Below are 57,671 nucleotides of genomic sequence, written 5' to 3' on the forward strand. Positions count from 1 at the left end.
CGTCGGAGCCATGAATGAGCCCGTCGGGTGGCACGCAGCGCGGTGCCATGTTGTTGCGCGGCAAGCCCGAGGTCACCATGCCAGGAATATGCACTGCGTGGAACTCGAGCCCCTTGCTGGCATGGATCGTCATCAGGCGGACGGCATCGATGCCGTCGGCAACACCTGGCAAATGGCGCAGCCCACGATCTTCCGAAAGTAGGACGAGTCGGCGAATACGATCAAGGAGACGCACGCAAGGTGAACCGGTGTCGGAGGGTTGCTGACGGCAGAAGTTGAGGAACTGCCACAGTGCCAAGCCCTTCATCCTGCTTCGTGCATCGCCTGCCAGATACAGCGACTTGGCGAGGCCGAGCCGATCTATCACCCATGTGGTCAAGATGCTCCAAGGGTTGCCCATCGGACTCACCCCATCGAAAAGCATGGCGGCCCGGGCTAGTGCCGTCTTGCTGGCTTCCGCAAGTTCCGGTGGCCAATTTTTATTCAGGCGCCACTCGAGAGGCGCCACTTTGCTTTCGCGCAGGCATTCGATGATCTGCACCACATCTTGCAGCGGCAGTTCGTAAGTCGACATCGTGGACACGCGCACCAGTCCAACGGCATAGGGGTCGCTCAGCATCGAGAGCATGGCGAGGAGATCCTTGATCTCCGGTCGCTCAAACAGACTCCCAAGGTGAAGCACAGGAATGCCTCTGGCTTCGAGGCCCTCGGCAATTTCGCTCAGGCGGGCATTGGATGCGCAAAGAAGCGCTTGATGACGGAATGCAGTGCCGGCTTCCTGTTGATGCTTGATCGTGGCCGCCACCGCTGAGATTTCGTCATCCGTTGAGCGCACAACCTTGAATTCTGGCCTGGCGCCCGAAGCACCGCGGCTTGCATTCAGATGCAATGGCATGGAGCCAGTCGATGCTTTCATCGTGCCGGAGAAGGCAGTAAAGGCATCGATGACCTCTTGTCGAGAACGATAGTTGACGCCGAGTTGGGCGATTTGCGCTCCGGGAAAATCCAAGCTGAATTGAGCCATGTTGGTGGCCGATGCGCCGCGGAACCGGTAGATGGATTGCCGCGCGTCTCCGACCACCCAAAGGTTTCGACCTTCACCAACAATGGCTTTGAGAAGGCGCACAGACGAGCGGTTTACGTCCTGGTATTCGTCCACCAGCACATGGTTGTGCCGCGCGCGCAAAGCACTTCTCACCTCAGCATCGTTTTCTACCAGTCGCACAGGTTGGGCAACCAGATCTCCGAAATCGATCAGTTGCCTCGCCGTCATCAGGCGCTCGTAAGTCTCGTAGACCAAGGCAACTTCCATGCACTTCTCGGCGTTCTTCATCGCCTCGGCATCCGTACCGCAAGTCTGTTCCATGGCCACGGCCAATGCCCGGTAGCCGGCGGCATCGACCACTTCGTCCTTGGCGCGTGAAATCGCACTGAGCATGTCACTGAGATCAAGCGCCGGATCCCACAAGTTCCGGAAGTGGCGCAGCGATAGCCGTGGCAGCTCGTCCTCCAGCAGTTCGATGCCTTCGGATCGATCAATGAGACGGGGGTTGGCGGGAAGTCCGAGCTTGTCGTGAAAACGGCGCACGATATCCAAGCCGAATGCGTGAAACGTACCGATCCACATCGCTGCGGCAGCCCGCGGATTCCGGGCGGCGAGCCGCTCGCATAACTCGTTCGCCGCCTTGTTGGAGAACGTGAGAACAAGGATGGAGATCGGATCCACGCCCTCAGCCAGAAGACTCTCGATGCGCTGCACCAGTGTGCGGGTCTTGCCCGTTCCCGGGCCTGCTTGTAACTGAAATGCCGTGTTGCGATGGTTAGCCGCCTCCATCTGGGTAGGGTCAGGTGTGGGTACGGCAGCTGCTGCGGTAGGCTCCACGACGGCAGGTAGCTCGTTCGGCAAGAGCAGCGAATCCAGCAGTTGCTGCTGGACCACTTGCAAGGGTGCTCCGAGGCGTGTGGCGATATCGGCGGAGGAGCAACCGCAGTCGATGTAGTGGTGCCGCACCATTGAACGCGGTAGCAGGAGCTCGCGCGCAAACAGATCCATCCGGACCTCTCTGCGTTCCCTGGCGCCGTAGTCGAGCACGCGTTCCACGCCGACCGGTGCATCTTCGGCCGAACGGCCGGGTTCGACTTCACCTGTCACCACGTTCTGAGCATCACCCTCCAAGACGAAATGTCCCAGTTCGTGCGCTATCAAAAAGGCGCGGTCGAATGCCGAACCGATGTCTTCATACAGGATGCACTCGGCTTCACGGTCGAGCACTGCACGACCGCCTTTCAGTGCCGAGTCACCAGTCGCTAAAGCATACACATCGAGATCTCGCCGAGCCGCTTCGCGGCTGACGAGTTCGAGCAGGTTCCATGGATCAACACCGTCCGCGACCGCAGCTTGGTGGATGCGTTCTGCCTCGCGCCGTGCGGCCTCGGTTGCATCCATGATCAGTCTCCCAATGCCTGCAGAGCTTCCTTTTGGGCAGGTGTCAGCTGGGATGTCTCGACCGCTTGATTGAACGGTATCTGGGCGGTCACTTCGGGCTTCACGTTGGATCGAAAACTCAGGCTGGACGCCATGGTGGGCGGGCTACGCAGATAGGCCGAAACAGCATCAGCGGTCGCGCCAAGTTCGGCAGCGAGCTGCTGAACGAAGCGTCGGGGAAAGGTGGCGGCATCGATTGCTCGTTCGCGCACGCGAATCAAGAACAAATTGCTGACGTCCAACCTCCTGGCTATTGACTTGAACGCTGTGGGTTGCAACTGCGCAAAGGGGTTGGTGATAGCAACAGTGCCTTGTGCCGACCCCATTGCTGCCTGGAATTGCCGCCAAGCCTGATCGACGACCTGATCTGACGAAACCTGAACCTCGTCGCCGGAGTGGGAGCCATCCATCATCAGCTCAATCGAGCAATCCACGAGGGCCAGCGCATGTTCCGGGTACTGGTTTAAGTAATGATCCAACGTGGCGCGGTCATGCCGGGGCTCGACGGAAAACGCATGGAGAACTTCTTCTTCGTCGGGTCTGGAATTTTCGGTGTTCATAGTTCGACTTCCTTTTCAAGGATGGCCTTGAGCGCCTTGCAGGCGCGAGTCTTCCTGTTGCGAACCGTCCGTTCGTCGCAATCGAGCATGCGTGCAATGGTCATGACATCTGGATCCTTGGCGTCAATTGGAATTCCCTGCAGAAATAGGCCGATGACCTGCTTCTGATCGCGGGGTAGACGGTCAATCGCAGCGAATAGCACCAACCGGAAAGCAGGATCGTCAATTTTTTGTGGGTCGCCACTCAGAAACTCTTCGAGTGCCGCTTCGACTGCAGCGGAAATCTCAGGGCCCTCACCATCTTGACTACCTAGCGGAACCGCCTTGATCTTGCGAGTGGCGGGGCCGATCTTGCGCAGCACAGTGGTTCGAAGCGCAACCATCGCCTTGTCAAAGCGGATTTCGTAGAAGTCCAGCAAACCGGGGTGTGTGTTGCAGTCCTTGGTGAGTAGGACGACGAAACGGCTGCGAATCTCATCGCGAATGTCTGCTGCACCGTCCATGCGCGTATCAGGTATCGCTGAGTACAGCGACTGATCAATACGTTTCAAAAGGATGCGAAAGGTCTTCTCGAACTGCCCGTGATCTCCATCGACCCACGCTCGCCGCAGGAAGTGAAGCACGACCTCCGTGGGCACATACTGCGGATGCTTTCTTGACGCGCTGTCGAACCGCGAAAGCCGAGCCCCTGCGTCGAGCACCTCAAGCTTCTCGATGCAAACCTCGATCTCAGGTGGCCGCTCGTAGGGCTTGCCGTCTTTGTCCTTGCGTTTGAGTGCTACCGGCATTCCTTGACTCCCGTATTCTTGTTTGGTAGATCAGGGTGACTGTGTTCGTTTCAACGAATGCGGATCGGCAACGACACTTGCGGCTGGATCGGCACCAGCGTCTTCGCATAGGCGCGCAGGATTTCGTTGTAGAGGTCGGCATGCTTGGGGGCCTCGACGGTGATGATCAGCGCGTAGCGGATCTTCTCGGCACCGTTGGCCTTATGGCCAGCTTCGCGCGCGTTGTAGTGGATGTCGAAGACCGGATTCTTGAGGGTGCTGCCGCGCATGTTCTTCGCGCTGTGCAACACCGTTTCCCATTTGCCCATGTCGGAGCGGCGTTCTTCCTCGGTGGCGTATTTCTTCATGTCGAAGAAGCTTTTGGTGTCGGCGTTGGCCTTGCCGTGCTTGATCTTCTCGTCGCTGGGACGGAAAACGACTTCCAGGCCTGCGCGCGTGTAAGCGGCGGCGTCCTGCGGATCGGTCGGCGAGGCATAGCAGAAGGTCGCCTTGAGGCGGATACTGCCTTTCAGGCCGCCGATGGGCAATGGCAGTGAGGCGCGCAGGTATTTGCCCGGCTTCAACTCTCCCTGGTAAACCACGCGCGCGACCCCTTCAGGGCAGGTGATGATGCTCATCAGGTCTTCGGGCACCTTGCCCCAGCCGACTTCGAGCTTGTCGTGCGTCGCAGCGTCTGCGGCGTGGACCAGCAGCGCCTTGATCGCCAACGGCGACAACTCGGCTCCGAGGATGGCGCGAATGCCGACCGCGCTGCGCAACAGATACGGAGAAGCGAAGCTGGTGCCCAGCTGCGGCGAGAGCGCCGCTTTCTTTCCCGGTGAGAGCACATGGAAGTAGTTCCCGGCATTGCCACCGAACGCCATCAGGTCAGGTTTGATGACACCCGGGCTGCGGCCAGGGCCGACGGCACTGTACGGTGCACGCGCCCAGGTGGCTTCAGTGTCGTTGGCTGCCCCGACGGCCAACGCGTTGACGCAGTCCGAAGGCACCTGCACGCGGGCGTTGCCGGAGGCCCGGTCCATTTGGCCGTTGTTGCCAATGGCCACGGTCATCAAGGTGTCGCCATCGCTCAGCAGGTCGTCGATGACCGACGTCCAGGCGTGTACGTCGGTGTCTTCAATCGGCAGGTCAGGGCCGAGGCTGAGGTTGATGAACTGGTACTGCCGTGAGAGCAGCACCTGCTCGACGAAGCCCAAGGTCCGGTACAGCTCCAGCGGGTCTTCCGTATCGGCGTCCTTGTCGAGTACGCGCAGGTGGTCTACATAGGCGAAGGGGCGGCTGGCGGCGCCGTTCGGCTGGATGGGACCGAACAGGAAGGCGGAGCTGACGGCCAAGCCATGCTCCAGGCCCGCCGGATCGTCCTGCGCGTCTTCGTCCAGGACACGGTAAGAGCGCAGCCACGGGCCGATGGCGTTTTGTTTGGGCAGACCGCCGTCGAGGATGGCGACCTTGGGCTCTGAAGACAGCGGCTGTTCGGTCGGCAGGCTACACCCAACCGTCACCTCGCCCGTTCGGTGAACGGGCCGCATGCCTCGCAGCTTGGGCACCGGACGGATGACGCGCACGAAGACGAATTCGGCAAGCCGCTCGATGTGATCGTGCTTGCCTTCGACGGGCACGAACCACAGGTTGCCAGCCGTGAAGCCCAGGTCGCTGTGAACCTTGACACTCACCTCCTTGGCGTACTTCACGAAGGCCTGCTGGACGAACAGGCGGCTTTCCTCGGGTAGCAGGTGAATGCCGACCTCAAAGAAGCGATCCTTGGCGCTGCCGTAGTCTGCAATGCGCTCACGAGGCGTGAAGGCGGCAAACTGCTCGATGTGTGCCAGGTCCAACGCTTCGTCTGACTCGGGTTCGATCTGCCGAGTCCATTCATTGAGATGGCGAAATGCCTGGCGTTTGCCGGCGACAAACAGTTCTGTCGTCGTGCACTCCTGTGGCTCGCCCCTCTTGGTCCAGCCGCCAGGTGTCACCTTCACGGTTCGGCTACCGACCGATTCCAGGCCGACGGTGCGAAGCATCGCCGTTGGGAAGAACGACCGGGCGATGTAGCTGGGGTTCATCGTCAGTCGGGCGACCCCGAAGTCGCCAGGACAAGCGTGCGGGGGGAAGGCGTCCAGGGACGTTGCGGTCGCCACGAATTGCGGTGTCAGTCGCTGTGCGGCCTGTGCGAAGGAGTACACCTCCGCTTTGCCTGGCATGCGCTTCGGCCCTTTGATGTCATGCGTCAGCAGCTCGCCGCGCCCGATCAAAAAATTGGTTTGGCTCATGCTTCAGGCTTTCCTTTCGAGGTCTTCTTCGCTGCTACCGGTTGCTCGCTGGTGTACTTGCGGATCGTGTCGCGGCTGACGCCTGTGATGTCGGAGATGGTGTGTTGCGACAGGCGGGTTTGCTTTGCCAGAAGGACGGCCAGATCGATGCGGCCTTGGCGTTCCAAAACCAATGCGCGCGATTTGACGAACTCTTCGATCAGATCGGCGTCCGAAGCCGTGCCCAATGCAACAGCGCGCCGGAAACGCTGGAGATCCCGCTCGATGTCGCTGAACGACTCGCCGTTGAAAGCGAAGGTCAGGATGTCGATCCAGCGGCCGAATAACGCATAGTCCGGCCCGAGAAAGCGCTTGATCGCCTGTTTGACGGCAGGCATTTCCGGCGCCTTGAAGTTGATCACCAAGTCGAAGCGACGCCACAGCGCCGGGTCGATCAGTTCCGCGTGATTCGTAGCCGCTAGCAATAAGCCGGTAGCAGGCCATTCATCGACTTCCTGCAGAATGACCGTGACCAGGCGCTTCAATTCGCCAATGTCGGTGTCGTCGCTGCGGCGTTTGGCGATGGCGTCGATTTCATCGAGCAGCAGCACGCAGGGGCTGCGCTTGGCGAAGTCGAGTGCGGCGCGCAGGTTGCTCCCGCTTCGCCCGAGCAGGCTGCTCATGACGGCGGTCAGGTCGAGCACATACAGCGGCACACCCAATTGAGACGCCAGCCAGCGCGCGGTCAGCGTCTTGCCGACGCCCGGTGGGCCGACGAAGATGGCCGAACGCGTGGGGTTCAGGCCCATCGATGCCAGTCGCTTGGTCTGGCGGCGTTCCTGGATCAACTGGCTCAAGGTTTCTTCCAGGTCTAGAGACAGCAGCGGTTGCTCACGATCAGGGTCGTCCTTGAAGACCTTCAGCAGCGACAACCTCGATTCGTCATCGACTGGTAGTGGCTGCGCCGCGGACGCGGGCGGCGCGACCTTACGCATTGGAGCGCTTGCGCGGGGTGCCTTCGCGCGCAGGTACAAGTCCATCTGTTCAGCTAGTTCTGGGTCCGTGTTGCGGTACTTGCGTACTAGCCGGGCCACGAACAGCCGCACATCCTCCGTCTGCTCTGCGAGTGCAAGCCGGATCAGCTGGGCTAAATCTGACTGAACATCATTCATTTCGTCCAACATTTGCGTAACTTGTTGATATTAAAGAGAAATTTACAAATAAAAAATGGAATAGTGATATTTTCTCACGTTTCCGATGTAAGCGCTGAAAAAGATCTCAAGCGCAGCCGCTCACGCACCAAAATGGGGAACCATGTCCCAAGCACGCCAGATCGGATAAGAGACCCTCCTAGCGCAGTGAACCGCCCCAGGGGCGGGTTCAGAACGACCGCTGAGGTTCGACAGCGCGAGTTCGACCCTTAAAGTAGACGTTCATGGCAGGTTGAAGGGGTGACCTGCCGCCCGCCAGGCTGAATGACCGCAGCGCACTCGACTCCGGTCATTGCAGTCGCCCAACTTTCAGGTGAGCCGACGACGGCTTCAAGTCACGCACCGGGAAGCTGTCTCTCGGCTTCGAACGTCCGCAATCGCTGCGAAGCCGTCATTCGGTCGTACAACCCGAACATCACTCCGAGGTCGATTTCTACCGTTGGCCTGTCCCACGTAGCAGCCTCTTTCCATCCGAACGCCCGGCACCAGCACCTAAGCGTCGGCACGACATGCCTCCGAATTTTCCGTGCGCGCAGTGGAAGAATCAGCCACCTTTGACGCGCGAAGCACATCGGATCGAAACACACAATTAACGCGCGTTATGAATAAATTACGCAAACAAACTGCACACAATTTGCCTTAAAGACACAAATAATTGTGCATTTCGGCCATTGGTTTACGTCCTGCGTTTGATCCAGATCAGTGCCTTTGCCCCCCAGCCGCCACGATCATCCGGGCTTTGCAGAACCCCCCGGAGACATCCCCATGACCCTCGGCCTTGCGCTGTTGCGCGCCCTCAAGAACCACGGTGCGCAGGAAATTTTTGGCATTCCCGGCGACTTCATCCTGCCGCTGTTCAAGCAGATCGAGGAAAGCAACATCCTCCCCCTGGTCACGCTGAGCCACGAGCCCGCGCTGGGCTTTGCCGCCGACGCCGCCGCGCGCATGCACTGCGGCCTGGGCGTGGTGGCGGTCACCTACGGCGCGGGCGCGCTCAACGTGGTCAACGCCGTGGCCAGCGCCTACGCCGAGCGCTCGCCGCTGGTCATCCTGGCCGGCTGCCCCGGCGAGGTGGAGGCGCATTCGGGCCTGGTGCTGCACCACCAGGTGCGCCACATCGACTCGCAGTGGCGCATCTTCAGCGAAATCACCTGCGACCAGGTGCGCCTGTCCAACCCCGAGACGGCGCCCAAGGACATTGCCCGCGTGCTGCGCAACTGCCTGGAGCTGTCGCAGCCCGTGCTGATCGAGGTGCCGCGCGACATGACGCTGCACCCCATGGCCGAGGTGCCGGTGCTGCCGCCCAGCGCCTTCAGTGCGGATGCCGTGGCCGAGTGCGCGGATGAATGGATGGCGCGCATCCAGGCCGCCAAGCGCCCGGTGCTGGTGGTGGACGTGGAGGTGCGGCGCTTTGGCATCGAGGCGCGCGTGGCCGAACTGGCGCGCCGCCTGCAGCTGCCCGTGCTCACCACCTTCATGGGGCGCGGCCTGCTGGCCGACGACGGCGTGCACTCCGGCGTGCAGCTGCACGGCACCTACCTCGGCGTGGCCGGCGCGCCCGAGACCAGCGCGCTGCTCGACGACTCCGACCTCCCCGTGATGCTGGGCGCCATCCTGTCGGACAACAACTTCGGCGTGAGCGCGCAGCGCATGGACTTCCGCCGCGCGCTGATTGCAGCGCACCGCGAGGCGCGCGTGGGCCACCACCTGTACCAGAACATCCCGCTGGCCGCGCTGGTCGAGGCGCTGCTGGAGCGCGCCCCGGCCGCGGGCCAGCGCACCGCGCACGCGCAGCCGCCGAAGCTGGAATACCCCACGGGCCTGGTGGCCGACGACGCACCGGTGTGCGCGGCCGACCTGAGCCGCGCGCTCAACGACCGCATCCTGGCGCACGGGCCCATGAACATCGTCTCCGACATCGGCGACTGCCTGTTCGCCGCCATGGAGCTGATGCCCACGCCGCTGGTGGCGCCGGGCTACTACGCCACCATGGGCTTTGGCGTGCCGGCCGGCATCGGTGCGCAGGTGGCCACGGGCCAGCGCAGCCTGATCCTGGTGGGCGACGGCGCCTTCCAGATGACGGGCTGGGAGCTGGGCAACTGCCCGCGCCTGGGGCTGGACCCCATCGTCATCGTGCTCAACAACCAGACCTGGGAAATGATCCGCGCCTTCCAGACCGAGTCGCGCTGCGCCGCGCTGGGCGACTGGCACCTGGCCGACGCCGCCGACGCCCTGGGCGGGCGCGGCCACCGCGTGCACACGCGCGCCCAGTTCAAGGCCGCGCTGGATGCCGCCTACGCCGAGCGCGGGCGCTTCCAGCTCATCGAGCTGATGGTGCCGCCGGGCGACAGCACGCCTACGCTGCGCCGCTTCTCCGAAGGCATCCGCGCGCTGCGTGCGCGGGCCGCGGCGGCCGCCACCACCTGATTGCTTCCCCCGCGCGGGGAATGCTCCGCAAGCCCCGCGCAGACGGGGCCGGGAGCGGCGCATCCGCGCCTTGCCTCGCGCTCTTTTGCCAGCCCACCACCCCAGGAGACAACCATGCCCGACTTCACCCTCACCATTGGCGGCCAGAACGTCGCGGGCGCCGCCCGCCCGATTCCGGTCATCGACCCGTCCACCGGCCAGGCCTTCACTGAAAGCCCCGCTGCCACCGTGGCCCAGCTCGACCAGGCGGTCGATGCCGCCGCCCAGGCCTTCGCCACCTGGCAGCACAGCAGCCACGCCGAGCGCAGCGCCGCGCTGGAGCGCGTGGCCGGGGCCATCGAACAGCACGCGGCCGAGCTGGCCGACCTTGTCGTGCGCGAGCAGGGCAAGCCCCTGGCGCTGGCGCAGATGGAAGTGGGCGGCGCCGTGGCCTGGACGCGCGCCGCCGCCGCGCTGTTGATTCCGGTCGAGGTGATTGAGCAGCGCGAAGGCAAGCGCATTGAGCTGCACCGCAAGCCGCTGGGCGTGGTCGGATCGATCACGCCGTGGAACTGGCCGCTGATGATCGCCGTGTGGCACATCATGCCGGCGCTGCGCGCGGGCAATGCGGTGGTCATCAAGCCCTCGCCGTTCACGCCGCTGTCCACGCTGCGCCTGGTGCAGATCATGGCCTCCGTGCTGCCTGCCGGCCTGGTCAACAGCGTGGTGGGCGAGGCCGAGGTGGGCCAGGCCATGGCCGAGCACCCGGGCATTGCCAAGCTGGTGTTCACCGGCTCCACGCGCACGGGCCAGGACATCGTGCGGCGCGCGGCGGGCAACCTCAAGCGCCTGACGCTGGAACTGGGGGGCAACGACGCGGCCATCGTGCTGCCGGGCACCGACACCGCCGCGATCGCCGAGGGCCTGTTCGCCACCGCCTTCCTCAACATGGGCCAGACCTGCGCCGCGCTCAAGCGCCTGTACGTGCACGAGAGCCAGGTCGATGCCGTGTGCGAGCAGCTCGCCGCCATCGCCGCACGCCAGGTGCTGGGCGGCGGCCTGGAGCCGGGCGTCACCTTCGGCCCGGTGCAGAACGCGCCGCAGCTCGCGCGCGTCGAGGAACTGGTGCAGGATGCCCGCGCCCAGGGCGCGCGCATCGTCTGCGGCGGCCAGCGGCTGGACCGGCCGGGCTACTTCTACGCGCCCACCATCGTCGCGGGCCTTTCCAACGGCGCGCGCCTGGTGGACGAAGAGCAGTTCGGCCCTGTGCTGCCCGTCATCGCCTACCGTACGGTCGATGAAGCCGTGGCGCTGGCCAATGCCAGCAGCATGGGCCTGGGCGGCTCAGTCTGGGGTGAGGTGCAGGCCGCCACGGCTCTGGCGCCGCGCCTGGAGTGCGGCACGGTCTGGGTCAACGGCCATGCGGAGGTGCTGCCGCACTGCCCGTTTGGCGGCAGCAAGATGTCGGGCGTGGGCGTGGAGTTCGGCCTGGACGGCCTGCTCGAATACACCCAGCCGCAGCTGCTGAACATCAACGGCTGAGGCAAGGCAGCAGCGCGATGGACACCTACCTCGCCCTGGTGCGCGCCCAGCCCCTGGCCATGGCCATGCTTCAGTTCGCCGTGCTTGGCACGCTGGGCGACCTGCTCGGCGCCTGGCTGGCGGCGCGCCGCGTGCACTGGCCGCTGGGCGGCGGCCTGTGGTGGCGCAAGATGGTCAAGTGGGCGCTGCTGGCCGTGCCGATCAAGGTGGCTTTCGTGGGCTATGCGGGCTTCGTGCAGGCGCTCGCCGCCCACGGCTGGCTGCCTGCGGGCGAGCCGCTGCTGCTGGCGCTGGCCACCTCCGTGGCCATCAACCTGCAGTTCGGCCCGCTGCTGGTGCTGGGCCACCGCTGGCTCAACAACCGCATCAGCGGCACCCGCGGCTGGCAGCACATCGACCGCAGCCTGTGGAGCCTGGCTTGGTTCTGGGTGCCCGCGCACGCCGTCACCTTCGCGCTGCCGCCGGACTGGCGCATCGGCCTGGCGGCGCTGTGGTCGGTGGTGCTGGGGCTGATTCTGGGCATGTACAGCCCGGTGCGCCAGCGCCCGGCGGCGGCGGCCTGAGTGTGATACTTTAGTAAAAAATATCTATTCATGTGCGGTGCTTGCAAGAATGAAAACAGCGAATAAATATCTATTCATATAATGCTGCATGGCAGCACCTACCCCCCATACTGAAGGCATCCTGCAAGCCCTGCGTCGCCACGGCGGCGTGGCCACCAGCGCGCAACTGGTGGACGCGCTGGGTGTGAGCCAGCCCACGGTGTCGCGCGCGCTGGCGCCGCTGGTGCGCGCGGGCCGGGTGCGCAAGGTGGGCGCGGCGCGCTCGCAGCGCTACCTGCTGCCGCGCGCGGTGGCGGGGGTGGGTGACGACATCCCCATCCTGCGCGTCAACACCGCAGGCGTGCCCGCACCCTTTGGCCGCATGGTGCCGCTGGTGGGCGGGGCCTTTTGGGTGGATGAAGTGGACGGCGTGAGCGAGCGCCACGATGGCCTGCCCTGGTTCTTGTCCGACATGCGGCCCCAGGGCTTCATGGGGCGCAACTTTGCGCAACTGCACCCCGAGCTGCAACTGCCCCAGGACCCGCGCCACTGGTCCGACGACGACATGCTGCGCGCCCTGGCGCTGCGCGGCGAGGACCTGCCGGGCAACCTGATCGTGGGCGACGCCTCGCTCGCGCGCTTTCACACCCTCAGCCAGCGCCTGGCGCGGGCCGCCTCGCCCGACGACTACCCGCTGCTGGCGCGCAGCGCGCTGCAGGGGCAGTTGCCGGGCTCGTCCGCCGGGGGCGAGCAGCCCAAGTTCTGCTGCGTGACGCAGGGGCGCAGCGTGATCGTGAAGTTCTCCGGCGCGCTCGACACCCCTGCCGACCAGCGCACCCGCGACCTGCTGCACTGCGAGCACCTGGCCCTGCAGGTGCTGGCCCAGGCGGGCCTGCCCGCTGCGCCCTCGCAGGTGTTTGAGCGTTCGGGCCGGGTGTTTCTGGAGTCCGAGCGTTTTGACCGCTGCGCGCCCTGGCTGGACGATCCGGCGGGTGCGCCGCCGGGGCGCATCGGCATGGTCTCGCTGCTGGTGTACGACGCGCAGTACGTGGGCGAAATGGACCACTGGGCCGCCACTGCCCAGCGCATGCAGGCGCGCGGCCTGCTCACCCCCGAGGACGCCCGCACCCTGCGCCTGCTGGACGCCTACGGCGCACTCATCGGCAATACCGACCGGCACTACGGCAACATCTCGCTGGTACTGGTGGAGGACGACTGGCGCCTCTCGCCCACCTACGACATGCTGCCCATGCTCTACATGCCCATCGCGGGCGAGCTGGTGCCGCAAACCCTGGCCCCCGACCGCATGGTGCCCACGGCGGCCACGCTCGAGGTGTGGCCGCAGGCGCGCGCGCTGGCGCGGGAGTTCTGGTGCGCCGTGGCCGACGACGCGCGGATTTCGCAGGCCTTCCGGGAGATCGCTGGCACCCATGCGGCCCAGTGCACCCCTGCGCTGCCTTGACCCCGTACCGCCGTACGCCACCAGGTCGGTGCTAGGATGAATCGGCGCTGGTAAAGCGCTGCGCCTGCCTTGCGGCGGCGTTCACGCACCGGCGTTGGCGGAGTGCGTTCCGTGCGTATCTGTTGTCTTCTCCCGGAGGTAGAGCATGTTCAAGTTGCTGCGTCGTTGGCGTTCTGCGGTCTGGGTGTTGCGGGCGCTGGATCGCTCCACGGCCATCGTGCACCTGGGCCTGGATGGCAAGGTCATCAAGGCCAACCCCCTGTTTGGTGACATCTTTGGTTTTAGGCCGCAGGAGCTGGAGGGCCAGCCGCACGCCACGCTGTGCCTGCCGGACTATGCCGCCAGCGCGCAGTACCAGGAGTTCTGGCGACGCCTGCGCGCCGGAGAGGCCTTTGGTGGCCTGTTCCAGCGCCGCCACAAGGACGGTCATCTGGTCTGGCTGCGTGCCACCTACAACCCGGTGTTCGACGCCGCCGGACGGGTGACGCGCATCGTCAAGCTGGCCTCGGACGTGACCGCGCAGGTGGAGGGCCGCCTGCGCAGCACCGGCGTGCTGGAGGCCATCGACCGGTCCATGGCCGTGATCGCTTTCAGCCCCGACGGCCATGTCCAACACGCCAACGACAACTTTCTGCAATGCATGGGCTACCAGTTGGACGACGTGCTGGGGCAGCACCACCGCATGTTCTGTGCGCGTGACTACGCAGCCAGCCCTGCCTACGCCTCGTTCTGGGACGGTTTGCGCCAGGGGCGCTACCACCAGGGGCAGGTGCAGCGGGTGAACCGCCAGGGCCGCACCGTGTGGCTGGAGGCCAGCTACAACCCCGTCTTCACCCAGGAGGGCACCGTCTCTGGCGTGGTGAAGGTGGCCACCGACATCACCGACAAGGTGCTGCAAGGCCAGGCGCGCCAGCAGGGGGTGGACACGGCCTACCAGATCGCGCAGGAGACACAAGGCCTCTCCACGCAGAGCGGGCACACGGTGCAGCAGGCGGTGCAGCGCATTGAGGCCATGGCGGCGGCCTTTGAGGACGCGGTGCAGCGCGTGACGGCGCTGGGCCGACAGACCCAGGGCATTGGCGCCACCGTGGGCGCGATCCGGCGCGTGGCCGACCAGACCAATCTGCTGGCGCTCAATGCCGCCGTGGAGGCCGCGCGGGCCGGGGAGTCCGGGCGCGGCTTTGCGGTGGTGGCGGGCGAGGTGCGCCAACTGGCGGCCAACAGCAAGGAGGCCACGGACGACATCAGCCAGACCATTGCCGCCATCCAGACCGAAGTGGCCGCCCTCACCGCGACCATGCAGGCCGGACTGGCCACGGTGCAGGAGGGGGTGGTTCTGGCCAACCAGGCCGTGCAGTCCATGGACCTGATCCAGCAGGATGCGCGCAAGGTGGTGGACGCCGTGCAGGCCTTGCGCTCCGACGGCGGCTGAGCAGGCCTGCGGTGCGGCGTCAGACCGCGCGCACCACGCGCAGCACGTCTTCGCCGTAGGCTTCGAGCTTTTTCGCGCCCATGCCGCTGATGCCCTGCAGGTCGTCCAGCGTGGCTGGGCAGCGCTCGGCAATCGCCGCCAGCGTGGCGTCGTGGAAGATCACGTAGGCCGGCAAGTTGTGCTCGCGCGCCACCTCGGCGCGCCAGGTCTTGAGGTTGATGAAGCGCACCTGCGCCTCCTGGCCCAGGTTGGCGGCGGCTGCAGGCGGCGCGCTCGCGCGGCGCGCCTTCTTGGGCGCGGCGTGGGCCGTGGCCTCGCGCAGCAGCACGCTTTGTTCGCCGCGCAGCACGGGGCGCGAGCCGTCGGTGAGGGTCAGCGTGTCGAAGCTGTGGCCGTTTTCCATGCTCACCTTGTGCAGGCCCACGGCGCCGGTGGCCAGCAGTTGGCGCAGCACGCCGCGCAACTGCGCCTCGGTGTACTCCTTGCCCAGGCCGAAGGTGGAGAGCTTGTCGTGCCCGAACTGCTGCACCTTCTCGGTGTCCTTGCCGCGCACGATGTCCATGATGTGGCCGGTGCCGAAGGTCAGGCCGCTGGCCGCATGCACGCGGTAGATGGTGGAGAGCAGCTTGCGCGCCGCGTCGGTGCCGTCCCACACCGGCGGCGGGTTCAGGCAGTTGTCGCAATTGCCGCAGGGCTGTGAACTCTCGCCAAAGTAGGCCAGCAGACGCACGCGCCGGCAGTCCGTGGCCTCGGCCAGGCCCAGCAGGGCGTCGAGCTTGCCGCGCATCACGGCCTTGAACTCCTCGGCGGCGGGGCTCTCGTCGATCATGCGGCGCTGGTTCACCACGTCGTTCAGGCCGTAGGCCATCCAGGCGTCGGCGGGAAGGCCGTCGCGGCCGGCGCGGCCGGTTTCCTGGTAGTAGCCCTCGATGTTCTTGGGCATGTCCACGTGGGCCACAAAGCGCACGTCGGGCTTGTCGATGCCCATGCCGAAGGCAATGGTCGCCACCATCACGATGCCTTCCTCGCGCAGGAAGCGGTCCTGGTGGCGCTGGCGCACTTCTGGCGCCAGGCCCGCGTGGTAGGGCAGGGCGTTGAGGCCGGCCTCGCACAGCGTGTCGGCCAGCTCCTCCACGCGCTTGCGCGACTGGCAATAGACCACGCCCGCGTCCTCGGGGTGTTCGCGCTCGATGAAGCGCAGCAGCTGCGTGGTGGCGTCCTTCTTTTCCTCGATGCGGTAGCGGATGTTGGGCCGGTCGAAGCTGCTGACGAACTGCCGCGCCTCCTGCAGCTGCAGGCGCTCGACGATGTCGGCGCGCGTTAGCGCATCGGCCGTGGCCGTGAGGGCAATGCGCGGCACACTGGCGTAGCGCTCGTGCAGCACGGTGAGCTGGCGGTACTCGGGCCGGAAGTCGTGCCCCCACTGGCTCACGCAGTGCGCCTCGTCGATGGCGAACATCGACAGTTGGCCGCGCTGGTGCAGGCCATCCAGCAGTTCCAGGAAGCGTGGCGTGGTCAGCCGCTCGGGCGCGGCGTAGAGCAGGGTGATCTCGCCGCGCGCCAGGCGCCGCTCCACGTCCAGCGCCTGCTGCCAGTCCAGCGTGGAATTGAGGAAGGCCGCCTCCACGCCCGCCTCGTGCAGCGCGCCCACCTGGTCGTGCATCAGCGCGATCAGTGGCGACACCACGATGGCCACGCCCTGGCCCGCCCGCTGGCGAGCGATGGCCGGCACCTGGTAGCACAGGCTTTTGCCGCCGCCCGTAGGCATGAGCACCAGCGCGTCGCCGCCCGCCACCACATGCGCCACGATGGCCTCCTGCGGGCCACGAAAGCGCTCGTAGCCGAAGACGTCTTTCAGGATGGAATGCGCGGGGGACAAACGGATGCTCTTGAATGTATAGCTGCTGGCGCTTGATGGACGGGCGCTGGAGGCTGTTTTTGTTTGAAATACCGGGCGCGTTGCGCGTCCGGCCTGCGTAATTATCGGTAATCGCGCGGCAGGCCCTGGCCGGGGCACCGCTGAAACAAACCGAAATAAACCGAAACCGCGCGGAGAAGACGCCAGCGCGCCCGCGCCGCACCATGGAGGCCATGTTCCACCGCGTCTCGAAAGGACCCGCACCATGCCATCCTGGATCAAGAAAACCCTCATCGGCCTGTTCGGCGCCTCCATCCTCGTCGGCGGCCTCACCGCCTGCTCGGGCGGGCACCATCACCGCCACAGCCCCATGGACGCCGAGCGCATGGCCGAGGTGCGCGGCAAGGTGATGGAACGCATCGGCAGCAAGCTCGACCTGAACGAGGCGCAGAAGCAAAAGCTCGCCACGCTGGCCGACAAGCTGCAGGCCCAGCGCGCAGCCTTCGTGGGCCAGGCGGGTGACCCGCGCGCCGAGATGCAGGCCCTGGTGGCGGGCGAGAAGTTCGACCGCGCCCGCGCCCAGGCCCTGATTGATGAGAAGCTGCGCGCCGTGCAGACCGGCAGCCCCGAGGTGCTGACCGCCATGGCCGACTTCTACGACAGCCTCAATCCCGAGCAGCAGCAGAAGGTGCGCAACTTCATGCAGCGCCGCCGGGGCTGGATGGGCCGCCACGGCTGATGCGGCTTGGCCTTCAATCGGATAACGTCGTTGGGGTGCCTTGCCGTGCTACAGCACTGTCTGCGGCTTCCCGCCTAGTTCTCCGATTGAATGCCAATCCGCATGCGCATGAAGTTGGTGATGGCCATGACCACCCCGCAAGAACCCCTTCACAGTCTGGCGCGCGACCTGCGCGCCCATGGCCCGGTGCTGCTGGCTGGCATGCCGCAGCCGCACGACGAACTGCTGGCCCTGGTCTGGGGCCCACGCTTTGACCGCGTGCACGCCCTGGGCCTGATGGCGCGCCAGCCCCAGCACGCGGCGCACGCGTTGCCCGCGCTGCTGGAGGCGGCCGACCGCTTCGACGCCCTGCACGCCCCGGCCCAGCGGCGCCTGCGGCAGATGATCCTGCGCCACCGCGCGCGCAGCGGTGCGGTGTAATCGCACCATGCCCCGCATCCTGCTCATCGACGACGACGAACAGCTCGGCCCGCCGCTGGCCGCTTACTTCCAGCGCTTCGAGCTGGAACTGGTGCAGGCGCTGCGCCCCAGCGCGGGGCTGGAGCTGCTGGCCCAGGGCGGTTTTGGCGCCGCCATCCTCGACGTGATGCTGCCCGAGATGGACGGCTTTGAGCTGTGCCGCACCATCCGGCGCAGCAGCGACCTGCCCATCGTCATGCTCACTGCGCGCGGCGAGGTCATGGACCGCGTGGTGGGCCTGGAGCTCGGCGCCGACGACTACCTGCCCAAGCCCTTTGAGCCGCGCGAACTCGTCGCCCGCCTGCAGACCGTGCTGCGCCGCCGCCGTGCAAGCAGCCCGGCCGATGCGCCCGGCCTGCTCGAATTCGAGGGCCTGCGCATCGACGCCGCGCGCCGCAGCGTGCAGTGCCTGGGCCGCGATGTGGAACTGACCGGCACCGAATTCGAGCTGCTGCACCTGCTGGCGCGCGAGAGCGGCCGCGTGCTCTCGCGCGACGACATCCTCAACCAGCTGCGCGGCCACGAGGCCGAGCTGTACACGCGCGCCGTGGACATCGTCGTGAGCCGCCTGCGCAAGAAGCTCGAACCGCTGGACTGCATCAAGACATTGCGCAACGCCGGCTACTCGCTGGCGCTGCGCCGGGTGGCCGGATGAAGCCCTGCCGCGACGACGACCCGCACTGCCCCTGGCACCAGCGCGCGCGCTTGGCGTTGCGGCGCTCGCTGCGCTGGCGTCTGGTGCTGGTGTTCCTGGTGCTGGCGCTGGCGCTGGCGGTCACCTTCATTGGCGGCGTGCAGAAGGCGCTCTCGGTGGGCTGGCGCGCGGCCGCGCGCCCGCTGCTGGTGGACTACGTGGACCGCCTGGCGCAGGAGGTCGGCAGCCCGCCGAGCGTCGCGCGCGCCCAGGCCCTGGTGCAGCGCCTGCCCATCACCATCCGCATCGAAGGCCCCCAGGTGAACTGGGCCTCGCACCCCGAGCTGCCCCGGCCCGCATGGGTGAACGGCACCACCGGGCGCGAGCCGCCCTGGCGCAATGGCGACGACCAGAACCTGCTGCGCCGCACCACGACCGACGGCCACCGGCTGGAATTCGGCTTGCACGTGCTGGGCTGGGAGCAGCGCCCGCGCATCGCCTGGGTCACGCTGGGCGTGCTGCTGCTGCTCACGGCGCTGGCCTACCTCTACGTGCGGCGCCTGCTGCGCCCGCTGGACGACATCCGCGCTGGCGCCCAGCGCTTCGGCGCCGGCGCGTTCGACCAGCCCATCCCCGTGCGCCACGCACACAGGCCCGACGAGCTGGGGCAACTGGCCGCCACCATCAACACCATGGGCGAAGACATCCACCAGATGCTGGAGGCCAAGCGTGCCCTGCTGCTGGCCCTGAGCCACGAACTGCGCAGTCCGCTGACGCGCGCGCGCCTCAACGCCGAGCTGCTGCCCGACACCGCCGAGGCCCAGGCGCCGCGCCAGGCGCTGCTGCGCGACCTGGGCGAGATGGCGCGCGTCATCACCGACCTGCTGGAGAGCGAGCGCCTGGCCGCCCCCCATGCTGCGCTGCACCGCGAGGCCGTGGACCTGGTGGAGCTGGCGCGCGAGGTCATTGCCGAGCTTGGCGACCGCCACCCTGGCGCTGCCGCCATCCGCGTGCTGGTGCCGTCCGCACTGCCCGCGTTGCCGCTGGACCGCGCGCGCCTGCGCCTGCTGCTGCGCAACCTGCTTGACAACAGCCTGCGCCACAGCGAGCCCGGCGTGCCGCCGCCCGAGTTGCACCTGCGCTGGCAGAACGAAGCGGTGGAGATCGTGGTGCGCGACCACGGCCCCGGTGTGCTGCCCGAGCACCTGGCGCAGCTCGCCCAGGCCTTCTACCGCCCCGACAGCGCCCGCCAGCGCGCCACCGGCGGCGTGGGCCTGGGCCTGTACCTGTGCCGCCTGGTGGCGCAGGCGCATGGCGGGCGGCTGGAGTTGCGCAACGCCCAGCCGGGGCTGGAGGCACGGGTGGTGCTGCCGGTGCCGCCCGGCACGGACGCGGGCTGAGTCCACCATCCCCGGGCAAGCCGGGGGTTGACCCGTGCAGCAGATTTCGGTTAACCTGTACATACAAGTTCATCGCGCCATGACCCGCAACGCCTCCACCCGCACCGCCAGCCCTTCCCGCCGCCCGGCATCCAGCCCGGCGGCCGCGCCCGCCCTGGCGCTGTACGAGCAGGTCAAGGACTTCATCGTGCGCCGCATCCAGGATGGCAGCTGGCGCGCGGGCGACCGGTTGCCGTCCGAGAGCGAGCTGGTGGCGCAGTTCGGCATTTCGCGCATGACGGTGAACCGCGCCCTGCGCGAGCTGACGGAGCAGGGCCGCATCGTGCGCGTGGCCGGTGTGGGCAGTTTCGTGGCGGAAGACAAGCCGCAGTCCACGCTGCTGCAGATCGCCAACCTGGCCAGCGAGATCCGCCAGCGCGGGCACGACTACCGCTGCGATGTGCTCGCCGTCCGGCGCGCCGCCGCCACGCTGGAGGTGGCCGCCGCGCTGGACCTGGGCACGGGGGCTTCCGTGTTCCACACGCAGTGCGTGCACCGTGAGAACGGCGTGCCGGTGCAGCTCGAAGACCGCCATGTGAACCCCGCCCTGGCGCCCGATTTCCTGGCGCAGGACTTCACCGCCGTGCCGCCCTCCGAATACCTGCTGCGCAGCGTGCCCTTCGACCAGGTCGAGCATGTGGTCGATGCCGTGCTGCCCACCCCCGAACAGGCCGCGTTGCTGGAGATGCCGGCGCACGAGCCCTGCCTGCTGCTCACGCGCCGCACCTGGTCGCGCGGCGTGCCCGTGACCGTGGTGCGCTGCCTGCACCCGGCCTCACGCTACCGGCTTGGCAGCCGCTTCCGCACCGACGGCCACCCCGTCGCGGGTTGAATATGAAGCAACCCCCTGTGGCGCTGCGCGCCTTCCCCCTTCTCTCGCATTGCTGCGCAATGCGGGAATGGGGACGCCACCAGCGCGGCGGGGCGGCCCTTGCGCGGTGGCCGCTGGCCTGGGCCATGCCTCCGCACAGCTTAGTGGACTGAACTCGGGCCATCTGCAGCCAACACGAACAACCATCGCGCAACTTTGATTCTTACTTGTATAGACAGGACTGGCACCATGACCACCACCATCACCCTCGACCCCGGCCATGTCACGCTGGCGCAGCTGCGCCGCATCCACGCCGGTGGCGTGCAGCTCACGCTCGACCCCTCGGCGCAGGCTGGCATGCAGGCCGCGCTGGCCACGGTGCAGCGCATCGTTGAGGAAGACCAGGTGGTCTACGGCATCAACACCGGCTTCGGCAAGCTGGCCAGCACGAAGATCGCCCACGAGCGCCTGGCCGAGCTGCAGCGCAACCTGGTGCTTTCGCACAGCGTGGGCACGGGCGAGGCGCTGCCCGACGGCGTGGTGCGCCTGGTGCTGGCCACCAAGGCCGTGAGCCTGGCGCGCGGGCACTCGGGCATCCGCCCCGAGATCGTCGATGCGCTGCTGGCGCTCGCCAATGCCAACGTGCTGCCGTTCATCCCCGCCAAGGGCTCGGTGGGCGCCTCGGGCGACCTCGCGCCGTTGGCGCACCTGGCCTGCGTGCTGATTGGCGAAGGCCAGGCCACGGTGGACGGCAAGGTGGTGTCGGGCACCGAGGCCATGGCCGCCGTGGGCCTGCAGCCCTTTGTGCTCGGCCCCAAGGAAGGCCTGGCGCTGCTCAACGGCACGCAGGTGTCCACCGCCCTGGCGCTGGCCGGCCTGTTCGGCGCGGAAGACGTGTTCTGTGCCGCGCTGGTGGCGGGCGCGCTCTCGCTCGAAGCCATCAAGGGCTCGGTCAAGCCGTTCGATGCGCGCATCCACGAGGCGCGCGGCCAGGCCGGGCAGATCGCCGTGGCGGCCGCCGTGCGCGCGCTGCTCGACGGCAGCCAGATCGACCCCTCGCACCCGCACTGCGGCCGCGTGCAGGACCCGTACTCCATCCGCTGCATTCCCCAGGTTATGGGCGCCTGCCTGGACAACCTGCAGCACGCCGCGCGCGTGCTGCGCACCGAGGCCAATGCGGCGTCCGACAACCCGCTGGTCTTCACCGACACCGGCGAGGTGATCTCGGGCGGCAACTTCCACGCCGAGCCCGTGGCCTTCGCGGCCGACATCATCGCGCTGGCCGTGGCCGAGATCGGTGCCATCTCCGAGCGCCGCCTGTCGCTGCTGCTCGACCCCGGCCTGTCGGGCCTGCCCGCCTTCCTGATCCGGGACAGCGGCGTGAACTCGGGCTTCATGATCGCCCAGGTCACGGCCGCCGCGCTGGCCGCCGAGAACCAGTGCCTGGCCAACCCCAGCAGCGTGACCAGCCTGCCCACCTCGGCCAACCAGGAAGACCATGTGTCCATGGCCACCTACGGCGCGCGCCGCCTGCTCGACATGGTGCGCAACGCGGCGGTGATGGTGGGCATCGAGGCCATGTCGGCCGCGCAGGGCATGGAGTTCGACCGCTCGCTGAAGTCGTCCCCGCTCGTCGAGGAACAGTTCGCCGCCATCCGCCGCCGCGTGGCCTTCCTGGAACAGGACCGCTACCTCGCGCCCGACATCGAGGCCATGCGCGCCTGGGCACAGCAAAGCAGCTGGCCCGCGCCGCTGCTGGCCTGCATGCCCAGCCACGAATAAACCGCACCCTTCAAGGAGCCCTTGCCATGAACGCCCACGACGCCAACCTCACCCCCGCCACCGACCCGCGCCACGACCCCACGCGCGTCATCCGCGCCCCGCGCGGTAGCGAACTGCACTGCAAGAACTGGCTGGCCGAAGCGGCCTACCGCATGGTGCAGAACAACCTCGACCCCGAAGTGGCCGAGCGCCCGCAGGACCTCGTGGTCTACGGCGGCATCGGCCGCGCGGCGCGCGACTGGGAGTGCTTCGACCAGATCCTGGCATCGCTCAAGGATCTCAACGACGATGAAACCCTGCTCGTGCAATCGGGCAAGCCCGTGGGCGTGTTCAAGACGCATGCCAACGCCCCGCGCGTGCTGCTGGCCAACTCCAACCTCGTGCCCCAATGGGCGAACTGGGAGCACTTCAACGAACTCGACCGCAAGGGCCTGTTCATGTACGGCCAGATGACGGCCGGCAGCTGGATCTACATCGGCAGCCAGGGCATCGTGCAGGGCACCTTCGAGACCTTCGTCGAGGCCGGGCGCCAGCACTATGGCAACGACCTGTCGGGCAAGTGGATCCTCACGGCCGGCCTGGGCGGCATGGGCGGCGCCCAGCCCCTGGCCGCCACGCTGGCCGGCGCCTGCTCGCTCAACATCGAATGCCAGCAAAGCAGCATCGACTTCCGCCTGCGCTCGCGCTACCTGGACGAGCAGGCCACCGACCTGGACGATGCGCTGGCGCGCATCCAGCGTTACACGCAAGAGAAGAAGGCTATTTCCATCGGCCTCCTGGGCAACGCCGCCGACATCCTGCCCGAACTGGTGCGCCGCGCCCGGGCCGGGGGTATCAAGCCCGACCTCGTCACCGACCAGACCAGCGCCCACGACCTCATCCACGGCTACCTGCCCAGCGGCTGGACCGTGCCGCAATGGCAGGCCGCGCAGAAAGACCCCGCGCAGCATGGTTCGCTCAAGGCCGCCGCAGCCACAAGCTGCGCCGTCCATGTGCGGGCCATGCTCGACTTCCAGGCCATGGGCATCCCCACGGTGGACTACGGCAACAACATCCGCCAGGTGGCGTTTGATGAGGGCGTGCAGAACGCCTTCGACTTCCCCGGCTTCGTGCCCGCCTACATCCGCCCGCTGTTCTGCGAGGGCAAGGGGCCGTTCCGCTGGGTGGCGCTCTCGGGCGACCCCGAGGACATCTACAAGACCGACGCCAAGATCAAGGAACTGTTCCCCGAGAACAAGCACACCCACCGCTGGCTCGACATGGCGCGCGAGCGCATTGCCTTCCAGGGCCTGCCCGCGCGGATCTGCTGGCTGGGCCTGGGCGAGCGCCACCGCGCCGGCCTGGCCTTCAACGAGATGGTGAAAAATGGCGAACTCAAGGCCCCCATCGTCATCGGCCGCGACCACCTGGACACCGGCAGCGTGGCCAGCCCCAACCGCGAAACCGAATCCATGAAGGACGGCACCGACGCCGTGAGCGACTGGCCGCTGCTCAACGCCCTGCTCAACACCGCGGGCGGCGCCACCTGGGTGAGCCTGCACCACGGCGGTGGCGTGGGCATGGGTTACAGCCAGCACTCGGGCATGGTCATCGTGGCCGACGGCACGGAGGCCGCCGCCGAGCGCCTGGCGCGCGTGCTGGTCAACGACTGCGGCTCGGGCGTGATGCGCCATGCGGATGCGGGCTATGAGCTGGCCATTGCCACAGCCAAAAAGCAGGGCCTCAAACTCCCCATGGTCCGCTGAAGGAGCCCACCATGACAACGCCTTTCGTCTGGCAAGGCCGCACCGACGCCGAGGAAACCGGCCCCAGCCCGCGCTGGCACCAGCAGGTGCAGCCCTTTGCCGCCACCAGCCAGGGCGGCGTGGCCCTGATCGGCTTTGCCGTGGACGAAGGCGTGCGCCGCAACGGCGGGCGCGTGGGCGCTGCGCATGGCCCCGATGTTGCGCGCAAGGCGCTGGCCAACCTGCCCGTGCTGGGCGAGCCCGCGCTGTGGGACATGGGCGACATCGACTGCCCGCAGGGCGCGCTGGAAGCGGCACAGGTGGCACTGGGCCAGCACGTGGCGCAGGCCAGGGCGCAGGGCTGCCTGCCCCTGGTGCTGGGCGGCGGGCACGAGGTGGCCTGGGGCACCTTCCAGGGCATCGCGCAGGCGCTGCCAGCCGCGCAGCGCATCCTCATCCTCAACCTGGATGCCCACTTCGACCTGCGCATGGCGCATGCGGGCAACTCGGGCACACCGTTCCGCCAGATCCAGGAGCTGTGCGCAGCCCAGGGACGGGCGTTCTGCTACCGCGTGCTGGGCATCAGCCGCTATGCCAACACCCAGGCCCTGTTCGAGCGCGCCGACGCGCTGGGCGTGCGCTACTGGCTCGACGACGTTGTGCAGACCGAAGCGGGCATGCAGCAGGCCCTGGCCGCGCTGGCGCAGGAGCTGCAGGCGAGCGACGCGGTGTACCTCAGCATCGACATCGATGTGCTGCCCGGCGCCGTGGCTCCCGGCGTATCGGCCCCCGCGCCGCTGGGCGTGCCGCTGTGGGGTGTGGAACGCGTGGTCGATGCGGTGCTCTCCAGCGGCAAGCTGGTGGCGGCAGACCTGGCCGAGTTCAACCCCAGCTTCGACCGCGACGGCCTGACCGCCAAGGTGGTGGCCCGCCTGGCCGCCCGCCTGGCGCGCGGAAAATTTGAATAAAAGCGCCTCTGGCGCCCTATTAATGAGCGCGAATAGCTATAACAATAGGAGCAAAGCATGACCCAGCCCCCATCCGCCAGCGCCGACGGTGTGTGGCGCCACCTGCGCCTGGCCCCCGGCCTGGCGCAACCCACGCAGCCCGTGGCCGACGGCGCACCTGCCGCGATGGTGGTGCAGCAGGGCGTGCTGCGCTGGCTGGGGCCGCAGCAGGCCCTGCCCGCAGCGTTTGCGGCCCTGCCGCAGCACGATGCGTGCGGCGCCTGGGCCACGCCGGGGCTGATTGATTGCCACACCCACCTGGTCTATGGTGGCCAGCGCGCGCATGAATTTGCCCTGCGCCTGGCGGGCGCCAGCTACGAGGAAGTGGCCCGCGCCGGGGGCGGAATCGTCTCCAGCGTGCGTGCCACGCGTGCGGCCAGCGAAGACGCGCTCTACGCCAGCGCCCTGCCACGCCTGCAAGCGCTGATGGCCGAGGGCGTGTGCGCCATCGAAATCAAGTCCGGCTACGGCCTGGCCCTGGAGCATGAGCGCAAACAATTGCGCGTGGCGCGCCGCCTGGGGCGCGAGCAGGGCATCACGGTGCGCACCACCTTTCTGGGCGCCCACGCCCTGCCGCCGGAATACACCGGGCGCAGCCAGGACTACATCGACCACCTGTGCCAGCAGATGCTGCCCGCGCTGCACGACGAAGGCCTGGTGGACGCGGTGGATGTGTTCTGCGAGCGCATCGCCTTCTCACTCGCCGAAACCGAGCAGGTGTTTGCCACCGCCCAGCGGCTGGGCCTGCCCGTCAAGCTGCACGCAGGGCAGCTCTCCGACATGGGCGGGGCGCAGCTCGCGGCGCGCTACCAGGCGCTGTCGTGCGACCACATCGAACACCTCTCCCCGGCGGGCATCGCCGCCATGCAGGCGGCCGGCACCGTGGCCGTGCTGCTGCCCGGCGCCTACTACACCCTGCGCGACACCCACCTGCCACCCATCGAGCAACTGCGCGCCGCGGGCGTGCCCATGGCCGTGTCCACCGACCACAACCCCGGCACCTCGCCCGCATTGAGCCTGCTGCTCATGGCCAACATGGCGTGCACCCTGTTCCGCCTGACGGTGCCCGAGGCGCTGGCCGGCATCACCCAGCACGCCGCCCGCGCCCTGGGCCTGCAAGACACGCACGGCCTGCTGGCCGCAGGCCGCAGCGCGGACTTCGTGCTCTGGCCGGTGGACGAACTGGCTGAACTCAGCTACTGGCTGGGCCAGCGGCCCGCGTGCACGGTGGTGCGGCAGGGGCGGTGGGTGCAGGGGGCTTTGGAGGGGGCTTCTGGCATCAGCCCGCAGTGGATTCCCACGGATTGACCAGCACCACGGGTACCGCGCCGAAGTCCGCCACGTTGCGCGTGGCCAGGGCCAGTCCGTGTTCCACGGCCGTGGCGGCGATGAGCGAGTCGAAGGCGGCCATGGTCTGGCCCTTGGCTTGGGCCTGCGCGCACATTTGCGCCCAGTAGCTGGCGGTGTGTGCGGTGAAGGCGAGCACGCGGTCGCCAAACTGCCGCTGTACGCTTGCAAGCCATGCTTCGAGTTCCGTGCGGCGGCGGGAAATGGGGAGCCGGGCCACGCCACGTTGCAGCTCGGCCAGCGTGATGGCCGCCATGAACAGCTGTGTTTCGTCCTGGTTCTGCAACCAGCGCAGTACGGTAGGCGCGGGTGCGAGCTTGACCAGCTCCGACAGCAGGCAGGTGTCGAGCAGGTATTTCACAGCTCGATGGGGCGGATGGGGTCGGTGGGGCGCTCCACATCCAGCGGTTCGCCGCGCGGTGCGTGCAGCAGGGTGGACAGCAGCGAATCCTGGCCTGCGAGGCGGCGGTACTCGGGCGCCGCCAGTACCACCACGGCGTCGGCCCCGCGCCGTGTGACCAGTTGTGGGCCCTCGCTGAGCGTGCGATCGACCAGTTCGCTGAAGCGGCTTTTGGCGTCTTGCAATGGCCATGTGCGCATAGAAACCTCCTTGAACTGGTCAAACTAGTCAGATGAGTGTGCGCGCGCAGACGTTCCGTGTCAAGAAGGGGCATGCCTGCCTTGGCGGCAGGGCCAGGGCCGGTTTCCTACAATGTCCCCCATGCAAGCCCTCCACTACACCCGCGCCCAGCAACTCCCCGCCATCCTGGCCCAACGCATCGCCGTCCTCGACGGCGCCATGGGCACCATGATCCAGCGCTTCAAGCTGGGCGAGGCGCAGTACCGGGGCGAGGGCTACACCGGGCCCGATGGCGCGGGCGACCGCTTCAAGGACTTTCCGCGCGATGTGAAGGGCAACAACGAGCTGCTCTCGCTCACCCGGCCCGACGTGATCCGCGACATCCACGAGCGCTACCTGGCCGCGGGCGCCGACCTGATCGAGACCAACACCTTCGGCGCGACCACGATCGCGCAGGAGGACTACGGCATGGCCCACCTGGCGCGCGAGATGAACCTGCGCTCGGCGCAGCTCGCGCGTGCCGCCTGCGACAAGTTCTCCACCCCGGACAAGCCGCGCTACGTGGCCGGCGCCCTTGGCCCCACGCCCAAGACGGCCAGCATCAGCCCCGACGTGAACGACCCCGGCGCGCGCAATATCGATTTCGAGCAGCTGCGCGCCGCCTACCTGGAGCAGACCCTGGCGCTCATCGAGGGCGGCGCCGACGTGATCCTGGTCGAGACCATCTTCGACACGCTCAACGCCAAGGCCGCGCTGTTCGCCGTTGAGGAAGCGTTCGACCAGACCGGCGAGCGCCTGCCCATCCTCATCAGCGGCACCGTCACCGACGCCTCGGGCCGCATCCTCAGCGGCCAAACCGTCACCGCCTTCTGGCACAGCGTGCGCCACGCCCGCCCGCTGGCCGTGGGCCTGAACTGCGCGCTGGGTGCCGCGCTGATGCGCCCCTATATCCAGGAGCTGGCCAAGGCCGCGCCCGACACCTTCATCAGTTGCTACCCCAACGCCGGCCTGCCCAACCCCATGAGCGACACCGGCTTCGACGAGACGCCCGAGGTCACCAGCCGCCTCGTGCATGAGTTCGCCGCCGAGGGGCTGGTGAACATCGTCGGCGGCTGCTGCGGCACCACGCCCGACCACATCGGCGCCATCGCGCGGGCCGTGGGGCCGGTCAAGACGCGCCCCTTGTTCTACCGCGAGGCGGCTTGAGAGCGTCCAGGTGCCTCGATTTGCGAGCGAAATTGTCTGATTCGGGGCGTATCTCAGACTCCCTCTCCCGCAAGGGGAGAGGGAGCTAATCCCGAGCGCGGCCATTGGCGCAGAGGCTGATGGCCATATCTGAGGTATGACGCCGATCAGGCAAAATCGGGCTCTGGCGCCCAATGGATAAGCGTAAGAAGCTATCAAAATAATAGCAACTAAGCCCCGATAGCCATCGGGCGCGAAACGCCGCAGAATGCACAGGCGGTGCGCGGATGTCCTGCGCACCACCCATGGCAGGCCGGTATGACCGTGAACATCGATCCTCCTCGGGGGCCGCCCCCTGGCGTCGCGCAGGTGCTGGCCGAGGCCGCCCTGCAGCGCCAGAGCGCGCTCTTGGGTACAGACCGCGAAAGCGCTTCCTCGGCGCGCTCGCCCGGTGTACCTGCGCCCCCCATTCCGCCCCAGGCGCCGGTAGCACCCGTACCGCCGTTGCCGGTGGGGGCAGACCAGGTCCAACTGTCGCCGCAGGCCCGCGCCCGTCTGGCCGAGGCACCTGCGGCGCCATCGGGCGGTTCCGCACCGGGGCAGGGGGCTGCAGTCCCGGCGACTGCTTCCTCCATGCGCGGCGCGCCCCTGCTGGCCGCTGGGCCGGGGCGTTTGCCGCCCACCCCTGCAACGGCGGGGGCCACGCCGCTGCCGCCCTGGCCTGCCACGGGCGTGGGCGCACCGCTGCGCAGCATGCTGGCCGAGCTGGTGCGCCAGGTCACCACACCGGCGCAGCAGCCCCAGCGCGTGCTTGCCGTGCAGCCCTGGCCCGCCGTGCTGGTGCCGGTGGTGGAGGGTGCTGCGCTGGGCGAGGACGGCCTGCCGCCGTTGCAGACCTGGCTGGTGCGCCAGGGTGTGGTGCAGACGCCGGAAGGCGAGCGCGCCTTTTCGCTCACCCTGCGCGTGCCCGTGCCCTGGTTGCAGGCTCAGGCACAGACTGCCGTTGCCCCTGCGCCAGCGCCAGCCATGCCGTCTTTGGCCGCGCTGTTCGCGGGCAAGCCGCAGGCCTTGCAGTCGGGCACCTGGGCGCTGGTGCTGCAATCCACCGAGCCTGCGGCGGTGCGCACCAGCGCATTGCTGACGCTGGAGTTTGCGCCGCTGGTGCAGCCGCCCGTCTATGGCCGCGAGCTGCTGCACGCCCGGCAGGACCCTTGGCTGCAGATGGCCGTGATGGAGGCCAGCGGGCAGGTGCCCAAGGACGAGGATGCGACCCGCGAGCGTGAAGCCGGCCTGTGCCAGACGCCGGGCTGCCCCTATGCCGGACGTGCGTCCTGCGCGCAGCCGTTCTGCCTGGCGCTGCGGGTGGTGCTGCCCTCGGGCTCGGTAGAGCCCATGCCGCCGCTCTGAAGCGCTGGCGGTGCGATGCCCGTGTCCACGCCCTGCCGGATGGCAGCGTGCTGTGCCCGTGTGATGGGGTAGGCCAGCAGCAGCGGAATGGCCAGCAGCAGGCACAGCGCGGGCAGCGGCCCGGTCATGAGGGCGATGCCCTGCAGCGCCTGATCGCCCTGGGGCACGTTGGGCACGTAGCCGGTCCAGTCCAGCATGCCCGCGATCAGCACCGTGGCCAGGGTGCGCGCCAGCTTGTCCACCAGCCCGTAAAAGCCCAGGTACATGCCCGTGGTGCGCTCGCCCGCCTGCATGTGGCCGTGGTCTATGGTGTCGGGCACCATGGAAAACGGCACGATCCAGTGTGCCCCCATGCCCAGGCCGATGAGCACCAGCAGCGCCACCATGGCCACATGCTGGCCGGGCTGCAAGAAGTACAGCGCCACCAGGCCCGCTGCGCACAGCAGCAGGCCCAGAACGTAGGTGCGGCTCTTCTCCCAGCCATCGACCACGCGCTTCCACCCGAACAGTGACACCCCCACCACCAGCAGCAAGATGCCCATGAAGCGCGGCAGATCGCTTTTGTCGCCCTGCAGCCGGTACACCACAAAGTAGGCCAACGCGCCCTGCACCAGGGTCAGGCCCAGGCGCACCAGGCCCACGGCACCCACCAGCAGCACGAAGGGGCGGTTGCGCAGCGTGACCTGCAGCGTGCGCCGCACGGACGCCGCCATGGACACCTGCGGGTGCGTTGCCGGGGGCTGAATGCAGTGCGCCGGTTCGCGCACGCGCCAGGCCACCCAGGCGACGCAGAGCCCGGCAAAGACGCCAAAGCAAAGCCCCGCCAGGGCGTAGCCGGTGCGTGCGTCGGGAGCAGCGCGCACCAGCAGGGGCATGAGCACGCTGCCGCCCACAAAGCCCAGCAGCGCCCCCATGGAGGCAAAGGCGGTCAGGCTGGTGCGCTCGTCATAGTCCAGGGTCAGTTCGGTGGCCAGGGCCGAATAAGGCAGCTGCACCAGCGTCATCAGCGTGTCGAACAGCGTGTAGGTCAGCGCGATCCAGACGAAGGCCGCCAGCGGGCTGAGCCCAGGCGGCACCATCCAGACCGCAGCCGCCGCCAGGGCCAGCGGCAGCGCACCGTACAGCAGGTACACCCGATGCCGCCCATGGCGCGAGCGGGTGCGGTCGCTCATCCAGCCGAGCAGCGGGTCGTTCACGGCGTCCCAGAACTTGCCCACCAGCAGCGCGGCACCCGCGATGGCCGGGGGTACCAGCGCCACGTCGGTGTAGAAGATCATGAGCAGGAAGCTCATGGCGGCCACCAGCATCTGCAAGCCCACGTTGCCGACGGCGTAGCTCAGCTTGGTGCCCGTGCCCAGGCGGGGTGGGGTGGCCGTCATGCGGCCACCTTGTCGGGCGCGGTGGCCCAGGTGGGGGCGGCGTTGCGGTCCAGCAGTGCGCGCACTTCGCGGCGCAGCATCTTGTTCAGAAAGCTGCGCGGAATGTCGGCCACCAGGTGCACGCGGTCTGGTTGCTGGGCCTTCGGCAGTGCGGCGGCCATGTGCTGGAGCAGCGCACGCTCCAGCGCCACGCGCGCTTCGGGGCTGGCCAGGGCGTCGCGCTGCCCATGGCGTGGGCTGAACACCAGCACCGCCTGGAAGCCATGCTGCACCAGACAGGTTTCCTTGACGGCGGGGTGGCAGTGGGCCACTTCCTCCACCTCGCGCGGGTTGATCCACTGGCCCGCGCGCTGCACCCGGTCGGCCGTGCGGCCCAGCACATGCAGGTAGCCGTGGCGGTCGAAGTAGCCCACATCGCCCATCACCACCCAGCCTTCGCGCAGGGTTTCTGCGGTGCGTTCGGGGTCTTTCCAGTAGCCCTCAAAGGCCACGGGCGTGCGGGCGGTGATCAGGCCGGTCTGCCCGGCAGGCAGGGGCTGGAAGTCGTCGTCGCGGATGACCACCTCCACGCCGTCCACCACGCGCCCGGCCGAAGCCAGGATGTCCAGCGCCACCGGTTCGCCCGCAGCGTCCACATGCTCGTGCGGCAGCAGCCAGGTGATAGGGGGCAGGGCCTCCAGGCAGCCGTAGCCCTGCTGGAAGATCGGGCCGAAGCGGCGCACGGCTTCGGCCACCTTGGCGGCAGGCATCATCTCCGAGCCATAGGGCACATGGCGCAGCGAGGACAGGTCGTGCCGCGCCAGCGCGGGGTCGTCCAGCAGATCGATGATGGCCGAGGGCGACAGGAAGGCGCGGGTCACGCGGTGCCGCGCGATCAGCCGCGCCAGGGTTTCGGCATGGAAGTTCTCGGGCATCAGCAGGGCACTGCCCGACAGCAGCGTGGGCAGCACCAGGCCCGAGCCCGGCCCGGTCAGTGGCATGCCCAGCATGTTCACATCCTGCGTTCCACTCGGGCGGCTGAAGTCGATGGCCTGGCTGATCAGGCGAACGCTGTCGAGGTACTTGCGGTGCGTGTAGCCAATGCTCTTGGGCAGGCCGGTGGTGCCCGAGGTCATGTGCAGGGCGAACACGTCGTCCTCGTGCACCGGCTCGCGCCCGCGTTGCGGCATGTGGGCCGCCAAGGCGCTTTCGTAGGCCATGCCCAGCGCCAGCACCCGCATGGCGGGCCAGCGCTCGCGCACCACGGGCAGGATGGTGCGGCTCAGTTGCGGGTCGTGGATGAAGACCGCTGGGCGCAGGCGCTCGAGCATGTCCAGCACGGCCAGCGCGGGCAGATGCTTGTGGAAGCTCGCAAAGATGGCGCCGTTCTCATAGGTTGCGAGCCGGGTCTCGTACTGTTCGCCGGTTTCGGGCAGCCAGGTGAAGACGATGTCGCCCTTGCGTACGCCCTGCGCCTGCATCCAGGCATGCAGGCGCAGCACGCGGTCCTGCAGGCAGGCGTAGGTAAAGCGCCCCCGGCGGTCGATGAGGGCCGTCTTGCGGCCATGCAGGCGGTAGGCCAGGCGGGCCACGTCGCGCGCGGTGCGCAGACGATGCAACATCCAGCGGGCCAGCATGCTGCGCAAAGATGGAATTGCCACGGGAAATCTCCTCTTGAATGGAGGAAGTGTTCCCGTTGGATGCCGCCAAGAAAGCTACCAAATGCGAACGCCGGTAAGCAGATGTAGTCCGGCTGGTTCAGTGGCAGCGCACGGCAGACAAGCGGCAGCGCCGCCGCTTGCCCTGTGGCCCGCAGGCCACAGGGCAGTGCCTTGGTAGGGGGCGCAGAGTGACGATGGCCGCGCTCTGCGCTGCGCAGCACAGGCCAGCGGCCCCGAAGGCGCTCAGGGGGTGTTACGGATACAGTCCGCGCATTTCGCGGGCGTGCAGGATGCGCTGGCAGGCCACGATGAAGGTGGCCGTGCGCAGGCTCACCTTGTGTTCCTGGGCGACCTTCCAGACGCCTGCAAAGGCCTCCTGCATGATGCGCACCAGACGGGCGTTGATTTCGTCCTCGCTCCAGAAGAAGCTGGAGAAGTCCTGCACCCATTCGAAGTAGCTCACCGTCACGCCGCCGGCGTTGGCGATCACGTCGGGCAGCACCAGCACGCCCTTGTCGTGCAGGATGTCGTCGGCCTCGGTGGTCGTAGGGCCATTGGCGCCCTCGATCACCATCTTGGCCTTGATCTTGCCTGCGTTGTCCTTGGTGATCTGGCCTTCCAGCGCAGCGGGGATCAGGATCTCGCAGTCCACGCCCCAGAAGTCCTCGTTGGAGATCGTGTCGGCGCCAGCGAAGCCGCCCACGCCGCCACGTGCCTTCACGTGGGCCAGCAGGGCGGGAACGTCCAGGCCCTTGCCGTTGAAGACGGTGCCGGTGTGGTCCTGCACGGCAACGACCTTGGCGCCCGCTTCGGCAAACAGCTTGCCGGCAATGCCGCCCACATTGCCGAAACCCTGCACGGCCACGCGCGCGCCTTCGATCGGCAGGCCGGTCAGCTTGGCGGCTTCCACGCCCACGGTGAACACGCCGCGGCCGGTGGCCTCGACGCGACCCAGCGAGCCGCCCAGGTCCACCGGTTTGCCGGTGACCACGCCGGTGGCGGTGGCGCCCACGTTCATGGAATAGGTGTCCATCATCCAGGCCATGATCTGGCCGTTGGTGTTCACGTCGGGGGCGGGAATGTCCTTGGACGGGCCGATGAGCAGGCCGATCTCGCTGGTGTAGCGGCGCGTCAGGCGCTCCAGTTCACCCATCGAGAGATTCTTGGGATCGACGCGGATACCGCCCTTGGCGCCGCCGTAGGGCACGTTCACTGCCGCGTTCTTGATCGACATCCAGGCCGACAGGGCCATCACTTCGGACAGCGTCACGTCCTGGTGGAAGCGCACGCCGCCCTTGCCGGGGCCGCGGCTCAGGTTGTGCTGCACGCGGTAGCCCTCGAAATGGGCGATGGTGCCGTTGTCCATCTCGATCGGCACATCCACGACCAGGATGCGCTTGGGGCGCTTGAGCGTTTCCACCCAGCGCGCCAGGCTGCCCAGGTAGGGGGTGACACGGTCCACCTGCTGGAGGTAGTTGCCCCAGGGGCCGAGGTGGGTGGCGTCGAGGTACGACGGCAGGGGATGGTTCGTCTGAACGGAGCCGGAGAGGTTCTGCATGCGGTGTTTCCTTGTGGGAGATAGGCAAGGCACGCAGCTTAGGGGTGGGGGTGGGGGCTTGTCCAAGGCCAGTGTGTTCGGTGGTTATGCATCTGATGCATAACCACGCGTAGGTCGCAGCGCGGGCGTTCATTCCACCTTGAAGTGGGCCAGCGCCGGGTCGCCCGGCGGGTAGCGCAGGTCCAGGTTGCGCAGCACCTCGCGCAGCACGGTGGCGATCATCAGGTTGCGGTGCGTCTTGGAGTCGGCCGGCACGATGGTCCAGGGCGCCCAGGGCGTGTGGGTGGCAGCCAGCAACTGCTCGTAGGCGTGCTGGTACTGGGCCCACTGTTTGCGTGCATCGATGTCGCTCATCGCGAACTTCCAGTGCTTGGTGGGGTCGTCCAGGCGCTCCTGCAGGCGCTGGCGTTGTTCGTCGCGGCTGATGTGCAGCATGAACTTGAGCACGATGGTGCCGGTCTGGCTCAGCATGCGCTCGAAGTCATTGATATGGCCATAGCGCTGGTGCTGCTGCTCGGGCGTGATCCAGCCGTTGACCACGGGCACCAGCACGTCCTCGTAGTGGCTGCGGTTGAAGATGGTGATGTCGCCCGCCTGCGGCACCTGCTGGTGGATGCGCCAGAGGTAGTCGTGCGCGCGCTCGGCCTCGTTGGGGGCCTTCCAGCCCACGGTGTGCACGCCCAGCGCGCTCATGCGGCCGAACACGCCGCGGATGGTGCCGTCCTTGCCGGAGGTGTCCGTGCCCTGCAGGATCACCAGCAGCTTGTAGCGCTTGTCGGCGTAGAACAGGTTCTGCAGTTCGTCCAGTTCCAGCGCGAGCGATTCGACCAACGCCTTGTCCTGGTTCTTTTCGCCGGAGGAAAAGGGCTTGTCCGCCGGGTCGAAGTCCTGCAGCGACACCTCGCCCCGGTGCTTGCCGGTCTTGCGCCGCTCGGGCTGGCCGTCATTGCGCAGGTCCTGCGCAGAGCTGCCCACATCGGGCTGCCAGCGGCCCCAGCGCTTGGCCAGGTCTTTGTTGCGGCTTTCAAAAGGGGCTTGCATGCATGTCTCCTATGCCTGGGCTCTGAGGTTTGTCGCACAGCTTAACCGGGTGTGACAGGTTTGTGAATGCTATTATTTTTATAGCTGTTGGCGCACGTTTTTATTGCGCTGGAGCCCCGTTTCATTTGTGTCTTCCGCACTGCGGAGCGGGGTGAATAGGCCCAGTGGGTGGGCCGTGGCGCGGTACCATGCGCACCTGATGTCTTCTCCTGCCCTGATTGCCGGGCTGCAGGGCGTGCGCCGCCGTGTGGTCTATGTCTCCATTTACGAACTCATTGCCATTGCGGTGGTCACGGTGGGCCTGTCCCGCTACACCGGGCAGGACATGGGCCACTCGGGCGTGATGGCCGTGGTCTCCTCGGCGGTGGCCGTGGCCTGGAACATCCTCTTCAACACCTTGTTCGAGCGCTGGGAAGCACGCCAGGCTGTGCGCGGCCGCAGCCTGCGCCGGCGGGTGGCGCACGCCATCGGGTTCGAGGGCGGGCTGGTGTTCACCCTGGTGCCGCTGTTTGCCTGGTGGTTCGACATCAGCCTGTGGGAGGCGCTGCTCATGGACCTGGGCCTGATCGTGTTTTTCCTGTGCTACACCTTTGTGTTCAGTTGGGTGTTCGACAAGCTGTTCGGCTTGCCCGCATCGGCCCTGGGGTCTGCGGCGCTGGGCGCGGTGGAAAAGTAGCCGGTAAAATCCCGCCCTGCCCCCAAGGAGCGTTGCAGCAGATCCCCTGCCGGATCTGTCAGGCTTGGGGAATCCAGTCACCCGCAACGACGCTCACCTGTTCCGGGTTGTATTGCACAGGTGGGCTGCATGTCTGAAATTTCCCTTCCCCCCATGAAGCTGTCGGGCCTGGAGCCCGTCACCATCGGCGCGGATTCGCTGTTCGTCAACGTGGGCGAGCGTACCAACGTCACCGGCTCCAAGGCGTTCGCGCGCATGATCCTGGGCGGCCAGTTCGAGGAAGCCCTGGCCGTGGCCCGCCAGCAGGTGGAGAACGGCGCGCAGATCATCGACGTCAACATGGACGAAGCCATGCTCGACAGCAAGGCCGCCATGGTGCGCTTCCTCAACCTGATGGCCTCCGAGCCGGACATTGCCCGTTTGCCCGTCATGGTGGACAGTTCCAAGTGGGAGGTCATCGAGGCAGGATTGCGCTGCCTGCAGGGCAAGGGCATCGTCAACTCCATCTCCATGAAGGAAGGGGTGGAGGAGTTCAAGCGCCAGGCGCGCCTGGTCAAGCGCTACGGCGCGGCGGCCGTGGTCATGGCCTTTGACGAAAAAGGCCAGGCCGACACCTTCGCGCGCAAGACCGAGATCTGCGCGCGCGCCTACCGCATCCTGGTGGACGAGGTGGACTTCCCGCCCGAGGACATCATCTTCGACCCCAACATCTTTGCCATCGCCACGGGCATCGAGGAGCACGACAACTACGCGGTGGACTTCATCAACGCCACGCGCTGGATCAAGCAGAACCTGCCCGGCGCCAAGGTGTCGGGCGGTGTGTCCAACGTCAGTTTCAGCTTCCGCGGTAATGAGCCGGTGCGCGAGGCCATCCACACCGTGTTCCTGTACCACGCCATCCAGGCGGGCATGGACATGGGCATCGTCAACGCCGGCATGATCGGCGTGTACGACGAACTCGACCCGGTGCTGCGCGAGCGCGTTGAGGACGTGGTGCTGAACCGCCGCGCCGACGCGGGCGAGCGCCTGGTGGAAATTGCCGAAAGCGCCAAGGGCGCCGCCAAGGACGACAGCAAGCGCCTCGAATGGCGCAAGGCCCCCGTGCGCGAGCGCCTGTCGCACGCGCTGGTGCACGGCATCACCGAGTTCATCACCGAGGACACCGAGGAGGCCTACCGCGCCATCGTGGCTGACGGCGGCCGCCCGCTGCACGTGATCGAAGGCCCGCTGATGGACGGCATGAACATCGTGGGCGACCTCTTCGGCCAGGGCAAGATGTTCCTGCCGCAGGTGGTCAAGAGCGCGCGCGTGATGAAGCTGGCCGTGGCGCACCTCATCCCCTACATCGAAGAGGAAAAGCGCCAGGACGAGGCCGCCGGGCGCGACGTGCGCACCAAGGGCAAGATCGTCATCGCCACCGTCAAGGGCGACGTGCACGACATCGGCAAGAACATCGTCACCGTGGTCCTGCAGTGCAACAACTTCGAGGTCGTGAACATGGGCGTGATGGTGCCCTGCCACGAGATCCTGGCGCGCGCCAAGGCGGAAGGGGCCGACATCATCGGCCTGTCGGGCCTGATCACGCCCAGCCTCGAAGAGATGCAGTACGTGGCCGGCGAAATGCAGAAGGACGAGCATTTCCGCATCAAGAAGATCCCGCTGCTCATTGGCGGCGCCACCTGCTCGCGCGTGCACACCGCCGTGAAGATCGCGCCGCACTACGAAGGCCCCGTGGTCTATGTGCCCGACGCCTCGCGCAGCGTGGGCGTGGCGCAGAACCTGCTGGGCGACAACGCCGCCAGCTTTGTGCAGGAAGTGCAGGCCGACTACGACAAGGTGCGCAGCCAGCACGCCAACAAGAAGCAGGTGCCGCTGTGGCCGCTGGACAAGGCCCGCGCCAATCGCACCGCCATCGACTGGGCTGCCTACCAGCCCACGGTGCCGCGCCTGATCGGGCGCCGCGTGCTCAGCAACATCGACCTGGTCGAACTCGTGCCCTACCTCGACTGGGGCCCGTTCTTCCAGACCTGGGACCTGGCGGGCGCCTATCCCGCCATCCTGCAGGACGAGGTGGTGGGCGAGCAGGCGCGGCGCGTGTTTGCCGACGGCCAGGCCATGCTCAAGAAGATCATCGAGGGCCGCTGGCTGCAGGCCAGCGGTGTGCTGGCGCTGCTGCCCGCCAACAGCGTGGGCGACGACATCGAGTTCTACACCGACGAGACGCGCAGCCAGGTCGCGCTGACCTGGTACGGTCTGCGCCAGCAGACCGAAAAGCACGCCGTCGAGGGCCAGATGCGCCCCAGCCGCTGCCTGGCCGATTTCGTGGCGCCCAAGGGCAGCGGCATCGCCGATTACGCCGGCCTGTTCGCCGTCACGGCGGGCCTGGGCGTGGAGAAGAAGGAGCAGGAGTTCCTCGCGGAACACGACGACTACTCGGCCATCCTGTTCAAGAGCCTGGCCGACCGCCTGGCCGAGGCTTTCGCCGAGTACCTGCACCAGCGCGTGCGCACCGATCTGTGGGGCTATGCGCGTGGCGAACAGCTCGACAACGAGGCGCTGATCGCCGAGCAGTACCAGGGCATCCGTCCCGCGCCCGGCTACCCGGCCTGCCCGGACCACAGCGCCAAGCGCGCCCTGTTTGCACACCTGCAATGCGGTGAGATCGGCATGCAGCTCACCGAAGGCCTGGCCATGGCGCCTGCCGCCAGCGTGAGCGGCTTTTACCTGGGGCACCCACAAAGCACCTATTTCAGTGTGGGCAAGATCGGCGAAGACCAGCTCGCCGACATGGCCCAGCGCCGCGGTATGGACGAGGCCGAACTGCGCCGCCTGCTGGCCCCCAACCTCTGACTGAAGCGCCCGCCTGCGCCTGGCGGCGGGCATTCTTTCTTGACGCAGGCGCCCAGGGGTACCAGACTTGGGCCCCATGAATCTGCCCTCCCCACCGCCCGGCATGCCTGCGCCTGCGCTGCAAGCGCTGGCCGTGCTGTGTGCAGGGGCAGACAAGCCGGGATTGACGGCCCGCGTCCTGGACTATCTGCGTAGCCTGCCGGGCGTTGCACGCGCCGAGGTCGTGCCCGCTGGCGGCACGGCGCCAGGCGCCAGCGAGCGTGCCTATGCATGGACGGTCGGTGCCGCAGGCCCCAGGAAGATTGTGCTGGTGCTGGGCGACGCGGCAGCTTTTGCGCCCAGCGAGCCCTGGCTGGCCTTGTTTTGCCAGGTGCTGGAGCGCCTGGCGCAGGCCCAGCGCTTGCAGACCCTGGCCGACCAATTGCAGCGCAGTGAGCAGCGCTTTCGCGACCTGTTCAACAACTCACCCGACCCGTGTTGGATCATTGAGAACGGCGCGTTCACCGACTGCAACCTGGCGGCGGTGCAGGCGCTGGGCTATGCACGGCGCGAAGACATCCTGCAGCACCCCTCGCGGCTCTCGCCCGAGTTCCAGCCCGACGGACGCTCCTCGTTCGACAAGGCCGAGGAGATGATGCAGCGCGCGCTGCGCGATGGCCTGGCGCGCTTTGAATGGGAGCATTGCCGTGCCGATGGCCGCAGCCTGCCGGTCGAGGTGACGCTGGCGCGGCTGGAGCTGCAGGACCATGCCGTGCTGTACTGCGTCTGGCGTGACATCACCGACCGCAAGCAGGCCGAGGAAGAGGCCTACCAGCTCGCCTTCTTTGATCCACTCACCGGTCTGCCCAACCGGCGCCTGCTGCACGATCGCCTGCAACAGAGCATGGCTGCCAGTGCGCGCAGCGGCAAGTACCGCGCCTTGCTGTACCTGGACCTGGACCATTTCAAGAACCTCAACGACACCCACGGCCATGCGATGGGGGACCGCCTGCTGATCGAGATGGCGCAGCGCCTGCGCACCTGTGTGCGCGAGGGCGACACGGTCGCGCGCCTGGGCGGAGACGAGTTCGTGCTGCTGGTGCAGCAGCTCGATGAAGACCTGGAAACCGCCGTGGCCCAGGCGGGCAGGATTGGCGACAAGGTGGTTGCGCAGTTGTCACAGCCCTGTGCCATCGGTGCGGTGCAGTACCAGGGCAGCGCCAGCGTGGGGGTGTCCATGTTTTTGGGCCATGCGCTGGGCACCGACGAACTGCTCAAGCGCGCCGACCTGGCCATGTACCAGGCCAAGGCTGCCGGGCGCAACACGGTGCGGTTTTTCGATCCGGCGATCCAGGCGCGCCTCAATGCCCGCGCCGCATTGGAAGCGGACCTGCGCCAGGCCGTACACCGCAACGAGCTGGTGTTGCACTACCAGCCCCAGGTGGACACCCAGGGCCGCTGTCTGGGTGTGGAGGCCCTGGTGCGCTGGGAACACCCGCAGCGCGGGCAGGTGCAGCCGCTGGACTTCATTCCGCTGGCCGAGGAGACGGGGCTGATCCTGCCCATCGGGCAATGGGTGCTGTGCCAAGCCTGCCGCACCATGGCCGCATGGGAGGCCGACCCGCGCCTGGCCGGGCTGGGCATGGCCGTGAATGTGAGCGCACGCCAGTTTCACCAGCCAGACTTCGTGCACAACGTGCGCGAACAACTGCGCGCGCATGGCATCGCTCCATCGCTGCTCAAGCTCGAAATCACCGAAAGCATGTTGCTGGACAACATCGAGCAGACCATAGAAACCATGCAGACACTCCGGGCGCTGGGGGTGCGCTTTTCGCTGGACGACTTTGGCACGGGCTACTCCTCGCTCAACTATGTCAAGCGCCTGCCGCTGGACCAGATCAAGATCGACAAGTCCTTTGTGCGCGACATCCTGAGCGACCCCAACGATGCGGCCATTTGCCGCACCGTGATTGCCATGGGGCGCAGCCTGGGGCTGTCCACGCTGGCCGAAGGGGTGGAGCAGCCCGCGCAGTGGGACTTTCTGGCGCAGGAGGGGTGCGATGCGGCCCAGGGCTACCTGTACGCGCGGCCCATGGCGTTGCCAGACCTGCAGGCCTGGCTGGGGCGCCAGCGGCTGTGATCAGGGGGCGGCTTGCGGCGTGAGGCCCGCGAGGTCCAGCTGCATCACGATCATGTTCACCAGGGTACCCACCGAGGGGCGGCCGGTTTCGATGACGTAATGCGCCGTCTGCCGGTACAGCGGGTCGCGCTGGGCGTACAGCTCGCGCAGGCGCTCCAGCGGCTGGGCCACCTGCAGCAGCGGGCGCGTCTTGTCGTGGCGGATGCGGCGGAAGATGTCGTCGGGCGATGCGCGCAGGTACATCACCGCGCCAAAGCGGCGCAGGCAGTCGCGGTTCTCGGGGCGCAGCACGGCGCCGCCGCCGGTGGACAGCACCATGCCGCCGGGGCGCTGGGCGATGTCGGCCAACGCCTCGGACTCCAGCGTCCGGAAACGCTCCTCGCCCTCGGCTTCAAAGAACTGGCGGATGCTGCAGCCCAGTTGCTTTTCCAGGTGGTGGTCCAGATCGACAAAGGGCACCCCCATGCGCTGGGCCAGCTGCCGGCCCACGGTGGACTTGCCTGCGCCCGGCATGCCCACCAGTGCGCAGCGCAGCGCCCGCTCGGGCGTTTGTGGCTGCGGCGGCGTGTGGGCGTTCATTTTTCGACGAAGGCGCGCTCGATCACAAAGTCGCCGGGGCGCGTGGTGTTGCCTTCCTCGAAGTCGGCATGTTCCAGCATCTGCTTGAGGTCGGCCAGCATCTCGGGGCTGCCGCACAGCATCACGCGGTCGTTGATTGGGTCCAGTGCGGGCAGGCCCAGGTCGGTGAACAGCTTGCCGGTCTTGATGAGATCGGTGATGCGGCCCTGGTTGCGGAAGGGCTCGCGCGTGACCGTAGGGTAGTACTTGAGCTGCTGGCTCACCAGCTCGCCCAGGAACTCGTGCTGGGGCAACTCCTGGGTGATGTAGTCGTGGTAGGCCAGCTCATTGACCTGGCGCACGCCGTGCACCAGCACCACATGCTCGAAGCGCTCGTAGGTTTCGGGGTCGCGGATCACGCTCATGAACGGTGCCAGGCCCGTGCCGGTGGACAGCAGGTACAGCCGCTTGCCCGGCAGCAGGTAGTCGATGAGCAGCGTGCCCGTGGGCTTTTTGCCCACGATGATGGTGTCGCCCACCTGGATGTGTTGCAGGCGCGAGGTCAGCGGGCCGTCGGGCACCTTGATGGAGAGGAATTCCAGCGTCTCTTCGTAATTGGCGCTCACGATGCTGTACGCGCGCAGCAGCGGCTTGTCGTTCACCTTCAGGCCAATCATGGTGAAGTGCCCGTTCGAGAACCGCAGCGCCGGGTCCCGGGTGGTGGTGAAGCTGAAAAGCCGATCCGTCCAGTGGTGCACGGTCAGCACGCGTTCTTCGTGAAATGCGCTCATGGTGTGGTCAGTCAGGAGAAAAGAAGAGAGAAAAGGGCGGGGCTTCTTACTGCGCCAATACGGCTAGGGCCTGTTCACACTATTTTTGCCAGTGCGAACACGGTGCAAACCGCGCCAATCTAGGCGCGGGACGACGCCAAGGCCGGGGCCTTGGCTAGGAGTGCAACGACGAGTGGCCCGGTTTTCACCGTGTTCCCTTCGGGTTGCGACCAAAAAGGGCCATGCGCGGCGTTGCAAAGCCTCGCTGGGGCTGCACCCCAGCTTCGTTTGGCGTCTTGCGCCTGGCCCTTTTTGATCGCAACGCATCTGGTAAAAATAGTGTGAACAGGCCCTAGTTTCTTCGATTTGTTATTGCTTTGGGGCATAAGTCAAACGACACATCCGACCACCCCATGGCGCGGGAAAACCCGCATATTGTCCGTCAAACCACCTGTGCCTGGCCAGGCTTCAGTCGTGCAGCGTGCGCCGGTACTGCATGGCCTCGGCCACATGGGCCACTTGCGTGCCTTCGGCGCCCGCCAGATCGGCGATGGTGCGGGCCACCTTGAGCGCCCGGTGCGTGGCGCGGGCCGACCAGCCCAGCCGTGCCGCTGCGGTCTGCAGAAACTGCGCCGCTGCGGGCTCCAGCCGGGCCTGGGCGTCGATCTGCTGCCCGTGCAAAGCCTGGTTGGGCGCGCCCTGGCGCTGCAAGGCCCGTTGGCGGGCCAGGGCCACGCGCGAGCGCACCACGGCGCTGGCCTCGCCTGCGCTGGCCTGCAGCAGCTCTTGCGGTGCCAGGGCAGGCACTTCCACATGCAGGTCGATGCGGTCCAGCAGCGGGCCGCTGAGCTTGGCCTGGTAGCGCGCCACCTGGTCGGGGGTGCAGCGGCAGGCGCGCCGTGCGTCCCCCCGGTGCCCGCAGGGGCAGGGGTTCATGGCAGCAACGAGCTGAAAGCGCGCCGGGAACTCAGCGCTTTGCGCTGCGCGCGCAATGGTGATGCGCCCGGTCTCCAGCGGTTCGCGCAGCGCTTCGAGCGCGGCGCGCGGGAACTCGGGCAGCTCGTCCAGGAACAGCACCCCGTGGTGCGCCAGTGAAATCTCCCCCGGCCTGGGTGGCGAGCCCCCGCCCACCAGCGCCACGGCGCTGGCCGTGTGGTGTGGCTGGCGTGTGGGTCTGCGGGCCCAGTGCTCCAGCGCAAAGCTGCCCGCCAGGCTGGCCACGGCGGCGCTCTCCAGCGCTTCGTCCACGGCCATGTCGGGCAGCAGGCCGGCAAAGCGCTGTGCCAGCATGGACTTGCCCGAACCCGGCGGCCCCGACATCAGCAGGCTGTGCCCGCCTGCGGCGGCAATCTCCAGCGCGCGCTTGGCGGCGGCCTGCCCCTTCACGTCTGCCAGGTCAGGGTAGGGGGTGGCCGCTCGCGCTGGCTGGGGCTGCATGCGCGCCCAGCCGCTGCCATCGGTGGCGGCGTCTTCCAGGGGCAGGGCGGCAGCGCCGTCGGGCAGGAACGGCTGCACCACATCCAGCAGATGGCGCGCACGCCAGACCTGGGTGCCGGGCACCAGCGCGGCCTCCTCGGCGCTGCCCGGGGGCAGCACCAGGCGCACGCCGGCCTGCATGCCGTGCAGCGCCAGGCTGGTGGCCAGGGCGCCGCGCACCGGGCGCAGTTCGCCCGAGAGCGAAAGCTCCCCCGCAAACTCCCAACCCGCCAGGCGTGCCGCGTCGATCTGGCCGCTGGCGGCCAGGATGCCCAGGGCAATGGGCAGGTCGAAGCGGCCCGAGTCCTTGGGCAGGTCGGCAGGGGCCAGGTTCACGGTGATGCGCTTGTTGCTGGGGAACTCCAGGCCCGCGTTCATCAGCGCCGAGCGCACGCGCTCGCGGGCCTCCTTCACCTCGACCTCGGCCAAGCCCACCAGCGTGAAGCTGGGCAGGCCGTTGGCCAGGTGCACCTCCACGGTGACGGGTGCCGCGGCCAGGCCCAGCAGCGCGCGGCTTTGCACCAAAGCAAGACTCATCGGCGGTGTTCTCCCCAATCAAGTGCAAGGCAGGGGCGGGGCCTGGTGCACCACAGCGGTGCGTGCTCCCGCGCACAAGCCCCCGCACTGTAGCCGGGAACGGCGCCGCAGCGCGCCAGCGCAGGGGTGCAAGGGTTTGGCATGGTCTGTGCTTTGAGGGCTTATCGCAACGAATCTTTACAGGAGTGACCATGAACCACGCATCCCTCAAGGCCCTGGGCGTCGCCCTGGTGGCGGCCCTGCCCCTGGTGGCCAGCGCGCAACTGAGCGGCAACCTCAGCCTCACCACCAACTACAAGTTCCGTGGCCAGGACCAGGACGCGAGCCGGTCCAAGGCCGTCAAGCCTGCGGTGCAGGGCGGCTTCGACTACGCGTTCGGCGAGTCCGGCTGGTACGTGGGCAACTGGAACTCCAGCGTGGACTGGCTCAGCGGCAACTCCATCGAGATGGACCTGTACGGCGGCTACAAATTCAAGGGCGCCGGGCTGGACTGGGACCTGGGCGCGCTGACCTACGTGTACCCCGGCAACAGCACCGGCAACACCACCGAGCTGTATGCCGCGGCCACCTGGGGCCCGGTCACGGCCAAGTATTCGCACACCGTGTCGGACGACTACTTCGGCTTTGCCGGCGCCAAATCGGGTTCGGGCCGCAAGGGCCGCAACACCGGCTACCTGGCGCTGGGCTTTGCGCAGGAGGTGTTCCCCAAGACCACGCTCAAGGCTTCGCTGGGCTTCACCCGTTTTGCGGGCGACATCAAGGACACGGGCGTGCCCAACTACACCGACTACAGCCTGGGCGGCGCCTACGACTTTGGTGGCGGCCTCTCGCTGGGCGCTGCCGTGGTCGGGGCCAGCAAGAAGGCGTATTTCGGGCACGTGAACAAGTCGCGCCTGATCGTCACCCTGACCAAAACCCTGTAAGGAGGACCTGAAAATGAAAATGGTGACTGCCATCATCAAGCCGTTCAAGCTCGACGAAGTGCGCGAGGCGCTCTCCGACATCGGGGTGCAGGGCATCACGGTGACCGAGGTCAAGGGCTTTGGCCGCCAGAAGGGCCATACCGAGCTGTACCGCGGCGCCGAGTACGTGGTGGACTTTCTGCCCAAGGTGAAGATCGAAGCCGCCGTGGCCGACGACCTGGTGGACCGCACCATCGAGGCCATCGAAGGCGCCGCCCGCACCGGCAAGATCGGTGACGGAAAGATCTTTGTCGCGCCGCTCGAACAGGTCATCCGCATCCGCACCGGCGAAACCGGCCCGGACGCCATCTGACCCCACCCTCCCCATTCCGAACGCAAGGATCTGCCATGAAAAAACTGCTTGCCTCCCTGGTGCTGGGGCTGGGCCTGTGGGCCGCCGGGCCGTTGGCCTGGGCCCAGGCGCCTGCGGCCACCGAGCCCGCGGCCGTGACCGCACCCGCCGACGCTGCGCCAGCCCCTGCGGCCGCAGCCCCCGCTGCCCCCGCCGTGGCCGAAGCGGCTCCCGCCGAGGCCCCGGCCCCCGCGCCCAAGCTCGACTCGGGCGACACCGCCTGGATGCTGACCTCCACGCTGCTCGTCATTCTGATGACCATTCCGGGCCTGGCCCTGTTCTACGGTGGTCTGGCGCGCTCCAAGAACATGCTGTCCGTGCTGGTGCAGGTGTTCGTGGTGTTCGCACTCATCAGCGTGCTGTGGGCCCTGTACGGCTACAGCCTGACCTTCTCGGGGGAAGGGCAGTTCTTTGGCGGCACCGACAAGCTCTTCCTCAAGGGCATTGCGCCCGACACGCTCTCGGGCCTGCTGCCCACGATTCCCGAGTACGTGTTCGTGTCCTTCCAGTCCACCTTTGCCGCCATCACCGTGGCGCTGATCGTGGGCGCGTTTGCCGAGCGCATCCGCTTCTCTGCCGTGCTGATCTTCGCCGTGCTGTGGTTCACCTTCAGCTACATCCCCATGGCGCACATGGTGTGGGGCGGCGGTCTGCTGGCCAAGGACGGTGCGCTCGACTTCGCGGGCGGCACCGTGGTGCACATCAACGCCGGTATCGCGGCCCTGGTGGGTGCCTACATGGTGGGCAAGCGCATTGGCTTCGGCCGCGAGGCCATGACGCCGCACAGCCTCACGCTGACCATGGTGGGCGCGTCGCTGCTGTGGGTGGGCTGGTTTGGCTTCAACGCCGGTTCGGCCGGTGCGGCCAACGGCGTGGCGGGCCTGGCTTTCGTCAACACCGTGCTGGCCACGGCAGCGGCCACCCTGTCCTGGCTGGCAGGCGAAACGCTGCACAAGGGCAAGGCCTCCATGCTGGGCGCCGCCTCGGGTGCTGTGGCAGGTCTGGTGGCCGTCACCCCCGCCGCGGGCTTCGTCGGCCCCATGGGCTCCATCGTCATGGGCCTGATCGCTGGCATCGTCTGCCTGTGGGGCGTGGGCGGGCTCAAGCGCATGCTGGGTGCCGACGACGCGTTCGACGTGTTCGGTGTGCACGGCGTGGGCGGCATTGTGGGCGCCATCCTGACGGGCGTGTTCGCCTCGCAAAGCCTGGGCGGCACGGGCGGCCTGACCCCCGACACCTACGCCATGGGCCACCAAGTCTGGGTGCAGATCAAGAGCGTGCTCATCACACTCGTGTGGTCGGGCGTGGTGGCTGTGGTGGCCTACAAGATCGCCGATCTGCTGGTGGGCCTGCGCGTGAGCGAAGAGGCCGAACGCGAAGGCCTGGACATCACCTCCCACGGCGAAACCGCCTACTCGCGGTAAGCGGCCCCGCTCTGCACCGGTGTCTGGTGGCGCCGGTGCAGGGCCTGCGAGACCCTCCGAGCTTGCCCGCCCCCTCCAAGGGCGGGCTTTTTGTCATTTTGGCCTCCAGCGCCCGTACTTTCAGCGCAAGCAGCTATCAAAAGCATAGCAATCGAGTGACCATTGGCATCATGCCAGGCGCTGCGGCCGAAATCGCTCATCCCCCCTGTGCAGAAAATTCATGCCCCGGCGCGCGCGCAGGCCATGCACGGCGCGGCCCTGGCGCGTACCATTCCCCGCCATGGACCAGGCCCTGCAAACCCTCATTGACCAGGTGCGCGCCGCCCACGCGCGCCAGGCCCCGCTGCGCATTGGCGGCGGGGGCACCAAACAAGGCATGGGCAGCCTGCCGCTGGGCGAGCTGCTGGACACGCGCCCCTACCACGGCATCGTCAACCACGAACCCACCGAGCTGGTGGTGACCGTGCGCGCGGGCACGCCGCTGACCGAGCTGGAGCAGGTGCTTGCGCAGCAGCGCCAGTACCTGCCCTTCGAGCCCCCACGCTTTGCCAGCGGCGGCACCGTGGGCGGCATGGTGGCTGCCGGCCTGGCCGGCCCGGCGCGCGCCAGTGTGGGCGGTGTGCGCGACTACGTGCTGGGCGTGCGCATGATCAACGGCCTGGGCCAGGACCTGCGCTTTGGCGGCCAGGTGATGAAGAACGTGGCCGGGTACGACGTCTCGCGCCTCATGGCGGGCAGTTGGGGGCAGCTCGGGGTGCTCACCGAAGTCAGCGTCAAAGTGCTGCCCGTGCCCCCGGCCGAGGCCACGCTGCGCTTTGAATGCAGCCAGTCCGACGCGCTGGGTCGCCTGCAGGCCTGGTGCGGCCAGCCGCTGCCGCTCAACGCCAGTTGCTGGGTGCACGATGCCGGGGCCGACACCCTGTACCTGCGCCTGCGCGGCGCCAGCGCTGCGGTCGAGTCCGCCTGCCGCAGCCTTGGAGGCGAGCGCATGGACGCTAGCGCCGCTGCTGCCGATTGGGAGGCCTGCCGTGACCAGCGCCTGCCCTGGTTTGCCGCAGGCGCACCCGATACCGGGCTGGATCTGTGGCGCCTGTCCGTGCCCACCGCGGCGCCCGCGCTGGACCTGCCCGCAGACCTGATGCCGCCGCTCATCGAATGGCATGGCGCGTTGCGCTGGGTGTGGGCCCCCGCAGCCCATGCCAACGCGCTGCGCGAAGCCGCGCGCGCTGTGGGTGGCCATGCGCGGCGGTTCAGACCGTCCGATGCCGCCGCCGCCGCGCCCGAAGGCGGCCTGCCCCCCGCACTGCGCGCCCTGCACGAGCGCGTGCGCCAGAGCTTTGACCCGGCCGGGATCTTCAACCCCGGCGCATCGGTCGGCATGGATTGACATGCGCCGCTTTCGCCACCTGACCGGACAGCACCGCACCAGCGACAGCAACCGCCGCCTGGGCCTGCTGCTGGCGTTCAATGCCGGTGCGATCAATGCGGGCGGCTTCCTGGTGGTCAAGCTCTACACCTCGCACATGACGGGCTTCCTGTCCATGCTGGCCGACCATCTGGTGCTGGGCAACACCGTGCTGGTGCTCGGTGCACTGGGCGCCTTGCTGGCGTTTGTGTCCGGGGCTGCGGTCACCACCATCCTTATCCACTGGGCCAAGAAGCGCAAACTGCACAGCACCTACGCACTGCCGCTGCTGATCGAGGCGATGCTCATGCTGGCGTTCGGCCTGCTGGGGGCGGCCACGCTGCACTGGCGCACACCCTTTGCCGTGCCCGCCACGGTCTTGCTGCTGTCCTTCATCATGGGTCTGCAGAACGCCACCGTCACCAAGATGTCGGCAGCCCAGATCCGCACCACCCACATGACCGGCACCATCACCGACCTGGGCATCGAGCTGGGCAAACTGCTGTACTGGAACCACAGCGCCGAGCGGCCCGAACTGCGCGTGCGCGCCAACCACCAGCGCCTGGCCCTGTTTGCCGGGCTCACGGCCATGTTCCTGGTGGGCGGCATTGCCGGGGCGGCGGGCTTCAAGCACGTGGGCTTCGTCTTTGTGGTGCCGCTGGCGCTGGTGCTGTGCGCCCTGGCCGTGCCCCCGCTGTGGATCGACCGTGCCCGCTTGTGGCCACGGACACGGCGCAACGCCCCGGCAGCCCCCGCCGCGCAAGCCCCCGCTGCGCCGGATGCGCACGACCACCCCTGAACCCCTGTCCGCACCCCATCCCCCGAGAGCCGCCATGCAAACCCAACTGGCCCCCGAATTCCAAGGCACCCCCGAAGGCACCGAGGCCGAAGCCATCCTGCGCAAGTGCGTGCACTGTGGCTTTTGCACCGCCACCTGCCCCACCTTCCAGTTGCTGGGCGACGAACTCGACGGCCCGCGCGGCCGCATCTACCTCATCAAACAGGTGCTCGAAGGCGCACAGCCCACGCGCAGCACGCAGTTGCACCTGGACCGCTGCCTGACCTGCCGCAACTGCGAAAGCACCTGCCCCAGCGGCGTGCAGTACGGCCACCTGGTGGACATTGGCCGCAAGATCGTGGACGCCAAGGTGCCGCGCCCGGCGGGCGAGCGCGCTGTGCGCTGGGCGCTCAAGGAAGGCCTGACCTCGCCCCTGTTCGGCCCGGCCATGAAGATGGGCCAGGCCGTGCGCGGCCTCATGCCCCAGGCGCTGCGCGCCAAGGTGCCCGCACGCGAGGACGCAGGCGCGCTGCCCACACGCCAGCACGCGCGCAAGGTGCTCATGCTCGAAGGCTGCGTGCAACCTTCCATGATGCCGGGCATCAACACGGCCACCGCGCGCGTTCTCGACGCCGCAGGCATACAGACTGTGGTGGCGCGCGAGGCGGGCTGCTGCGGTGCGGTCAAGTTCCACCTCAACGACCAGGATGGCGGACTGGCGCAGATGCGCGCCAACATCGACGCCTGGTGGCCCTGGGTGGAAAAGGGCGAGGTCGAGGCCATCGTGATGAACGCCTCGGGCTGCGGTGTCACCGTCAAGGAATACGGCCACCTGCTGCAGCACGACGCGCAGTACGCCGACAAGGCCGCCCGCATCAGCGCGCTCACGCGTGACCTGTCCGAACTGCTGCCCGACATCACCCCGCGGCTGCAAGAGCGCCTGCGCAGCAAGCCGCAGGGCGCCTTGCCCGGCGTGCTGGCCTACCACCCGCCCTGCACGCTGCAGCACGGCCAACAGCTGCGCGGCACCGTCGAAGAACACCTGCGCGCGCTGGGCTTTGACGTGCGCCTGCCCCAGGAGTCGCACCTGTGCTGCGGCTCGGCGGGCACCTACTCGGTGCTGCAGGCCGCGCTGTCGCAGCAACTGCGCGAGCGCAAGCTCGGCCACCTGGGCCAGCTCGCGCCGCAGGTCATCATCTCGGCCAACATCGGCTGCATCACCCACCTGCAAAGCGGCACCGATACGCCCGTGCGCCACTGGATTCAGGTGCTGGACGATGCGCTTGCATGAGCCGCGCAGCCGATTTCTGAGATGATCGCGGGCTTGTTTTCCTGCAAACCCTGCCTCTCATGACCGATTCCGTGCCGGCCACCGACGCCTCCTCTCCTGCCCCCGCCGCCCCCGGCGATGCGGCGCCTGCCCCTGCGCAGGCCGCGCAGCGCCCTGATGGCGCGCGCCGCCAGGGCCGTGGCCGCCCGGGCCGCCGTGCGCCGGGGGGCAATGCCGCCCCCGCTGCCGCCGCGCCCCGGCCCAGCCGCCCCCAGCCGCCTGCGCTGCTGGAGCTGGCGGCGCTGTACCCGCGCCTGTTTGGCGAGGCGCCGCTGCCGCTCAAGCGCGGCATCTTCGACGACCTGATGGCCGCCCACCCCGAACAGTTCGAGCGCGAAGCCCTCAAGCTCGCGCTGGGCGTGCACACCCGCTCCACCCGCTACCTGCAGGCCGTGGCCGCAGGCCAGCCCCGGCACGACCTGCAGGGCCAGAGCGTGGAGCCCATGGCCCCCGAGCATGTGCACCACGCCCTGTGGGAGCTGTACCGCCGCCGCCAGGAGCGCGGTGGTGACGAATGGCGCGCCAAGATCCGCACCCGCATGGCCCGCGCCATCGACGCCAGCGGTCTCACGCGCGACGACTACTGCGCCCGCGTGCACATCCGCGACGCCCAGGCCCAGGCGCTGCTCGACGAAGCCCTGGCCGAACTGGCTGCACAGCACGCCCGCGAAGAAGCGCTGCTGCACGCCTTCGAAGCCAGCGGCCAGACCGTGGAAGCCTTTGCCGACATGTACGGCATGGACCCGCGCACCGCAGAGCGCAACCTGCAGCGAGCACGCCAGCGCAAGGCGGGTTGATTTGCTATTAAAAATATAGCTGCTTGCGCCCATGAACAGGGCGCTGGAGCCATATTTCATCTAGGGCCTGTTCACACGCCCGGCGTGGCCTCGTCCTGCAGCACCACGCGGTTGCGCCCCTGCGACTTGGCCTCGTACAGCGCGACGTCGGCGCGCTCCAGGAGTCGCTCCAGCGGCTCGCCCGGCCGAGACAGCGCCACGCCCATCGACACCGTCACCCGCACGCTGCGCCCGTCGAACGGCAGCTCCATGGCCTGCACCTTGGCCCGCACGCGCTCCAGCAGGCCCAGTGCACTGGCGGCGTCGCTGTCGTACAGCATGAGCACGAACTCCTCGCCGCCCCAGCGCGCGAGCATGTCCGTGTTGCGCACGGTGGCCTGCACCGTCCGGGCAAATGCCTGCAGCACCTGGTCACCCACGGCATGGCCCTCGCTGTCGTTGATGCTCTTGAAATGGTCCAGGTCCAGAATCGCCAGCACCAGCGGCCGCCCGGCGCGTTCGCAGCGCTGCAGCTCCATGCGGATGAGTTCGGCCATGTGCCGGCGGTTCACCAGCCCGGTGAGCTCGTCGTGCGTGGCCAGGTGGCTGATGCGTTCCAGCGCCTGCGAGAGCTGGTGCTTCTGCTGCGTCAGCCGGCGCCGGATGTGCTGCAGCCGGATGGCAATGAAGGTGCTGCCCATCAGCACCAGCACGATCATGGCGCCATGCGCTGCCTCCAGCGCGGGCGAGCGCCCCGGCTCATCGAGCATGGCCACCGTGGCCAGGGCCGCGCCAAACACCAGCAGGGCGTACGCCATGTTGGCGGCCAGTTGCCGCGCCGTCATGCCGAAGATGCCGAACATCAGCACCAGCGACAGGATCACCGGCGTGACCCCGCGCGCCTGCCCCAGGAGCACGTAGGCGGCGGCGTTGCACAGCAGCGCGTAGCGGATCTGCCATTGCGTCATCGAGGGATCCTGCAGACGGCGCGACCAGCCGCTGCGGATCAGCGCCAGCACGGCCACCAGTCCGCCCGACGCGCACAGCGCCCACCACCAGGCCCAGTCCTTGCGGCCAAAGCCCGCGTGCACCAGCATCAGCACCACCACGATGCACAGCGCCATCATCAGCACGGCAAACCACGCCATGCCCATGCGGATGCGCATGGCTGGTTCGGTGCCCAGCAGCCAGTCCGTCAGCCGTTGCATGCGCGCTTGCAGGTCCATGGTTCCTTTGCTCAAGGTGCGCCTCCGGTCGCTGGGCCGGGGCCGCGCCCTATGATCCTACAAACCGCAGCCGCCCGCTTGAAAACCGCGAATCAGCGGCATGCCATTCGGGCTTGGTGTGTTGCCCCTTGGGGTGCGCGCCATTCGCCTGCGGCGCCCACGGTGGCTGCTGTGCCGCACACCCAGGCCGGTCATTTTTCGACAGGAGTGCTCCCATGTCCTCTGGCAACCCCACCCCCCGTGCTCCAGGAACCCTGGCCCTGCGCACCATGGCACTGCTGGCCGTGGCCTTCGGTCTGCTCACGCTGAAGGAGGGCGGCAGCGTGCTGTTTGGCAGCGATGCGGCGCGCGCGGCGGCTGGGGCCTACGTGCCCTTTGTGCTGTGGTTCAACTTTGGCGCAGGCTTTGCCTATGTGGTGGCGGGCCTGGGCATGGGCCTGCGCCAGCGCTGGGCGGCCCCCCTGGCCGCCTTGATTGCGGCGGCCACGGCGCTGACCTTCGCCGTGCTGGGGGTGCACATCGCGCAGGGGGGCGCTTTCGAGATGCGCACCGTGGCCGCCATGGCGCTGCGCACCACGGTCTGGGCCGTGCTGGCCTGGCTGGCCTTCAGGCACCTGGGCCGCCAACATAGCCCAGATTTGCTATCAAAATAATAGCTGTTTGCGCTTGATGGATAGGCGCTAGAAGCCAATTTGGATTGCATTCACAGCCAGCCCGCCTTGCGGAAACGCCAGTACAGCAAGGCACCGGCGCTGACGATCGCGCCCAGCGCCATGGGGTAGCCAAAGGCCCACTTCAGTTCGGGCATGTGCTCGAAGTTCATGCCCCAGATGCCCGCCATGGCCGTGGACACCGCAAAAATCGCCGCCCAGGCCGCCAGGCGCTTGGTGGTTTCCGACTCCTCGATGGTCACCATCGACAGGTTCACCTGGATGGCCGTGCCGATGGTGTCGCGCATGGTGTCGATCGCGTTCTGGATGCGCGCCAGGTGGTCGTGCACATCGCGGAAATACTCCTGCGCGCCGGTGCACACCTCGGGCACGCGCCCGCCGTGCAGCTTGCCCGCCACCTCCATCAGCGGCGCCACCGCATGGCGCAGCACCGTGGTGCGGCGCTTGAGCGCGTACAGCCGCTCGATCGAGCCGCGTGCCGTGCCGTGCTCGAAAATGTCCTGCTCGATTTGCTCCAGCTCCGACTCGAAATCGTCGATCAGTGGGAAGTAGCGGTCCACCACCGCATCCATCAGCGCATAGAACACAAAGCCCGCGCCCAGGCGCAGCAACAGCGGCTCGCGCTCGCAACGGGCGCGCACGCCCAGAAAGTTCTGCTTGCTGCGGCTGCGCACCGACAACACAAAGTTGTGCCCCACAAACACCGCCAGATCGCCCACATTGAGCTCCCCGTCGTCCGGCTCCACCAGGCGCATCACCGCAAACAAGGTCTTGCCGTACTCCTCCAGCTTGGGGCGCTGCAGGCCCTTGAGCGCATCCTCCACCGCCAGGTCGTGCAGGTCGAACTCCTCCTGCATGGTGCGCAGCTCCTCGTGCGTGGGGTCACGCAGCGCCACCCACACAAAGGCATCGGGCCGCTGCAGCCAGTCGCTGATGGCTTCGACGTCAATATCGGCCAGCTTGCGGCCGTTTTCGTAGGCAACACAGTTGAGGATCATGGTGAGTGGGCGCGGCCAAGTGCGGGGCGCCTATCTTGGCACGGGAGTGAAAGCGCGTAGTGTGCGTCAGTTCGGGCCGAATACCCGCTGGCGCTGCGCCAGCCGCGCCAGGTGGCTGCACACGCCGTCGCACAGCGCACCGACCGAGGCATCGGCGCAGCGGTACCAGGCGCTGTGGCCGCGCTGTTCGCGCTGCACCAGGCCGTGGCGCATGAGCAGCGCCAGGTGGCGCGAGACATTGGCCGGGCTGCAGCCGCAGCGCCGGGCCAGGTCGCCCACGGTGTGCTCACCCTGGGCCAGCCATTGCAGCAGGGCCAGGCGCGTGGGTTCGCCCAGGGCGTGGAAGTGCGCAGCCACGGCTTCCAGCACGTCGTCCGGAATGGTGGGCCCGCCGGGAGGGCAGGGGGTGGCGGGAGGCGGTTGCATGGCGTTCTTTTCAACTAGTTGACTATTTAACTAGTTACGCAAATAATAGCGCAACACGCATCCCATGAACAGCCCTGTCCGCACGCCGGAGCAGGGCAGAACAGGCAGGAACCACCCCATGTTCAAGAACCTTTCCTCACAGGCGGCCCTGGCGCTGGCACTGGCGACAGCCCCGGTTGCGGTACTGGCGGCACCGTGGGCCACCGAGCCCGCCCAGGCCGCCAGCCAGGCGGGCCGCAGCAGCTACGACGGCGTGGTCGAGGCGCTGCGCCAGACCGTGGTGGCCGCGCAGGTGCCGGGCGCCGTGGTGGAGCTGGCCGTCAAGGCGGGCGACACGGTGCAGGCGGGCCAGTTGCTGCTGCGCATCGACGCGCGCAGCGCAGACCAAAGCGCCGCTGCCGTCGATGCCCAGGTGCAGGCCGCGCGTGCGCAGCTCGATGTGGCCACGCGCGAACACGAGCGCCAGAAGCAGCTCTTTGCCAAAAAGTACATCAGCCAGGCCGCGCTGGACCGCGCCGAGGCCGAGGTGCGTGCCGCCCGCGCCCAGGCCAGCGCGCAAACCGCCCAGGCGGGCGCCGCGCGCACGCAAACCGGCCTGCACGTGGTGCGGGCGCCCTATGCCGGCGTGGTGGCCGAGGTGCCTGTGGCCCTGGGCGACATGGCCATGCCCGGACGCCCCTTGCTCACGCTCTACGACCCGGGGCAACTGCGGGTGACGGCCGCCGTGCCCCAGTCGGCCCTGCCCGCAGGCGTCAAGCCGGAGGACGTGCGTGTGGAGCTGGGGGGCCAGGGCACGCAGACCACGCCGCAGCGCGTTCAGGTGCTGCCCACCGTGGACCCCGCCACGCACACGGTGCAGGTGCGCGCCGACCTGCCCCCAGGCCTGGCCGGTGCCCGCCCAGGGCTGTTTGCACGCCTGTGGCTGCCCGGTGCGCCGGGCGCGGGTGAGGGGGCGCGTATCACCGTGCCGCAGAGCGCCGTGGTGCGCCGCGCCGAGCTGACCGGCCTGTACGTGCTGGGCGCGGGCGGCCAGCCCCAGCTGCGCCAGGTGCGCCTGGGCCGGGCCGAAGGCGGGCGGGTGGAAGTGCTCAGCGGCGTTGCCGCAGGCGAAGCCGTGCTGACCGAGCCGCAGACCGCGGCCCGCGCACGCTGAAAGGATCGCCACCATGACGCAGGAACACCAGACGCCCGCGCTGGGCATCTCGGGCCGCATCGCAAGCTTCTTCCAGTCTGCGCAGATCACGCCGCTGCTGGCGCTGGTGGCGCTGCTGCTGGGCATCTTTGCCGTGCTGGTCACGCCGCGCGAAGAGGAGCCGCAGATCAACGTCACCATGGCCAATGTGCTGATCCCGTTCCCCGGCGCCAGCGTGCGCGACGTGGAGCAGATGGTCGCCATCCCCGCCGAGCAGGTGCTGTCGCAGATCAGCGGCTCCGAGCATGTGATGTCGGTCTCGCAGCCTGGCATGGCGGTCATCACCGTGCAGTTCAAGGTCGGCGTGCCGCGCACCGAGGCGCTGGTGCGCCTGTACGACACCGTGCACTCCAACGCCGACTGGCTGCCGCGCCACCTGGGCGTGATGGAGCCGCTCATCAAGCCCAAGGGCATTGACGACGTGCCCATCCTGAGCCTCACGCTGCACAGCACGCGCGCCGATGCCGGCCCGTTCGACCTGGAGCGCGTGGCGCACAGCCTGGAGGCCGACCTCAAGCGCGTGCCCGGCACGCGCGAGGTACGCACCCACGGCGGCCCCGGCCGCGCGGTGATGGTGGAGATGGACCCCACGCGCATGGCGGGCATGGGCGTGACCGTGGCCGACCTGCGCCAGGCCCTGCAGTCGGCCAACCAGGGCCTGCCCGTGGGCGAGCTGCTGCGCGGCAACCAGGCGCTGGCGTTGGAGGCCGGGCCGTTCCTGCGCGACGCGCAAGAGGTGGGCGAGCTGGTGGTGGGCGTGCGCGCAGGCAAGCCCGTGTTCCTGCGCGAAGTGGCCCAGGTTCGCGACGGTGCGCCGCCCAGCACGCAGTACGTGTGGCACGGCACCGCAGGGCAGGACGCCGCCGAACATCCGGCCGTCACCATCGCCGTGACCAAGAGGCCGGGCGAAAACGCCATCGACGTGGCCAATGCCGTGCAATCGCGTGTGGCGCAACTGCAGGGCACCGTGATCCCGGCCGATGTGCAGGTGGTCACCACGCGCAACTACGGCGCAACAGCCGACGAGAAGGCGCGCCAGCTCATCAGCAAGCTGCTGTTCGCCACGGCGTCGGTGGTGGCGCTGGTGTTCATTGCGCTGGGGCGGCGCGAGGCAGCCATTGTGGGCACGGCCGTGGTGCTCACGCTCACGGCCACGCTGTTTGCGTCCTGGGTGTGGGGCTTCACGCTCAACCGGGTGTCGCTGTTTGCGCTGATCTTCTCCATCGGCATCCTGGTGGACGACGCCATCGTCGTGGTCGAGAACATCCATCGCCACCAGCACCTGCACCCCGGCAAGCCGCTGTGGCAGATCATCCCCGGCGCGGTGGACGAGGTGGGCGGCCCGACCATCCTGGCCACGCTCACCGTCATTGCGGCGCTGCTGCCCATGGCCTTTGTGTCGGGCCTGATGGGGCCGTACATGAGCCCCATCCCCATCAACGCCAGCATGGGCATGCTGCTGTCGCTGGCCATTGCCTTTGCCGTCACCCCATGGCTCGCGCGCCTGTGGATGAAGGCCGTGCCCGCCGGCAGGGGCCACGGCAGCGCCGAGGGCACAGCCCACGCTGCGCCGCAGGGCCTGGCCGGGCGCATTGCGCCGGTGTTCGAGCGCATCTTCCGCCCGTTGCTCGACGTCCAGGCGGGTGCGCGCAACCGCCGCCTGCTGGGGCTGGGCGTGGCAGCGCTGATCGCGCTGTCGGTGGCGTTGCCCGTCATTGGCTGGGTGCAGCTCAAGATGCTGCCGTTCGACAACAAGTCCGAATTCCAGGTGGTGGTGGACCTGCCCGCAGGCACGCCGCTGGAGCACACCGCTGCCACGCTGCACGCGCTGGGCGCGCACCTGGCCACGGTGCCCGAGGTCACGCACTACCAGGCCTA

Annotated in this window: 46 protein-coding genes, 2 pseudogenes and 1 riboswitch (2 of these 49 running past the window's edge); of the genes and pseudogenes, 30 read left to right on the top strand and 18 right to left on the bottom strand. The window is 67.8% G+C overall.

Going from position 1 to position 57,671, the window contains the following annotated elements:
* The 5 genes in view from MJ602_RS02070 to MJ602_RS02090 are tightly spaced (at most 50 nt apart) and all read right to left on the bottom strand, a layout consistent with a single transcriptional unit that may run on beyond the window.
* A protein-coding gene (locus tag MJ602_RS02070) for an ATP-dependent helicase (protein WP_243019188.1) crosses the window boundary here: on the bottom strand, positions 1-2,446 show its 5' portion. 980 nt of this gene lie to the left of the window's left edge; only the first 2,446 of its 3,426 coding nucleotides appear in the window; the start codon lies at positions 2,444-2,446; its stop codon lies beyond the left edge, outside the window.
* 2 nt (positions 2,447-2,448) lie between these two features.
* On the bottom strand, positions 2,449-3,045 hold the full coding sequence (locus MJ602_RS02075) for a hypothetical protein (RefSeq protein ID WP_243019189.1): 597 nt from the start codon (positions 3,043-3,045) through the stop codon (positions 2,449-2,451).
* Positions 3,042-3,833: an RNA polymerase sigma factor gene (locus MJ602_RS02080; RefSeq protein ID WP_243019190.1), complete on the bottom strand. Its 792-nt coding sequence runs from the start codon at positions 3,831-3,833 to the stop codon at positions 3,042-3,044. Before MJ602_RS02080 ends, MJ602_RS02075 begins: the two co-directional genes overlap by 4 nt.
* A gap of 50 nt (positions 3,834-3,883) precedes the next feature.
* Entirely contained in the window at positions 3,884-6,103 is a 2,220-nt protein-coding gene (locus tag MJ602_RS02085; RefSeq protein WP_243019191.1) for a S8 family peptidase, read from the bottom strand.
* Positions 6,100-7,266 (bottom strand): AAA family ATPase, encoded by a 1,167-nt coding sequence (locus MJ602_RS02090; protein ID WP_243019192.1) that lies wholly within the window; start codon positions 7,264-7,266, stop codon positions 6,100-6,102. The genes MJ602_RS02085 and MJ602_RS02090 overlap by 4 nt, the downstream gene beginning before the upstream one ends.
* Before the next feature lie 792 nt (positions 7,267-8,058).
* Here MJ602_RS02090 and ipdC point away from each other — a divergent pair.
* The 6 genes and pseudogenes from ipdC to MJ602_RS16830 form a co-directional block, all read left to right on the top strand.
* Positions 8,059-9,720, top strand: coding sequence for an indolepyruvate/phenylpyruvate decarboxylase (ipdC, locus tag MJ602_RS02095; RefSeq protein ID WP_243019193.1), 1,662 nt, complete (start codon positions 8,059-8,061; stop codon positions 9,718-9,720).
* Positions 9,721-9,834: 114 nt separating this feature from the next.
* The gene (locus MJ602_RS02100) at positions 9,835-11,241 is read left to right on the top strand and encodes an aldehyde dehydrogenase family protein (protein WP_243019194.1); all 1,407 of its coding nucleotides are present in this window, start codon (positions 9,835-9,837) and stop codon (positions 11,239-11,241) included.
* A gap of 17 nt (positions 11,242-11,258) precedes the next feature.
* Positions 11,259-11,804, top strand: a complete 546-nt coding sequence (locus MJ602_RS02105) for a hypothetical protein (RefSeq protein WP_243019195.1) — start codon at positions 11,259-11,261, stop codon at positions 11,802-11,804.
* 88 nt (positions 11,805-11,892) lie between these two features.
* The gene (yjjJ, locus tag MJ602_RS02110; RefSeq protein WP_243019196.1) at positions 11,893-13,245 is read left to right on the top strand and encodes a type II toxin-antitoxin system HipA family toxin YjjJ; all 1,353 of its coding nucleotides are present in this window, start codon (positions 11,893-11,895) and stop codon (positions 13,243-13,245) included.
* Positions 13,246-13,390: 145 nt separating this feature from the next.
* A pseudogene (locus MJ602_RS16825) lies at positions 13,391-14,125 on the top strand (PAS domain-containing protein); the annotation flags it as partial.
* A gap of 117 nt (positions 14,126-14,242) precedes the next feature.
* Positions 14,243-14,677, top strand: a pseudogene (locus tag MJ602_RS16830) (methyl-accepting chemotaxis protein); the annotation flags it as partial.
* Between the two features lie 19 nt (positions 14,678-14,696).
* Here MJ602_RS16830 and recQ read toward each other — a convergent pair.
* A complete protein-coding gene (recQ, locus tag MJ602_RS02125) occupies positions 14,697-16,556 on the bottom strand; it encodes a DNA helicase RecQ (protein WP_243019197.1) in 1,860 nt (619 codons plus the stop codon).
* Between the two features lie 244 nt (positions 16,557-16,800).
* Here recQ and MJ602_RS02130 point away from each other — a divergent pair, with 244 nt between their 5' ends.
* The 9 genes from MJ602_RS02130 to hutI all read left to right on the top strand — a co-directional run bounded on the left by MJ602_RS02130 (position 16,801) and on the right by hutI (position 26,438).
* Positions 16,801-17,274: a Spy/CpxP family protein refolding chaperone gene (locus MJ602_RS02130; protein WP_243019198.1), complete on the top strand. Its 474-nt coding sequence runs from the start codon at positions 16,801-16,803 to the stop codon at positions 17,272-17,274.
* A gap of 102 nt (positions 17,275-17,376) precedes the next feature.
* A complete protein-coding gene (locus MJ602_RS02135) occupies positions 17,377-17,694 on the top strand; it encodes a hypothetical protein (RefSeq protein ID WP_243019199.1) in 318 nt (105 codons plus the stop codon).
* A 7-nt stretch (positions 17,695-17,701) separates the two neighbouring features.
* Entirely contained in the window at positions 17,702-18,388 is a 687-nt protein-coding gene (locus tag MJ602_RS02140; RefSeq protein WP_243019200.1) for a response regulator transcription factor, read from the top strand.
* Complete coding sequence (locus MJ602_RS02145) at positions 18,385-19,767, top strand: HAMP domain-containing sensor histidine kinase (protein ID WP_243019201.1); 1,383 nt, start codon at positions 18,385-18,387, stop codon at positions 19,765-19,767. Before MJ602_RS02140 ends, MJ602_RS02145 begins: the two co-directional genes overlap by 4 nt.
* 79 nt (positions 19,768-19,846) lie before the next feature.
* Positions 19,847-20,638, top strand: a complete 792-nt coding sequence (hutC, locus tag MJ602_RS02150) for a histidine utilization repressor (RefSeq protein WP_243019202.1) — start codon at positions 19,847-19,849, stop codon at positions 20,636-20,638.
* 228 nt (positions 20,639-20,866) lie between these two features.
* On the top strand, positions 20,867-22,399 hold the full coding sequence (gene hutH, locus MJ602_RS02155) for a histidine ammonia-lyase (protein WP_243019203.1): 1,533 nt from the start codon (positions 20,867-20,869) through the stop codon (positions 22,397-22,399).
* Between the two features lie 26 nt (positions 22,400-22,425).
* Positions 22,426-24,144, top strand: coding sequence for a urocanate hydratase (gene hutU / locus MJ602_RS02160; protein WP_243019204.1), 1,719 nt, complete (start codon positions 22,426-22,428; stop codon positions 24,142-24,144).
* Between the two features lie 11 nt (positions 24,145-24,155).
* Entirely contained in the window at positions 24,156-25,091 is a 936-nt protein-coding gene (gene hutG, locus MJ602_RS02165) for a formimidoylglutamase (protein WP_243019205.1), read from the top strand.
* 57 nt (positions 25,092-25,148) lie between these two features.
* The gene (gene hutI / locus MJ602_RS02170; RefSeq protein ID WP_243019206.1) at positions 25,149-26,438 is read left to right on the top strand and encodes an imidazolonepropionase; all 1,290 of its coding nucleotides are present in this window, start codon (positions 25,149-25,151) and stop codon (positions 26,436-26,438) included.
* On the opposite strand, the gene MJ602_RS02175 is transcribed toward hutI, so the two are convergent.
* Together MJ602_RS02175 and MJ602_RS02180 are read right to left on the bottom strand one after the other, a co-directional pair.
* A complete protein-coding gene (locus MJ602_RS02175) occupies positions 26,410-26,838 on the bottom strand; it encodes a type II toxin-antitoxin system VapC family toxin (protein WP_243019207.1) in 429 nt (142 codons plus the stop codon). The genes hutI and MJ602_RS02175 overlap by 29 nt on opposite strands.
* Entirely contained in the window at positions 26,835-27,077 is a 243-nt protein-coding gene (locus tag MJ602_RS02180) for a type II toxin-antitoxin system Phd/YefM family antitoxin (protein WP_243019208.1), read from the bottom strand. Before MJ602_RS02180 ends, MJ602_RS02175 begins: the two co-directional genes overlap by 4 nt.
* Before the next feature lie 121 nt (positions 27,078-27,198).
* Here MJ602_RS02180 and MJ602_RS02185 point away from each other — a divergent pair, with 121 nt between their 5' ends.
* Complete coding sequence (locus MJ602_RS02185) at positions 27,199-28,263, top strand: homocysteine S-methyltransferase family protein (RefSeq protein WP_243019209.1); 1,065 nt, start codon at positions 27,199-27,201, stop codon at positions 28,261-28,263.
* Between the two features lie 297 nt (positions 28,264-28,560).
* Positions 28,561-29,649 (top strand): hypothetical protein, encoded by a 1,089-nt coding sequence (locus tag MJ602_RS02190; RefSeq protein ID WP_243019210.1) that lies wholly within the window; start codon positions 28,561-28,563, stop codon positions 29,647-29,649.
* Here MJ602_RS02190 and MJ602_RS02195 read toward each other — a convergent pair.
* From MJ602_RS02195 to MJ602_RS02210, 4 genes are all read right to left on the bottom strand, one after another.
* Entirely contained in the window at positions 29,556-31,028 is a 1,473-nt protein-coding gene (locus MJ602_RS02195) for an MFS transporter (protein ID WP_243019211.1), read from the bottom strand. The two genes, MJ602_RS02190 and MJ602_RS02195, sit on opposite strands and share 94 nt — an antisense overlap.
* Positions 31,025-32,668 (bottom strand): class I adenylate-forming enzyme family protein, encoded by a 1,644-nt coding sequence (locus MJ602_RS02200; protein WP_243019212.1) that lies wholly within the window; start codon positions 32,666-32,668, stop codon positions 31,025-31,027. Before MJ602_RS02200 ends, MJ602_RS02195 begins: the two co-directional genes overlap by 4 nt.
* Before the next feature lie 253 nt (positions 32,669-32,921).
* Positions 32,922-34,226: a Glu/Leu/Phe/Val family dehydrogenase gene (locus MJ602_RS02205; protein WP_243019213.1), complete on the bottom strand. Its 1,305-nt coding sequence runs from the start codon at positions 34,224-34,226 to the stop codon at positions 32,922-32,924.
* A gap of 129 nt (positions 34,227-34,355) precedes the next feature.
* Positions 34,356-35,267 (bottom strand): PPK2 family polyphosphate kinase, encoded by a 912-nt coding sequence (locus tag MJ602_RS02210; protein ID WP_243019214.1) that lies wholly within the window; start codon positions 35,265-35,267, stop codon positions 34,356-34,358.
* 226 nt (positions 35,268-35,493) lie between these two features.
* Here MJ602_RS02210 and MJ602_RS02215 point away from each other — a divergent pair, with 226 nt between their 5' ends.
* From MJ602_RS02215 to MJ602_RS02225, 3 genes are all read left to right on the top strand, one after another.
* Entirely contained in the window at positions 35,494-35,943 is a 450-nt protein-coding gene (locus MJ602_RS02215) for a PACE efflux transporter (protein WP_243019277.1), read from the top strand.
* 18 nt (positions 35,944-35,961) lie between these two features.
* A riboswitch (S-adenosyl-L-homocysteine riboswitch) is annotated at positions 35,962-36,045 on the top strand.
* Between the two features lie 27 nt (positions 36,046-36,072).
* A complete protein-coding gene (metH, locus tag MJ602_RS02220; protein ID WP_243019215.1) occupies positions 36,073-38,793 on the top strand; it encodes a methionine synthase in 2,721 nt (906 codons plus the stop codon).
* Positions 38,794-38,869: 76 nt separating this feature from the next.
* Positions 38,870-40,912 carry a putative bifunctional diguanylate cyclase/phosphodiesterase gene (locus MJ602_RS02225; RefSeq protein ID WP_243019216.1) on the top strand — a complete coding sequence of 681 codons (2,043 nt, stop codon included), beginning with the start codon at positions 38,870-38,872 and terminating at the stop codon, positions 40,910-40,912.
* Here the strand turns inward: MJ602_RS02225 and MJ602_RS02230 are convergent, their stop codons facing one another.
* The 3 genes from MJ602_RS02230 to MJ602_RS02240 form a co-directional block, all read right to left on the bottom strand.
* Positions 40,913-41,491, bottom strand: a complete 579-nt coding sequence (locus MJ602_RS02230) for a shikimate kinase (RefSeq protein WP_162017743.1) — start codon at positions 41,489-41,491, stop codon at positions 40,913-40,915. It abuts the gene before it with no gap.
* Positions 41,488-42,261, bottom strand: coding sequence for a ferredoxin--NADP reductase (locus MJ602_RS02235; RefSeq protein ID WP_243019217.1), 774 nt, complete (start codon positions 42,259-42,261; stop codon positions 41,488-41,490). Before MJ602_RS02235 ends, MJ602_RS02230 begins: the two co-directional genes overlap by 4 nt.
* 447 nt (positions 42,262-42,708) lie before the next feature.
* Complete coding sequence (locus MJ602_RS02240; protein WP_243019218.1) at positions 42,709-44,253, bottom strand: YifB family Mg chelatase-like AAA ATPase; 1,545 nt, start codon at positions 44,251-44,253, stop codon at positions 42,709-42,711.
* 191 nt (positions 44,254-44,444) lie between these two features.
* On the opposite strand from MJ602_RS02240, the gene MJ602_RS02245 reads away from it, so the two are divergent.
* From MJ602_RS02245 to MJ602_RS02275, 7 genes are all read left to right on the top strand, one after another.
* Positions 44,445-45,176, top strand: coding sequence for a TorF family putative porin (locus tag MJ602_RS02245; RefSeq protein ID WP_243019219.1), 732 nt, complete (start codon positions 44,445-44,447; stop codon positions 45,174-45,176).
* Between the two features lie 13 nt (positions 45,177-45,189).
* Positions 45,190-45,528, top strand: a complete 339-nt coding sequence (gene glnK, locus MJ602_RS02250; RefSeq protein WP_162017739.1) for a P-II family nitrogen regulator — start codon at positions 45,190-45,192, stop codon at positions 45,526-45,528.
* Positions 45,529-45,563: 35 nt separating this feature from the next.
* Positions 45,564-46,991: an ammonium transporter gene (gene amt, locus MJ602_RS02255; RefSeq protein WP_243019220.1), complete on the top strand. Its 1,428-nt coding sequence runs from the start codon at positions 45,564-45,566 to the stop codon at positions 46,989-46,991.
* Positions 46,992-47,271: 280 nt separating this feature from the next.
* Entirely contained in the window at positions 47,272-48,378 is a 1,107-nt protein-coding gene (glcE, locus tag MJ602_RS02260) for a glycolate oxidase subunit GlcE (RefSeq protein WP_243019221.1), read from the top strand.
* Between the two features lies 1 nt (position 48,379).
* Entirely contained in the window at positions 48,380-49,195 is an 816-nt protein-coding gene (locus tag MJ602_RS02265; RefSeq protein WP_243019222.1) for a YoaK family protein, read from the top strand.
* 34 nt (positions 49,196-49,229) lie between these two features.
* Positions 49,230-50,465, top strand: a complete 1,236-nt coding sequence (glcF, locus tag MJ602_RS02270) for a glycolate oxidase subunit GlcF (protein WP_243019223.1) — start codon at positions 49,230-49,232, stop codon at positions 50,463-50,465.
* A 59-nt stretch (positions 50,466-50,524) separates the two neighbouring features.
* Positions 50,525-51,301 carry a ProQ/FINO family protein gene (locus MJ602_RS02275; protein ID WP_162017733.1) on the top strand — a complete coding sequence of 259 codons (777 nt, stop codon included), beginning with the start codon at positions 50,525-50,527 and terminating at the stop codon, positions 51,299-51,301.
* A 71-nt stretch (positions 51,302-51,372) separates the two neighbouring features.
* On the opposite strand, the gene MJ602_RS02280 is transcribed toward MJ602_RS02275, so the two are convergent.
* A complete protein-coding gene (locus MJ602_RS02280; protein ID WP_243019224.1) occupies positions 51,373-52,521 on the bottom strand; it encodes a GGDEF domain-containing protein in 1,149 nt (382 codons plus the stop codon).
* A 200-nt stretch (positions 52,522-52,721) separates the two neighbouring features.
* Here MJ602_RS02280 and MJ602_RS02285 point away from each other — a divergent pair, with 200 nt between their 5' ends.
* Positions 52,722-53,159 (top strand): hypothetical protein, encoded by a 438-nt coding sequence (locus MJ602_RS02285; protein WP_243019225.1) that lies wholly within the window; start codon positions 52,722-52,724, stop codon positions 53,157-53,159.
* Between the two features lie 50 nt (positions 53,160-53,209).
* Here MJ602_RS02285 and MJ602_RS02290 read toward each other — a convergent pair whose 3' ends face one another.
* Together MJ602_RS02290 and MJ602_RS02295 are read right to left on the bottom strand one after the other, a co-directional pair.
* Positions 53,210-54,175, bottom strand: coding sequence for a magnesium and cobalt transport protein CorA (locus MJ602_RS02290; RefSeq protein WP_162017728.1), 966 nt, complete (start codon positions 54,173-54,175; stop codon positions 53,210-53,212).
* 66 nt (positions 54,176-54,241) lie between these two features.
* Complete coding sequence (locus MJ602_RS02295) at positions 54,242-54,601, bottom strand: ArsR/SmtB family transcription factor (protein ID WP_243019226.1); 360 nt, start codon at positions 54,599-54,601, stop codon at positions 54,242-54,244.
* 118 nt (positions 54,602-54,719) lie between these two features.
* Here MJ602_RS02295 and MJ602_RS02300 point away from each other — a divergent pair, with 118 nt between their 5' ends.
* Complete coding sequence (locus MJ602_RS02300) at positions 54,720-55,754, top strand: efflux RND transporter periplasmic adaptor subunit (protein ID WP_243019227.1); 1,035 nt, start codon at positions 54,720-54,722, stop codon at positions 55,752-55,754.
* 13 nt (positions 55,755-55,767) lie between these two features.
* Positions 55,768-57,671: the 5' portion of an efflux RND transporter permease subunit gene (locus tag MJ602_RS02305; RefSeq protein ID WP_243019228.1), read on the top strand. It continues 1,363 nt past the right edge of the window; the window shows 1,904 of its 3,267 coding nt (coding positions 1-1,904); it begins with the start codon at positions 55,768-55,770; its stop codon lies beyond the right edge, outside the window.

The organism is Simplicispira sedimenti (assembly GCF_022760965.1).
Lineage (GTDB): Bacteria > Pseudomonadota > Gammaproteobacteria > Burkholderiales > Burkholderiaceae_C > Simplicispira > Simplicispira sedimenti.

What these genes read in the sequence shown, in the direction of transcription:
- MJ602_RS02075 (WP_243019189.1), bottom strand. Translation starts at nt 3,045, where the DNA reads ATGAACACCGAAAATTCCAGACCCGACGAAGAAGAAGTTCTCCATGCG.
- MJ602_RS02080 (WP_243019190.1), bottom strand. Translation starts at nt 3,833, where the DNA reads ATGCCGGTAGCACTCAAACGCAAGGACAAAGACGGCAAGCCCTACGAG.
- MJ602_RS02085 (WP_243019191.1), bottom strand. Translation starts at nt 6,103, where the DNA reads ATGAGCCAAACCAATTTTTTGATCGGGCGCGGCGAGCTGCTGACGCAT.
- MJ602_RS02090 (WP_243019192.1), bottom strand. Translation starts at nt 7,266, where the DNA reads ATGTTGGACGAAATGAATGATGTTCAGTCAGATTTAGCCCAGCTGATC.
- ipdC (WP_243019193.1), top strand. Translation starts at nt 8,059, where the DNA reads ATGACCCTCGGCCTTGCGCTGTTGCGCGCCCTCAAGAACCACGGTGCG.
- MJ602_RS02100 (WP_243019194.1), top strand. Translation starts at nt 9,835, where the DNA reads ATGCCCGACTTCACCCTCACCATTGGCGGCCAGAACGTCGCGGGCGCC.
- MJ602_RS02105 (WP_243019195.1), top strand. Translation starts at nt 11,259, where the DNA reads ATGGACACCTACCTCGCCCTGGTGCGCGCCCAGCCCCTGGCCATGGCC.
- yjjJ (WP_243019196.1), top strand. Translation starts at nt 11,893, where the DNA reads ATGGCAGCACCTACCCCCCATACTGAAGGCATCCTGCAAGCCCTGCGT.
- MJ602_RS02130 (WP_243019198.1), top strand. Translation starts at nt 16,801, where the DNA reads ATGCCATCCTGGATCAAGAAAACCCTCATCGGCCTGTTCGGCGCCTCC.
- MJ602_RS02135 (WP_243019199.1), top strand. Translation starts at nt 17,377, where the DNA reads ATGCGCATGAAGTTGGTGATGGCCATGACCACCCCGCAAGAACCCCTT.
- MJ602_RS02140 (WP_243019200.1), top strand. Translation starts at nt 17,702, where the DNA reads ATGCCCCGCATCCTGCTCATCGACGACGACGAACAGCTCGGCCCGCCG.
- MJ602_RS02145 (WP_243019201.1), top strand. Translation starts at nt 18,385, where the DNA reads ATGAAGCCCTGCCGCGACGACGACCCGCACTGCCCCTGGCACCAGCGC.
- hutC (WP_243019202.1), top strand. Translation starts at nt 19,847, where the DNA reads ATGACCCGCAACGCCTCCACCCGCACCGCCAGCCCTTCCCGCCGCCCG.
- hutH (WP_243019203.1), top strand. Translation starts at nt 20,867, where the DNA reads ATGACCACCACCATCACCCTCGACCCCGGCCATGTCACGCTGGCGCAG.
- hutU (WP_243019204.1), top strand. Translation starts at nt 22,426, where the DNA reads ATGAACGCCCACGACGCCAACCTCACCCCCGCCACCGACCCGCGCCAC.
- hutG (WP_243019205.1), top strand. Translation starts at nt 24,156, where the DNA reads ATGACAACGCCTTTCGTCTGGCAAGGCCGCACCGACGCCGAGGAAACC.
- hutI (WP_243019206.1), top strand. Translation starts at nt 25,149, where the DNA reads ATGACCCAGCCCCCATCCGCCAGCGCCGACGGTGTGTGGCGCCACCTG.
- MJ602_RS02180 (WP_243019208.1), bottom strand. Translation starts at nt 27,077, where the DNA reads ATGCGCACATGGCCATTGCAAGACGCCAAAAGCCGCTTCAGCGAACTG.
- MJ602_RS02185 (WP_243019209.1), top strand. Translation starts at nt 27,199, where the DNA reads ATGCAAGCCCTCCACTACACCCGCGCCCAGCAACTCCCCGCCATCCTG.
- MJ602_RS02190 (WP_243019210.1), top strand. Translation starts at nt 28,561, where the DNA reads ATGACCGTGAACATCGATCCTCCTCGGGGGCCGCCCCCTGGCGTCGCG.
- MJ602_RS02195 (WP_243019211.1), bottom strand. Translation starts at nt 31,028, where the DNA reads ATGACGGCCACCCCACCCCGCCTGGGCACGGGCACCAAGCTGAGCTAC.
- MJ602_RS02205 (WP_243019213.1), bottom strand. Translation starts at nt 34,226, where the DNA reads ATGCAGAACCTCTCCGGCTCCGTTCAGACGAACCATCCCCTGCCGTCG.
- MJ602_RS02210 (WP_243019214.1), bottom strand. Translation starts at nt 35,267, where the DNA reads ATGCAAGCCCCTTTTGAAAGCCGCAACAAAGACCTGGCCAAGCGCTGG.
- metH (WP_243019215.1), top strand. Translation starts at nt 36,073, where the DNA reads ATGTCTGAAATTTCCCTTCCCCCCATGAAGCTGTCGGGCCTGGAGCCC.
- MJ602_RS02225 (WP_243019216.1), top strand. Translation starts at nt 38,870, where the DNA reads ATGAATCTGCCCTCCCCACCGCCCGGCATGCCTGCGCCTGCGCTGCAA.
- MJ602_RS02230 (WP_162017743.1), bottom strand. Translation starts at nt 41,491, where the DNA reads ATGAACGCCCACACGCCGCCGCAGCCACAAACGCCCGAGCGGGCGCTG.
- MJ602_RS02235 (WP_243019217.1), bottom strand. Translation starts at nt 42,261, where the DNA reads ATGAGCGCATTTCACGAAGAACGCGTGCTGACCGTGCACCACTGGACG.
- MJ602_RS02240 (WP_243019218.1), bottom strand. Translation starts at nt 44,253, where the DNA reads ATGAGTCTTGCTTTGGTGCAAAGCCGCGCGCTGCTGGGCCTGGCCGCG.
- MJ602_RS02245 (WP_243019219.1), top strand. Translation starts at nt 44,445, where the DNA reads ATGAACCACGCATCCCTCAAGGCCCTGGGCGTCGCCCTGGTGGCGGCC.
- glnK (WP_162017739.1), top strand. Translation starts at nt 45,190, where the DNA reads ATGAAAATGGTGACTGCCATCATCAAGCCGTTCAAGCTCGACGAAGTG.
- amt (WP_243019220.1), top strand. Translation starts at nt 45,564, where the DNA reads ATGAAAAAACTGCTTGCCTCCCTGGTGCTGGGGCTGGGCCTGTGGGCC.
- glcE (WP_243019221.1), top strand. Translation starts at nt 47,272, where the DNA reads ATGGACCAGGCCCTGCAAACCCTCATTGACCAGGTGCGCGCCGCCCAC.
- MJ602_RS02265 (WP_243019222.1), top strand. Translation starts at nt 48,380, where the DNA reads ATGCGCCGCTTTCGCCACCTGACCGGACAGCACCGCACCAGCGACAGC.
- glcF (WP_243019223.1), top strand. Translation starts at nt 49,230, where the DNA reads ATGCAAACCCAACTGGCCCCCGAATTCCAAGGCACCCCCGAAGGCACC.
- MJ602_RS02275 (WP_162017733.1), top strand. Translation starts at nt 50,525, where the DNA reads ATGACCGATTCCGTGCCGGCCACCGACGCCTCCTCTCCTGCCCCCGCC.
- MJ602_RS02285 (WP_243019225.1), top strand. Translation starts at nt 52,722, where the DNA reads ATGTCCTCTGGCAACCCCACCCCCCGTGCTCCAGGAACCCTGGCCCTG.
- MJ602_RS02290 (WP_162017728.1), bottom strand. Translation starts at nt 54,175, where the DNA reads ATGATCCTCAACTGTGTTGCCTACGAAAACGGCCGCAAGCTGGCCGAT.
- MJ602_RS02295 (WP_243019226.1), bottom strand. Translation starts at nt 54,601, where the DNA reads ATGCAACCGCCTCCCGCCACCCCCTGCCCTCCCGGCGGGCCCACCATT.
- MJ602_RS02300 (WP_243019227.1), top strand. Translation starts at nt 54,720, where the DNA reads ATGTTCAAGAACCTTTCCTCACAGGCGGCCCTGGCGCTGGCACTGGCG.